At 72.6% G+C, this 56582-nt stretch carries 53 protein-coding genes and 1 riboswitch (1 of these 54 running past the window's edge); of the genes, 21 read left to right on the top strand and 32 right to left on the bottom strand.

What is annotated here, in order from left to right:
• A protein-coding gene (locus tag ACIBM5_RS43540) for a zinc-binding dehydrogenase (protein WP_396012229.1) crosses the window boundary here: on the top strand, positions 1-58 show its 3' end. Its footprint begins 1070 nt before the window's first position; the window shows 58 of its 1128 coding nt (coding positions 1071-1128); its start codon lies beyond the left edge, outside the window; the stop codon is at positions 56-58.
• 123 nt (positions 59-181) lie between these two features.
• Positions 182-1153, top strand: coding sequence for an aldo/keto reductase (locus ACIBM5_RS43535; protein WP_396012228.1), 972 nt, complete (start codon positions 182-184; stop codon positions 1151-1153).
• Between the two features lie 105 nt (positions 1154-1258).
• Here the strand turns inward: ACIBM5_RS43535 and ACIBM5_RS43530 are convergent, their stop codons facing one another.
• Positions 1259-2236: an aldo/keto reductase gene (locus tag ACIBM5_RS43530; RefSeq protein ID WP_396012227.1), complete on the bottom strand. Its 978-nt coding sequence runs from the start codon at positions 2234-2236 to the stop codon at positions 1259-1261.
• A 122-nt stretch (positions 2237-2358) separates the two neighbouring features.
• Here ACIBM5_RS43530 and ACIBM5_RS43525 point away from each other — a divergent pair, with 122 nt between their 5' ends.
• Positions 2359-3360: a methyltransferase gene (locus tag ACIBM5_RS43525; RefSeq protein ID WP_396012226.1), complete on the top strand. Its 1002-nt coding sequence runs from the start codon at positions 2359-2361 to the stop codon at positions 3358-3360.
• A complete protein-coding gene (locus ACIBM5_RS43520) occupies positions 3357-4094 on the top strand; it encodes an SDR family NAD(P)-dependent oxidoreductase (protein WP_396012225.1) in 738 nt (245 codons plus the stop codon). The genes ACIBM5_RS43525 and ACIBM5_RS43520 overlap by 4 nt, the downstream gene beginning before the upstream one ends.
• A gap of 147 nt (positions 4095-4241) precedes the next feature.
• Here ACIBM5_RS43520 and ACIBM5_RS43515 read toward each other — a convergent pair whose 3' ends face one another.
• The 6 genes from ACIBM5_RS43515 to ACIBM5_RS43490 all read right to left on the bottom strand — a co-directional run bounded on the left by ACIBM5_RS43515 (position 4242) and on the right by ACIBM5_RS43490 (position 11065).
• Complete coding sequence (locus ACIBM5_RS43515) at positions 4242-4931, bottom strand: GntR family transcriptional regulator (RefSeq protein ID WP_391583648.1); 690 nt, start codon at positions 4929-4931, stop codon at positions 4242-4244.
• A 105-nt stretch (positions 4932-5036) separates the two neighbouring features.
• Positions 5037-5780 (bottom strand): alpha/beta fold hydrolase, encoded by a 744-nt coding sequence (locus ACIBM5_RS43510; RefSeq protein WP_396012223.1) that lies wholly within the window; start codon positions 5778-5780, stop codon positions 5037-5039.
• Positions 5781-5840: 60 nt separating this feature from the next.
• On the bottom strand, positions 5841-6962 hold the full coding sequence (gene hpaD, locus ACIBM5_RS43505) for a 3,4-dihydroxyphenylacetate 2,3-dioxygenase (protein WP_396012222.1): 1122 nt from the start codon (positions 6960-6962) through the stop codon (positions 5841-5843).
• A gap of 127 nt (positions 6963-7089) precedes the next feature.
• Positions 7090-8610: a 5-carboxymethyl-2-hydroxymuconate semialdehyde dehydrogenase gene (gene hpaE, locus ACIBM5_RS43500; RefSeq protein ID WP_391583645.1), complete on the bottom strand. Its 1521-nt coding sequence runs from the start codon at positions 8608-8610 to the stop codon at positions 7090-7092.
• Positions 8607-9548: a 4-hydroxy-tetrahydrodipicolinate synthase gene (dapA, locus tag ACIBM5_RS43495; protein WP_396012221.1), complete on the bottom strand. Its 942-nt coding sequence runs from the start codon at positions 9546-9548 to the stop codon at positions 8607-8609. Before dapA ends, hpaE begins: the two co-directional genes overlap by 4 nt.
• Positions 9545-11065, bottom strand: a complete 1521-nt coding sequence (locus ACIBM5_RS43490; protein WP_396012220.1) for a fumarylacetoacetate hydrolase family protein — start codon at positions 11063-11065, stop codon at positions 9545-9547. Before ACIBM5_RS43490 ends, dapA begins: the two co-directional genes overlap by 4 nt.
• 463 nt (positions 11066-11528) lie before the next feature.
• Between ACIBM5_RS43490 and ACIBM5_RS43485 the strand changes: the two genes are divergently transcribed.
• Positions 11529-11750 carry a hypothetical protein gene (locus tag ACIBM5_RS43485; RefSeq protein WP_396012241.1) on the top strand — a complete coding sequence of 74 codons (222 nt, stop codon included), beginning with the start codon at positions 11529-11531 and terminating at the stop codon, positions 11748-11750.
• A gap of 14 nt (positions 11751-11764) precedes the next feature.
• Here ACIBM5_RS43485 and ACIBM5_RS43480 read toward each other — a convergent pair whose 3' ends face one another.
• Both ACIBM5_RS43480 and ACIBM5_RS43475 read right to left on the bottom strand, forming a co-directional pair.
• The gene (locus tag ACIBM5_RS43480; RefSeq protein ID WP_396012219.1) at positions 11765-13003 is read right to left on the bottom strand and encodes an MFS transporter; all 1239 of its coding nucleotides are present in this window, start codon (positions 13001-13003) and stop codon (positions 11765-11767) included.
• 229 nt (positions 13004-13232) lie between these two features.
• Complete coding sequence (locus ACIBM5_RS43475; RefSeq protein ID WP_396012218.1) at positions 13233-13544, bottom strand: chaplin; 312 nt, start codon at positions 13542-13544, stop codon at positions 13233-13235.
• A 189-nt stretch (positions 13545-13733) separates the two neighbouring features.
• Between ACIBM5_RS43475 and ACIBM5_RS43470 the strand changes: the two genes are divergently transcribed.
• Complete coding sequence (locus ACIBM5_RS43470) at positions 13734-14945, top strand: GNAT family N-acetyltransferase (protein WP_396012217.1); 1212 nt, start codon at positions 13734-13736, stop codon at positions 14943-14945.
• Positions 14946-15059: 114 nt separating this feature from the next.
• On the opposite strand, the gene ACIBM5_RS43465 is transcribed toward ACIBM5_RS43470, so the two are convergent.
• The 7 genes from ACIBM5_RS43465 to ACIBM5_RS43435 all read right to left on the bottom strand — a co-directional run bounded on the left by ACIBM5_RS43465 (position 15060) and on the right by ACIBM5_RS43435 (position 23083).
• Positions 15060-16298, bottom strand: coding sequence for a Gfo/Idh/MocA family protein (locus ACIBM5_RS43465; protein WP_396012216.1), 1239 nt, complete (start codon positions 16296-16298; stop codon positions 15060-15062).
• A 4-nt stretch (positions 16299-16302) separates the two neighbouring features.
• Positions 16303-17613 (bottom strand): alpha-glucosidase/alpha-galactosidase, encoded by a 1311-nt coding sequence (locus ACIBM5_RS43460; RefSeq protein WP_396012215.1) that lies wholly within the window; start codon positions 17611-17613, stop codon positions 16303-16305.
• Positions 17613-18569, bottom strand: a complete 957-nt coding sequence (locus ACIBM5_RS43455; RefSeq protein WP_396012214.1) for a carbohydrate kinase family protein — start codon at positions 18567-18569, stop codon at positions 17613-17615. The genes ACIBM5_RS43460 and ACIBM5_RS43455 overlap by 1 nt, the downstream gene beginning before the upstream one ends.
• A 151-nt stretch (positions 18570-18720) precedes the next feature.
• Complete coding sequence (locus tag ACIBM5_RS43450) at positions 18721-19617, bottom strand: carbohydrate ABC transporter permease (protein ID WP_396012213.1); 897 nt, start codon at positions 19615-19617, stop codon at positions 18721-18723.
• Complete coding sequence (locus ACIBM5_RS43445) at positions 19614-20564, bottom strand: carbohydrate ABC transporter permease (RefSeq protein WP_396012212.1); 951 nt, start codon at positions 20562-20564, stop codon at positions 19614-19616. Before ACIBM5_RS43445 ends, ACIBM5_RS43450 begins: the two co-directional genes overlap by 4 nt.
• Before the next feature lie 16 nt (positions 20565-20580).
• The gene (locus tag ACIBM5_RS43440; protein ID WP_396012211.1) at positions 20581-21897 is read right to left on the bottom strand and encodes an extracellular solute-binding protein; all 1317 of its coding nucleotides are present in this window, start codon (positions 21895-21897) and stop codon (positions 20581-20583) included.
• 301 nt (positions 21898-22198) lie between these two features.
• Complete coding sequence (locus ACIBM5_RS43435) at positions 22199-23083, bottom strand: endo alpha-1,4 polygalactosaminidase (RefSeq protein ID WP_396012210.1); 885 nt, start codon at positions 23081-23083, stop codon at positions 22199-22201.
• 300 nt (positions 23084-23383) lie between these two features.
• Between ACIBM5_RS43435 and ACIBM5_RS43430 the strand changes: the two genes are divergently transcribed.
• Positions 23384-24142 (top strand): DeoR/GlpR family DNA-binding transcription regulator, encoded by a 759-nt coding sequence (locus ACIBM5_RS43430; protein WP_396012209.1) that lies wholly within the window; start codon positions 23384-23386, stop codon positions 24140-24142.
• A gap of 36 nt (positions 24143-24178) precedes the next feature.
• Here the strand turns inward: ACIBM5_RS43430 and ACIBM5_RS43425 are convergent, their stop codons facing one another.
• Complete coding sequence (locus ACIBM5_RS43425; RefSeq protein WP_396012240.1) at positions 24179-25165, bottom strand: NAD-dependent epimerase/dehydratase family protein; 987 nt, start codon at positions 25163-25165, stop codon at positions 24179-24181.
• Between the two features lie 104 nt (positions 25166-25269).
• Entirely contained in the window at positions 25270-26220 is a 951-nt protein-coding gene (locus ACIBM5_RS43420; protein ID WP_396012208.1) for a polysaccharide deacetylase family protein, read from the bottom strand.
• Between the two features lie 272 nt (positions 26221-26492).
• On the opposite strand from ACIBM5_RS43420, the gene ACIBM5_RS43415 reads away from it, so the two are divergent.
• On the top strand, positions 26493-27944 hold the full coding sequence (locus ACIBM5_RS43415; protein WP_391583749.1) for an aminopeptidase P family protein: 1452 nt from the start codon (positions 26493-26495) through the stop codon (positions 27942-27944).
• A 177-nt stretch (positions 27945-28121) separates the two neighbouring features.
• Here ACIBM5_RS43415 and ACIBM5_RS43410 read toward each other — a convergent pair whose 3' ends face one another.
• From ACIBM5_RS43410 to ACIBM5_RS43400, 3 genes are read right to left on the bottom strand one after another with little or no spacing between them, the layout of a single operon-like run.
• Positions 28122-28559, bottom strand: a complete 438-nt coding sequence (locus ACIBM5_RS43410) for a hypothetical protein (RefSeq protein ID WP_396012207.1) — start codon at positions 28557-28559, stop codon at positions 28122-28124.
• Positions 28560-28566: 7 nt separating this feature from the next.
• On the bottom strand, positions 28567-29079 hold the full coding sequence (locus ACIBM5_RS43405; RefSeq protein ID WP_396012206.1) for a Clp protease N-terminal domain-containing protein: 513 nt from the start codon (positions 29077-29079) through the stop codon (positions 28567-28569).
• Positions 29080-29106: 27 nt separating this feature from the next.
• A complete protein-coding gene (locus ACIBM5_RS43400) occupies positions 29107-29331 on the bottom strand; it encodes a helix-turn-helix domain-containing protein (RefSeq protein ID WP_391583629.1) in 225 nt (74 codons plus the stop codon).
• Between the two features lie 98 nt (positions 29332-29429).
• Between ACIBM5_RS43400 and ACIBM5_RS43395 the strand changes: the two genes are divergently transcribed.
• Positions 29430-31427: a hypothetical protein gene (locus ACIBM5_RS43395; RefSeq protein ID WP_396012205.1), complete on the top strand. Its 1998-nt coding sequence runs from the start codon at positions 29430-29432 to the stop codon at positions 31425-31427.
• A gap of 266 nt (positions 31428-31693) precedes the next feature.
• Here ACIBM5_RS43395 and ACIBM5_RS43390 read toward each other — a convergent pair whose 3' ends face one another.
• From ACIBM5_RS43390 to ACIBM5_RS43380, 3 genes are all read right to left on the bottom strand, one after another.
• A complete protein-coding gene (locus ACIBM5_RS43390; protein WP_396012204.1) occupies positions 31694-33742 on the bottom strand; it encodes a hypothetical protein in 2049 nt (682 codons plus the stop codon).
• Positions 33743-33974: 232 nt separating this feature from the next.
• The gene (locus ACIBM5_RS43385) at positions 33975-34643 is read right to left on the bottom strand and encodes a class F sortase (protein WP_396012203.1); all 669 of its coding nucleotides are present in this window, start codon (positions 34641-34643) and stop codon (positions 33975-33977) included.
• Positions 34636-35487 (bottom strand): hypothetical protein, encoded by an 852-nt coding sequence (locus ACIBM5_RS43380; protein ID WP_396012202.1) that lies wholly within the window; start codon positions 35485-35487, stop codon positions 34636-34638. The genes ACIBM5_RS43385 and ACIBM5_RS43380 overlap by 8 nt, the downstream gene beginning before the upstream one ends.
• A gap of 454 nt (positions 35488-35941) precedes the next feature.
• On the opposite strand from ACIBM5_RS43380, the gene ACIBM5_RS43375 reads away from it, so the two are divergent.
• The 7 genes from ACIBM5_RS43375 to ACIBM5_RS43345 all read left to right on the top strand — a co-directional run bounded on the left by ACIBM5_RS43375 (position 35942) and on the right by ACIBM5_RS43345 (position 42678).
• A complete protein-coding gene (locus ACIBM5_RS43375; RefSeq protein WP_396012201.1) occupies positions 35942-36373 on the top strand; it encodes a hypothetical protein in 432 nt (143 codons plus the stop codon).
• A gap of 372 nt (positions 36374-36745) precedes the next feature.
• The gene (locus ACIBM5_RS43370; RefSeq protein WP_396012200.1) at positions 36746-38419 is read left to right on the top strand and encodes an alpha/beta hydrolase; all 1674 of its coding nucleotides are present in this window, start codon (positions 36746-36748) and stop codon (positions 38417-38419) included.
• Positions 38420-38642: 223 nt separating this feature from the next.
• Positions 38643-39155 carry a peptide-methionine (S)-S-oxide reductase MsrA gene (gene msrA, locus ACIBM5_RS43365; protein WP_396012199.1) on the top strand — a complete coding sequence of 171 codons (513 nt, stop codon included), beginning with the start codon at positions 38643-38645 and terminating at the stop codon, positions 39153-39155.
• A 247-nt stretch (positions 39156-39402) separates the two neighbouring features.
• Positions 39403-40167 (top strand): response regulator transcription factor, encoded by a 765-nt coding sequence (locus ACIBM5_RS43360; RefSeq protein WP_391583621.1) that lies wholly within the window; start codon positions 39403-39405, stop codon positions 40165-40167.
• Positions 40164-41681 (top strand): sensor histidine kinase, encoded by a 1518-nt coding sequence (locus ACIBM5_RS43355; protein WP_396012198.1) that lies wholly within the window; start codon positions 40164-40166, stop codon positions 41679-41681. The genes ACIBM5_RS43360 and ACIBM5_RS43355 overlap by 4 nt, the downstream gene beginning before the upstream one ends.
• 353 nt (positions 41682-42034) lie before the next feature.
• Positions 42035-42442, top strand: a complete 408-nt coding sequence (locus ACIBM5_RS43350; protein ID WP_396012197.1) for a hypothetical protein — start codon at positions 42035-42037, stop codon at positions 42440-42442.
• Positions 42439-42678, top strand: coding sequence for a hypothetical protein (locus tag ACIBM5_RS43345; RefSeq protein WP_396012196.1), 240 nt, complete (start codon positions 42439-42441; stop codon positions 42676-42678). The genes ACIBM5_RS43350 and ACIBM5_RS43345 overlap by 4 nt, the downstream gene beginning before the upstream one ends.
• Positions 42679-42765: 87 nt before the next feature.
• On the opposite strand, the gene ACIBM5_RS43340 is transcribed toward ACIBM5_RS43345, so the two are convergent.
• Both ACIBM5_RS43340 and ACIBM5_RS43335 read right to left on the bottom strand, forming a co-directional pair.
• Positions 42766-43482, bottom strand: coding sequence for a GNAT family N-acetyltransferase (locus ACIBM5_RS43340; RefSeq protein ID WP_396012195.1), 717 nt, complete (start codon positions 43480-43482; stop codon positions 42766-42768).
• Positions 43483-43726: 244 nt separating this feature from the next.
• Complete coding sequence (locus ACIBM5_RS43335) at positions 43727-43822, bottom strand: putative leader peptide (RefSeq protein ID WP_391583616.1); 96 nt, start codon at positions 43820-43822, stop codon at positions 43727-43729.
• A 231-nt stretch (positions 43823-44053) separates the two neighbouring features.
• Positions 44054-44164, top strand: a riboswitch (SAM riboswitch).
• Positions 44165-44201: 37 nt separating this feature from the next.
• Between ACIBM5_RS43335 and ACIBM5_RS43330 the strand changes: the two genes are divergently transcribed.
• The 3 genes from ACIBM5_RS43330 to ACIBM5_RS43320 all read left to right on the top strand — a co-directional run bounded on the left by ACIBM5_RS43330 (position 44202) and on the right by ACIBM5_RS43320 (position 47549).
• Positions 44202-44381 carry a hypothetical protein gene (locus ACIBM5_RS43330; protein WP_396012194.1) on the top strand — a complete coding sequence of 60 codons (180 nt, stop codon included), beginning with the start codon at positions 44202-44204 and terminating at the stop codon, positions 44379-44381.
• A gap of 509 nt (positions 44382-44890) precedes the next feature.
• A complete protein-coding gene (locus tag ACIBM5_RS43325; protein ID WP_396012193.1) occupies positions 44891-46117 on the top strand; it encodes an LLM class flavin-dependent oxidoreductase in 1227 nt (408 codons plus the stop codon).
• A 64-nt stretch (positions 46118-46181) separates the two neighbouring features.
• Positions 46182-47549, top strand: a complete 1368-nt coding sequence (locus ACIBM5_RS43320) for an NtaA/DmoA family FMN-dependent monooxygenase (protein ID WP_396012192.1) — start codon at positions 46182-46184, stop codon at positions 47547-47549.
• 52 nt (positions 47550-47601) lie between these two features.
• Here ACIBM5_RS43320 and glpK read toward each other — a convergent pair whose 3' ends face one another.
• The 3 genes from glpK to ACIBM5_RS43305 form a co-directional block, all read right to left on the bottom strand.
• Entirely contained in the window at positions 47602-49116 is a 1515-nt protein-coding gene (gene glpK, locus ACIBM5_RS43315; protein ID WP_391583612.1) for a glycerol kinase GlpK, read from the bottom strand.
• 65 nt (positions 49117-49181) lie between these two features.
• Positions 49182-50039, bottom strand: a complete 858-nt coding sequence (locus tag ACIBM5_RS43310; protein ID WP_396012191.1) for an MIP/aquaporin family protein — start codon at positions 50037-50039, stop codon at positions 49182-49184.
• Positions 50036-51700 (bottom strand): glycerol-3-phosphate dehydrogenase/oxidase, encoded by a 1665-nt coding sequence (locus tag ACIBM5_RS43305; RefSeq protein ID WP_396012239.1) that lies wholly within the window; start codon positions 51698-51700, stop codon positions 50036-50038. The genes ACIBM5_RS43310 and ACIBM5_RS43305 overlap by 4 nt, the downstream gene beginning before the upstream one ends.
• A 229-nt stretch (positions 51701-51929) precedes the next feature.
• Between ACIBM5_RS43305 and ACIBM5_RS43300 the strand changes: the two genes are divergently transcribed.
• Positions 51930-52406: a protein kinase gene (locus tag ACIBM5_RS43300; protein ID WP_396012190.1), complete on the top strand. Its 477-nt coding sequence runs from the start codon at positions 51930-51932 to the stop codon at positions 52404-52406.
• A gap of 613 nt (positions 52407-53019) precedes the next feature.
• Here ACIBM5_RS43300 and ACIBM5_RS43295 read toward each other — a convergent pair.
• The 3 genes from ACIBM5_RS43295 to ACIBM5_RS43285 form a co-directional block, all read right to left on the bottom strand.
• Complete coding sequence (locus ACIBM5_RS43295) at positions 53020-53646, bottom strand: hypothetical protein (protein WP_396012189.1); 627 nt, start codon at positions 53644-53646, stop codon at positions 53020-53022.
• Between the two features lie 137 nt (positions 53647-53783).
• Entirely contained in the window at positions 53784-54227 is a 444-nt protein-coding gene (locus ACIBM5_RS43290; RefSeq protein ID WP_396012188.1) for an NUDIX domain-containing protein, read from the bottom strand.
• A 13-nt stretch (positions 54228-54240) separates the two neighbouring features.
• Positions 54241-54882 carry an FMN-dependent NADH-azoreductase gene (locus ACIBM5_RS43285; RefSeq protein WP_396012187.1) on the bottom strand — a complete coding sequence of 214 codons (642 nt, stop codon included), beginning with the start codon at positions 54880-54882 and terminating at the stop codon, positions 54241-54243.
• 420 nt (positions 54883-55302) lie between these two features.
• Here ACIBM5_RS43285 and ACIBM5_RS43280 point away from each other — a divergent pair, with 420 nt between their 5' ends.
• Positions 55303-56457 (top strand): alpha/beta hydrolase, encoded by a 1155-nt coding sequence (locus ACIBM5_RS43280; protein WP_396012185.1) that lies wholly within the window; start codon positions 55303-55305, stop codon positions 56455-56457.
• Positions 56458-56582: the final 125 nt, after the last annotated feature.

Below are 56582 nucleotides of genomic sequence, written 5' to 3'. Positions count from 1 at the left end.
GGCGGCGATGGGTCGACAGGAGCAGGTCAAGGCCGTCGTACACCCGTGGCTTCCGTGAGCTCGCACATCGTTTCGCCGGCGCCGGGGTCGGGTGCGGTGGCCGATGCCCAGGTAGGCGATGTCGAGGTAAGCAACGCCGAAGTAGCCGATGCCGAAGTAGCCGATGCCGAGAGGACCTTCGATGGGTGACATCGACAGCAACGCCGTTCCGCGACGCCGGTTGGGGGTCGACGGTCCGTCCGTGTCCGCTCTCTCCCTGGGCTCGTGGCACACCTACGATCGCATGGACTTCCACGACGCGGTCGACCTGATCACGTGCGCGGTCGAGGCCGGGATCAACCTCTTCGACGTCGCGGTGTACGGGATTCCGGGACAGAAGCCGGTGTTCACCGACGTGCTGTTCTCGGCGATCGTGCGGGCGGCGGGGTTGGCGCGGGAGGAGTACCTGTTGTCGACCAAGGTGTGGCTGGAGGGCTATCCGGCACAGTCCTTGCGCGAGCAGGTGGAGCGGGCGATGTTCCGGGCCGGGACCGAGTACGCGGATCTGGCGATCCTGGGCGACATCCGGAGCGAGGATCTGGACCTGGAGCAACTCGCGGGCGACATGGCGGAGTTGGAGAAGGATGGGTTGATCGGGCACTGGGGGGTGAACAACTGGTCGGCGCAGGCGATCACCACGATTCGTGCGCATGCCTTGGTGGCGGGGTCGCCCGGACCGCAGGTCGCCCAGCTGAAGTACAGCCCGTGTCGGCGGGCGATCGCGGACGGTGCGCCGTTCGCCGAGTTGTTCTCGGCCGGGTTGTCGATGCAGGCGTCGGACGTGTTGGAGGGCGGCATCCTGGCCGGCAAGGTCGCGCCGACCCGGGAGATCGGGCGGGACCCGGGCGGGGTGCGGGAGCGCATCATCGCGTCGGCGCCCGGGCTCGCGGCGGTGGCGGCCGAACTCGACGCGAGTGCCGCGCAGGTGTGCATCGCGTTCGCGCTGTCGCATCCGGCCACCGCGAGTGTGTTGTTCGGCGCGACGCGGCGGGAGCAACTGATGGACAACATCGGCGGGTTGCGGCTGCTCGATCGGGTCGGGGCCGGCGCGTTGCGGGCGCGGTTGGTGCCGTTCTTCGCGGACGGTGGCTCGGTGGACCCTTCGGGTCCTTGAGGGGATTCGGTTTGGTGGGGGCGGGCACTCGGTCGAGTGGCCGCCCCTTCGGCATGCGACCTCCGGCCGGGGTGGGTCGGCCGCGAGCGCCGGTCGGGCCGGGTTTCAGGCTCCCGAGCCGGCCGGGTTCGCCGTGTCGTGGTCGGACCATGCGGCGGACAGGGCGGTGCGGAGGGCCGAGCCGTGCCGGGTGAGCAGGTTCAGGGCGTCGAGGTTGTCGTGCCATTGGCCGAGGCGGCTGGCACCGAAGAGGACCGTGGCGACCGTGGGGTTGGCCAGGCAGAAGGCGATGCATACCTGGGCGGGGGTGGCGTCGAACTCGGCGGCGACGCGGGCGACCAGCGGGTGGGCGGCGCGGATGCGGTCGCGGATGTTGCCGGGGTCGGCGCCGATCTTGCGTTGCGGGTGCAGGTTGCCGGCCAGGATGCCGCCCTCCAGCACGTCGGACGCCTGCATGGCCAGGCCGTCGGCGAACAGTTCGGCGAAGGGCTCGCCCTCGGGCACCGTGCGTCGGGCCGGGCTGTACTTGAGCTGGGCGAAGGTCGGTGGTGTCAGGCCCTGTTCGGCGGCGAAGCGCCGGGCCCGCCACACGTCCCCGGCGGACCAGTTGTTGACGCCCCACGCGGTGAACCGGCCGGCCGCGATCTGCTCGGCGACGTCGCCGACCACGGCCGGGACGTCCAACTCGCCGAAGTAGTCGCCGACCACGACCAGGTCGGCCCGGTCGGTGCCGATCCGGTCGAGTGAGACGGCCAGTTGCTCGGCGAAGCCCTTCTTCGGGTACTCCCACAACCACAACTTGCCGCACAGCAGGTAGTCCTCGCGGGCCACGCCCGCCTCGCGGATCGCCTGCCCGAAGATCAGGTCGGTGCGCGCGTTCTCCGCGTGCGGACCCATGTCGTAGTGCGCCACGTCGAAGAGTTCGACCCCGTGTGCGAGTGCGTCGCGGATCAGCGCGACGGCGTCCGACATGCTCATCCTGTCCCAGGTGTTCCACGAGCCGAGGCCCAGCACGGGCACCTCGGGACCGTGTGCGCCGAGTCGACGACGGGGCACGGGACTGCCGGCGGGGGAGTGCGGCACGGATCCTCCTGGGAAGCGGCGATCGACCCGAATCGGCGGATCGCCATCGATCGCCATTGTTGACGGCATCGGTAATCATATAGCATTCCAGATACCAACTTCCTGTCCCGCGAGGAGATCCGATGTCAGTTCCCTCGGACGTCCAGGCCGAGGTCGGCCCCGATTCCATCGTCGATGTCGCGATCGGATACATGGCCGCCAAGCAGCTGTTCGCGGCCAACGAGGCGGGCCTGTTCGCGGCCCTGGCCGACGGCCGCGCGCCACTGGAAGAACTCGCGACCCGCACCGGACTGCCGACCCGGACCGCGCTCATCCTGGCCGACGCGATGGTCGGCCTGGGGCTGCTGGAGCGCGACGCGGACGGCTACGCCAACTCGCCCGCCACGCTGCGCCATCTCAGCGGGTCCGGGCAGGACGTGGACCTGCGCCCGTTCCTGAGCTTCCTGGACACCGTCAGCTACCCGCACTGGCTCGGCTTCGCCGAGACCTCGCGCACCGCGCGGCCGGCCCCGCTCGACCTGGGCGGCGACCGGCTCGGCGTCTTCCTCGGCGGCGTGATGACCTACAACGCGTTGCACGCGCGGATGCTGGCACGGGCCTACGACTTCGGCGCGCACCGGCGTGTACTGGACCTGGCCGGCCTGTCCGGATCCTTCCTGGCCGAGGCGCTGCGGGCGCATCCCCGGTTGCGGGCGACCTTCGTGTCCGGCGGCGACCTGGTCGGCCACGCGGAGCAGACCCTGGCCGCGGCCGGGGTCGAGGAGCGGGTCGAGGTGGTCACCGCCGACCCGCTGACCGACGAGGTGCCCACCGGCTTCGACCTGGTGCTCCTGGAGCATGTCGTGCACCGCTTCGACGCCGAGCAGAACCGGCGGATCGTGGCGGCGGCGCGCAAGGCGGCCGAGCCCGGGGCCCGGCTGCTGCTGCTCGACTTCTTCCTGGAGCCGGACGGCGTCCCGCGGCTGATCGACACCCTGCACGCGGGGGAGTACCTGGTCATCGACGGCACCACCGTCTACCCGCGCGGCGAGGTCGAGGACTGGCTCGTCGAGGCCGGTTGGCAACCGGTGGACCTGCTCGAACTGCCGGGCAGCCCGCGGGTGATCGTGGCGGAGGCCCGATGAGCGCGGGCCGGGTCGTGGTGGTCACCGGTGGCGCGAGCGGCATCGGTGCGGCCGTCGCCCGCGCCTTCGCCGAGCACGGCGACCGGGTCGTGATCGCCGACCGGGACACCGAGGCGGCCGAGCAGGTCGCCCGCGAACTCGACGGCGTCCCGGTCGCCATGGACATCACCGACCCCGCGTCGGTGGCCTCGGCCCTGGACCGGGTCGTCGCCGAGGTCGGCCCGCTCGCGGTGCTCGTCAACAACGCCGGGCTGGTCGCCGGCGCCGGGCTGCTCGTCGAACTGCCGATCGAGGTCTTCGACACCGTGGTCGCGGTCAACCTGCGCGGCACCTTCACCGTCACGGCCGCCGCCGCCCGACGGATGATCGCCGAGGGCGCCGGCGGTGCCATCGTCAACATCAGCTCGATCGGCGCCCGCCAACCCACCGCGGGCCTGGGGCACTACGAGGCCACCAAGGCGGCGGTGGACGCGCTCACCCGCACCGGCGCGATCGAACTGGCCCCGCACCGCATCCGGGTCAACGGCGTCGCACCCGGACCGGTGCACACCCCGATGACCGCCGGCCTGATGTCCGACCCGCAGGCCCGGCAGGCCTGGGAGGCGCGCATCCCGCTCGGTCGGATCGCGGTGCCCGAGGACGTCGCGCCGCTCGCGGTGTTCCTGGCCTCGCCGGCCGCGGCGCACATCACCGGCACCATCGTGCCGGTGGACGGCGGTCAGCTGCTGGTCTGACCGGCGCCGACACAGCGGGGGTGGGCGACTCGCGGCATCGGAGTGGCCGGACGACACGAGGAAGGGCGGGCTCGACAGAGCCCGCCCTTCCTCGTGCGGCGAGTGGCCTCGTGCGGTCCCACGCGAGGCCCGGGCACCGCCGCGCCGCTACGGCGTCCCCGCCTTGGCCTGGTGCAGTGCGGCCGCGGTGGCGATCTTGTGGGCGCACGCCGCCTGTTCGATCACCCGCGGGTCGGCGCCCGCGCCGATCAGGTCGAGCAGGTTCTCGTGCTCGCGCACCGAGGTGCGGGCCCGGCCGGGCACGTAGGTGAAGGTCGACCGGCGCATGTGGTCCAGCCGCGCCCACTCCGATTCCAGCAGCGCGTTCAGGTGCTTGTCGGGGCAATGCGCGTAGAGCGAGAAATGAAACTTGCGGTTGAGCGCGGTGAACGCGGTGGGATCGAAGTCCGCCAGCGCCTCGACCATGCGGTCGTTGATCGCCCGGGCCTCGGCGATGTTCGCGGCGCTCATCAGCGGCGCCGAGATCGCGGTCGCGTAACCCTCCAGGCGGGCCAGCACGTTCAGCGAGTGCTCGACCTGCGAACGGTCGAAGACCGCCACCCGGGCGCCGACGTTGCGCACGATCTCCACCAGGCCGTCGGACTGGAGCCGGCGCACCGCCTCGCGCAGCGGGATGGTGCTGACCCCCGCCTCGCGGGCGAGCTGGTCGAACACCAGCCGGTATCCGGGCCCGTAGGTGCCGTCGAGAATGCGGCTGCGCAGCAGCTCGTAACACATCTCCGACTTGGACGCCTTGGCGGCCTTGCTCGCGGCGGTGGTTGCCTTTGCGGGACTCAACTACGGTCTCCTCAGTCTGGGCCGGACACGGTCGCGGGCCGGGACGGGGTGTCCCGGCCCGGCGGGGTCCGGCGTGGTCCGGTGGGCGTGGTGCGCCGCGGTGGGTCAGTGGTCGAGGACCCGAACGGCCAATTCGCGGAAGAACGGGTTGACCAGAACGCCGTGGTGGTCGCCGGCCATGGCGACCCGTTGGGATCCCGGGGCCAGCGGGAGCAGTTCCCCGGTGCCGTGCGTCATCGCGTCGTCGACGCCGACCACGAACCACGGCGGCGTGCCGCCCGCCCACGGCTTCGGCGCGAACGGAGTGCTGCGCAGGCCCTCGACACAGGTCACGAGACCGTCCGCGCGCGCACCCTCGGCGCGGATCATGCCCGCGATCATCCCGATGAGCGGATCGGCGGACGGGGCGGCCTCGTCGTGCACCGCCCGGCGCAGCTCCGCGACGTCCACGGCGGCGAACGGCTCGGTCGGGCTCAGCCCGCCGAGCAGCACCCGGCCGATCCGCTCCGGGGCCAGCTCGGCCAGTTCCCAGACCAGGCGGGCGCCGAGCGAGTACGCGACGACGTCGAACCGGTCCGCGTCGTACGCGTCGACCACGGCCAACAGGTCCTGTGCCGAGGCGATCGCGTCCACCTCCTCGGCGCTCGTCGGTGCGGGGCTGGCGCCGTGCCCGCGCAGGTCCGGCGCGAGTACGGTGCGGCCGGCATCGAGCAGGGCCCGGACCATGCCCGTCTCCAGCCACGCGCGGCGCGCGCTGGAGCAGAACCCGTGCACGAGCAGCACCGGAGGCTGCTCGGAGCGCTCGGCGCTCGGGTAGGTGGTGACGGCGAGGGGCTGCCGCAGGCGCATCCTACTTCTCCAGTCAGCTATTTCGGATACGATTTCAGATCGTACACCAGGGGCGAATACTCAGAGCTGCGACCCGATCCGGAATCCGTCGCCGGCCGCGTCCCGCGCGAAGGAGAATCCGTCGGCGCCGACGGTCACGTCCGCCTCGTGGTTCTCCTGCCGGGCCAGTACCGGTTGCGGGCTCCCGGCCAGGTCCAGGACCGCGGACGCCTCCGCGTACCAGGACGGCACCACCGGGTTGCCCCACCAGTCCCGCCGCTGGTTGTCCCGCACGTCCCAGGACAGCACCGGGTGGTCGGGATCGCCCGTGTAGTAGTCGGTCGTGTAGATCTCCACCCGATGCAGGTCGGGGTCGCGCACGTACACGTAGAACGCGTTGGACACCCCGTGTCGCCCCGGCCCGCGCTCGATGTGCGCGGACCGGCGGTGGGCGCCGAGCAGGTCGCACACGTGCAACACCTGGCCGCGCTCGTGCGTGCTGAACGCGATGTGGTGCAGCCTCGGTCCGTCGCCGCCGGTCAGCGCTATGTCGTGCACGGTGTCCTTGCGATGCAGCCAGGAGGCGTACAGCGTCTCGTCCTCGCCACGGATGTCCTCGGTCACCCGAAAGCCCAGCTCGCGGTAGTAGCGCTCGGCCCGGGCCACGTCCGGCACCACGATGTTGAAGTGGTCCAGCCGGGCTATCGCGCCCGCGCCGTGCAGGTCGTAGCGCTGGTGCAGCCGCGGCACGTGCTCGGCCTCGTAGAAGAACTCCAACGGGAACCCCAGCGGGTCCAGCACGCGCACGGCCGGCCCGATACCTCGGGTGGCGCCCGGCGCGCGGCGTTGCACCGGCACCCCCAGCGCCCGGTAGTAGCGCTCGGCCACGTCGACCTCCTGCGGCGCGCGCACCCGGTACGCCAGCGCGGCCAGCGCGCCGGCCGTACCCCGCCGCAACACCAGCGAATGGTGCAGGTACTCCTCGAAGGCGCGCAGATACACCGCGTCCTCGTCCTCGTGGGTGACCACCAGCCCGAGCAGGTCCACGTAGAACTCCCGGGACGCGGCCAGGTCGGTGACCACCAGCTCGGCGTACGCGGCGCGCACGATGTCCGGGCAGGGCAGCGCGCCCGGTTCGGGGGCGGGCGCCCCGGGACGGGTGGTGGGCACGGGCGGCAGGGGCGGAACGGACGAAGTCGGCATCGCACTCTCCTCCTGTTCGAGGCGCCGGATTCGGCCGGCGCGAGCGGACCCGGTCACCGGGGCCCGATCCGGAAACTAGCGCTCCGCCACGGGATCGGGCTACGGCCCGGCCGCGTCGGACGCCACGTCACGCGGCACCGAACCGGGCGGTGTGCAGCGGCGCCATGGCCACGTGCACGGCCTGCTGCGAGGTGTAGAAGTCGATCGAGCGGTAGCCGCCCTCGTGACCGAGCCCCGAGGCCTTGATCCCGCCGAACGGGGTGCGCAGATCGCGCACGTTGTGCGAGTTGATCCACACCATGCCGGACTCGACGCTCTGCGCGACCCGGTGCGCCCGGCGCAGGTCGTTGGTCCACACGTAGCCGGCCAGGCCGTAGCGGACCGCGTTGGCCAGCTCGATCGCCTCGGCCTCGTCCGCGAACGGGGTCAGCGCCACCACCGGCCCGAAGATCTCCTCCTGGAAGATCCGCGCGTCCACGGGCACGTCGCAGAAGACGGTCGGCGCCAGATAGTTCCCCACCGGCAGGTGCGCGGGCCGGGTGCCACCCGCGACCAGCCGCGCCTCGCGCCGGCCCACCTCCACATAGGCGAGCACCCGCTCGTAGTGCTCGGGATGCACCAGCGCGCCCACCTCGGTGGCCGGGTCCTGCGGCGGACCCACCACGATGCGCTCGGCCCGGGCGGCGAACCGCTCGACGAACTCGTCGTACACCGCCCGCTCCACCAGGATCCGCGAACCGGCCGTGCAGCGCTCGCCGTTGAGCGAGAACACGCCGAACAACGCGGCGTCGATCGCGTCGTCCAGGTCGGCGTCGGCGAACACGATCACCGGGGACTTGCCGCCGAGTTCCATCGACAGGCCCTTGAGGTGCCGGGCGGCGGAGCCGAAGATCGTCCGGCCGGTGGTGGTCTCGCCGGTGAACGAGATCAGTGGCACGTCCGGGTGCTCGACCAGGGCCGCGCCCGCCTGTTCGCCGAACCCGCCGACCAGGTTGAACACGCCCTGCGGCAGGCCCGCCTCGGTCAGGATGTCCGCCCACAAGGACGCGGACAGCGGGGTGAACTCGGCCGGCTTGAGCACCACCGTGCACCCGGCCGCCAGCGCCGGTGCCAGCTTCCACGACTCCAGCATGAATGGCGTGTTCCACGGCGTGATCAGGCCGGCGACGCCGATCGGCCGGCGGTTGACGTAGTTGAGCTGACGACCGGGCACCTTGTACGCCTCGTCGGTCTGACCGACGATCAGGTCCGCGAAGAAGCGGAAGTTCTCCGCGGCGCGCTGCGCCTGGCCCAGCGCCTGGGTGATCGGCAGGCCGGTGTCGAACGTCTCCAACTCGGCCAGTCGCGCGTCCCGGCGCTCGACCTCGTCGGCGATCCGGTTGAGCACCCCGGCCCGGTCCTTGGCCTGCATGTGCGGCCACGGGCCGGAGGTGAACGCGCGTCGGGCGGCGGTGACCGCGGCGTCCACGTCGGCCGCCTTGCCCGCCGCGGCGGTGGCGTAGGGCAGGTTGGACGCGGGCGCGCAGACCTCGAAGGTGGCGCCGTCCAGCGAGTCGACGTGTCGGCCGTCGATGAAGTGGCGCAGCCGGGTCGGCAGCGCGGTGGGCACCTCGGAGTGCTCGACGGGCGTCGTCGTGGTGGTGCTCATATGGCTTCTTCTCCAAGGGCGGGGTCGGTCAGCAGGTCGAGCCGGCTCTGCGCGAGGTCGGTCACGCGCGCCCGGCCGCGTTCGGACAGCGGCAGCAGCGGCGGCCGGACGAAGTCGGAGCCGATCAGGCCGCGTTGGTGCATCAGCCACTTCGCCGGTGCCGGGTTGGTCTCCACGAACAGCAGGTCCACCAGCGGCTGGACCGCGTAGTGCAGTTCGCGGGCCCGGCCCAGGTCGCCCGCCTGGTAGGCCTCGTACATCTGCGCGACCGCGCTCGGTGCGATGTTGGCGAGGGCGGAGACGAAGCCCGCTCCGCCCAGGGTGAGCACCGGCAGGCACAACAGTTCGATGCCGGACCACACCAGCAATTCCGGACCGGCGGCCTCGATCACCCGGGAGAAGTGCTCGAAATCCTTGGTGGTCTCCTTGATGCCGACGATGTTCTCGTGCGCCCGGAACAGGCGGGCCACGGTCTGCGGATCGATCTCCACGGCGGTGCGGCTCGGCACGTTGTAGATCACCACGGGCAGGTCCGGAAACTCGCGGGCGATCGTCGAGTACCAGGTGAACAGGGCCTCCTGGGTGGGCCGCGCGTAGTAGGGCGTGATGATCAGCACCGCGTCGGCGCCCGCGTCCCGGGCGATCCCGGTCAGTTCCAGGGTCTCGTCCAGCTTGGTCGACCCGGTACCCGGCAGGAACGGCACCCGGTCGTCGATCTCGGCGGCGACCACCCGGATCGACTCGGCCCGCTCGGCGAGGGTCTGCGCGGACGGCTCGCCGGTGGAGCCGCCGAGCGAGATGCCGTGCGAGCCGGCCGCGAGCTGCCAGCGGACCAGGCGGCGCAGCGCGGCGGCGTCGACCGCGCCCGCCGCGGTGAAGGGGGTGACCAGCGGCGCGATCGAGCCGCAGATCAGGGACGGGTCGGCGCGGTACTTCATCGGTGCTCCTCGCGAGTGGTGGTCGGGGCGGTGCTTGCGGCGACGGGATCGGGTGCGGTCGCGGCCCACGCGCGGTAGGCGGGCTCCCAGTCCGGGCCCAGCGGGTACAGTCCGGCCAACCCGGCGCCGGCGGCGACCTGTTCGGCGATGAACCGCTCGCGGGACTCCTGCTCCTCGGCGGCCCGGACGACCTCGGCGACCAGGCCGGGCGGGATCACCACGGCGCCGTCGTCGTCGGCGACCACGACGTCGCCGACCTGTACGGTGGCGCCGCCGCACGCGATCGTGACGTCGGTCTCCCAGGGCACGTGCCGGCGGCCGAGCACGGCGGGATGCGCGCCGGCGGCCAGCACGGGCAGGCCCAGTGCGGCCACGGCGGCGCTGTCGCGCACGGCGCCGTCGGTGATGATGCCCGCGGCGCCCAGGGTCTTGGCGCGCAGCGCGAGGATGTCGCCCAGGGTGCCGGCGACGGCCGTGCCGCGGGCCTCCATCACCAGGACCTGGCCCGGTTCGAGCGAGTCGACGGCACGTTTTTGCGCGTTGAAGCCGCCGCCGTGGGTGGCGAACAGGTCCTGGCGGAAGGGGACGAAGCGCAGCGTGCGGGCGGTACCGACCAGGCGGGTGCCCGGGGTGAGGGGGCGCACGCCGTCGATGCTGACGGTGTCGAAGCCGCGGGCGCGCAGTTGCACGCTCAGCGTGGCCACGGCGACGCCGGCGAGTCGGGTGCGCAGGTCGTCGGTGAGGCCGACGGGGGCGGCCTCGCCGGCGTCGGTTTCCTCGGGTCGGGTGCCGGTGGCGTCCGCGCGGGTGGCCGGGTCGACCCTGGGCGGGGAGCCCCAGGCGGGGAGTTCGGAGCCGGTGAGCACGTCGGTGCGCAGCCGGCCGGTGCTGTGGTGGGGGTGGTCGAGGCTGTCCACCTCGACCTCGATCCGCTGTCCGATCTCGGCCACCGAGGCGCCGGCGGGGGTGCCGGTCAGGATGACGTCGCCGACTTCGAGGGTGAGCAGCCGGGACAGGTCCGCGATCAGTTCGGCGAAGCCGAACAGAAGCGTCGCGGTGGTGTCCTCCTGGACCAACTCGCCGTCCAGCCACGTGCGTACGCGCAGCGCCTCGGGGCGCAGGTCGGCTGCGGACAGCAGGGTCGGCCCGAGCGGGGTGAAGCCGTCGCCGCCCTTGGCCCGGACGTTGGAGCCGCGGTCCGCATAGCGCAGGTCGTACAGGCCCAGGTCGTTGGCCGCGGTCACCCAGCCGACGTGCGCCCAGGCCCGGGCGGGGGACACGCGGCGGGCGGTGCGGCCGATCACGAGCGCGATCTCGCCCTCGAAGCCCAGCAGTTCGACGCCGACCGGCCGCTCGACCGGGCCGGATCCGGTGAGCGAGCTGCTCGGTTTGAGAAAATACGAGGCGTGGTCGGGGACGCGCCCGCGTTGTTGCGCGCGGGAGCGATAGTTCAGGTGCACGGCCAGCACCTTGCCGGGTCGCCGCCCCGTCGCCGCGGTCACCGCATCGTGCGTCACTCGCCACCCCTTTGCGCCTCGGATCAGCGATGCCATCTTGGAACGTATATGATTCCGGATAGAATAATAGAGGTGATCTCGGTTCCACTGTCAACCACCCGGGCGGGCACGCTCGTTCGCGGCGCGTGCGGGTGCGGCGGTGGTGGGATGTGCGAGCGAGGGCGTGCGGGTGAGGCGGGAGGGGCGCGCGGGTTCAGGCAGGTGCGGCGGCGGCGCGAAAGCGGGGACACGTGGGTGAAGGGTGCGCGGGCGGGGCAGGTGGGCGAGGTGGCGCGTGCGGGCGGAGGCACGCGGGCCCCGGTGCGGGCGGCCCGGCCCCACGGCGCCGGCGCCCGGCGCGGGTCGGTGGCGCGGTGGCCGGGTAACGATCACGCGTGACCGCACCCGCGTGCCGACGCCGGTTCGGGTGGCTGCACCGATACGGTCGTCTCGCGTCACCGCCGAGCAGAACGAGGAGATCCACGTGGCTGTCGACCCCAGCGATCCGGAAACGTTCCAGGAAGAGGACGACGACGCGACGGAGCTCGCTGCGGAAACGCCCGAAGCGGACGCCGCCGAGCAGCACATCGACGTCCGAAGGGACCGCGACACACCACTGACCCGCGTCGACCCGGACGCCGCCGACGAGGGCGACGCCGTCGAACAGACCCGGGTCGTCGAACTGGACGAGGACGACTACCGGTAGTTCCGCCCGGCGCCTCAGGGCAGATTCGCGGCCGGTTCCGCCGGCTTCGGGGGTGGTGCGTGCTCCCGGCGCGGGAGCAGCAACGGGGTGGCCAGAAGGAGCACTCCGGCGACTGCGATCGCGCTGCGGGCGCCGGTGACCGCGGCCAGCAGGCCCCAGGCCGCGGTGAGCGCCGCGATGGCGGCGCTCGCGCTGACCGACCAGGCGGTCAGGGTGCGGGCGATCCGGTCCGGGTCGGTGTGTTCGAGCCGGTGGGTGGCCAGCACCGGGTTGAACAGGCCGCAGCAGGTCACCAGGCCGAGTTGGATGGTGACGACTAGGACGATGCCGGGGACGCCGGGCCGCACGAACGCCAGTCCGAGGGGCCAGCACGCGCGCAGCGTTCCGGCGGTGCGAAGCACCCTGTGCCGCCCGAACCGCGCCACCAGCGGGGGTGCGAGGCGGGCACCGAGCAGGCCGCCGACGCAGGGGGACGCGAACACGAGACCGTACTGCCAGGGCGCGTATCCGAGATCGCGCAACAGGAACACGGCCATCAACGGTTCGGAGGCCATGATCAGGCCGTTGACCACGATCGTGTTGAGGAACAGCGGGCGCAACACCGGGTGGGCGAGGATGTGGCGCCACCCCTCGGGCAGATCGCGTGCACGCAACCGCGGTGCGGCGGTCCGCGGTTCCGACCCGCCGATGGAGCGGATGCCCAGCGCCGAGAGCAGGTAGCTGACCGCATCGGCGAGCACGGTCGTCACCGGGCCGAACAACGTGATCGCCGCCCCGCCGAGCGGTGGTCCGATCGTGATCGCGGTCCACGTCGTGGACTCGAATCGGCTGTTCGCGACGAGTAGGTCCGCCGGCGGCACGAGCGTCTTCAGATACGCACCGGCCGCCGCCTTGAAGGCGATGTCGGCCGCGGCGACGACGACGGATACGACGAGGAGTTGAGCGAAGCTCAGCAGCCCGAGCGCGAACGCGGCGGGGATGCTCAGCAACGCCGCGAACCGGATCAGGTCCATCGCCACCATGACCGGCCGTTTACGACGGAACTCCACCCACGGGCCGAGGGGTACCGCCACCAGGGCCCCCACCGCGCGCCCCGCCGCGGCCAGCACCGCCACCTGGGCCGGCCCGGAGTCCAGTACGAGCACCGCGATCAGGGGAAACGCACCGAAGCCGAGCGAGGTGCCGTACGCGCTGACGGCATACGCGGCCCACAACCGCCCGAACCGCCGCCCCAGCGCCCGCCGACCCGCCATCCCCAACGCACCCCTCGCCGAGCCCGAACCCGCTGACCACCGGCATCAAAGCGAGTGTCGGACGGCGAGAGCAAACAACCGATCGACCACGAGGACACAACCATGGGTTGTACCCCGTGCGCCCGTGGGTGTCGGCGGGGTCCGAGACAGCGATCGGGGCTCCGCGGACACACACGCGGAGCCCCGAATACCCGGTCGGGGAGGAGGGCCGAACCGGGGGCCTGGCGGATCAGCCGTGGTGGCCGCCGACCACGTCCGCGCCGTGGTGGCCGGCCTTGAGGTCGTCGTCGTCGTGGTCGCCGTCGATGTTGGCGCAGAAGTTCCCGAACGTCGGGTTGATGAAGCCGGCCACGTCGATGGTGTTGCCGCAGAAGTTGACCGGGATGTGGATCGGGACCTGGACGTTCAGGCCGGAGACCACGCCGGGGGAGCCCACCGCGGCGCCCTCGGCCTCGGCGGCGGCACTCGCGGCACCCGCGCCGGCCATGACCAGGGCGGCGGTGCCGGCGGCCATCACGGTTGCCTTCTTGAACGAGCTCACTGGGGTTCTCCGTATCGACCCTCGCGCCGCCCGGATGGGGCGCGTTCTCGCTGTGCAACGAGGCCGAACGCGCCGGGCAACCGGTCGGTGTCGACGTTCACCCGAACGCGGGGCAGGCCCGCCGCGGCGGGTCACCGGTGTCCCGAAACCCGATGGCGATGCCGACCGGGCCCGGCTAGCGTCACGACGGTGAGCCTCGACATCCGGGAGATCCCCGAAGAACACCTGGACCAGATATTGGATCTCGCCGACCTGGCCTTCCACGAGAAGGATTCGGACGAGAAACGCGAGCGCTACCGCGACGTGTTGAGCAGATGCGACCGCATCGGGGCGTACGACGACGACACCCTGGTCGGCCAGGTCGCCGCACACCGCTTCGCGCTGTCCGTGCCCGGCACCGAACTGGGCTGCGCCGGGCTGGACTTCGTGGCCGTCGCGCCCACCCACCGGCGCCGCGGGCTGCTGGCCCGGATGATGGCCGAGCAGTGGCGCCGGTGCGCCGCGGCCGGCCAGGCGCTGTCCTGTCTGTGGGCCTCCGAGAACGCGATCTACGGCCGCTTCGGCTACGCCCCCGGAACCGAGGGCTACACCGTCGAGATCGACAGCCGACGCCCGCTCGCCCTGCGCATCACCCCGGACCCGCGCCCGCTGCGGCTGATCGACGCGGCCAAGGCGCCGGCCGTGCTCGATCCCGTGTACGAGGCGGCCCGCGCGCTGCGCCCGGGCCGCTTCGCCCGGGACGAGGCGTGGTGGGCCAAGCACGTGTTGGACTCGGACGACGATGACGACGACGAGGGGCCGGCTCGGATCGTCGTGCTCGGCGAGCCCGGTGCCCCCGTGGCCGGCTACGCCGTCTACCACGTCACGGCCGGCACGCCGCGGGTGGTCGAGGTGCGCGAACTGGAGGCCGACAGCGCCCCGGTGGCCGCCGCGCTGTGGGACTACCTCGCCTCGATCGACCTGACCGGCAAGGTGGTGGCCTGGATCCGGCCGTTGGACGATCCGCTGCTGCTGTTCGCGGCCGATCGGGACCAGGTGCGGGTCACCAAGCAGTTCCCGGCGTTGTGGATCCGCCTGGTGGACGTGCCCGCCGCGCTGACCGCGCGCTCGTGGGCGGCACCCGTCGACGTGGTTCTTCAGGTCCACGACCGGGGAGTGCCGGCCAACGACGGCAGGTTCCGCCTGACCGCCGACCCCGACGGCGCGACCTGCACGCCGACCGAGGCGCCGGCCGAACTCACCCTGGACGTACGCGAACTGGCGGCCGGCTACCTCGGCGGCACCCCGGTCGCCCGCCTGGTGGCGGCCGGACTGGTCGTGGAGCACACGCCCGGCGCGGCGGCCCGCCTGGACGCGGCGCTGCGCATCGACCTGTTGCCGTTCGCCCACGAGGACTACTGAGTACCCGCCGCCGGCTCGACGCCGGTCGCGAGTGCGGGTGAGTGGTGCGCCCCGGGTCGCCCGGCCGGCCCGGAGTGGCCGGGCGGGCGACCCGGGGCCTTGGCGATCCCCTCGTCAGAGGCTCGCCGCGGGGCCCGGGGGTGGTCCGGGCGGCTCGTTCTGGTGCGCCGCGAAGTAGCGCACCAGGTCCGGGTCGAGCGGCGGGACCACGGCGCGCACGCCGCCCGCGCGCAGCGAGGTGGTGGCGGCGACTCCCGCGGCCACCGCCTCGCGGGCGGCCACCGGCGAGGTGCGGGTGGGCCCGCCGTCGACCGCGAAGCGCAGGAACTCCGCGACCAGGGTCCGGTCCGCGCCGCCGTGCAGGCCGCCGCCGGGTACCGACTCGCTGCGGTCGGCATCGGCCCGGTATCCGGAACGGCGCAGGTTCCACAGCTTGATCGAGGGGTGGTCGTCCTCCAGGCCGTCGCCGAAGTTCTCCAGCCGGCCCTCGTCCCCGATGACGGTGTAGTTGCGCCAGTAGTCCGGCGTGAAGTGGCACTGCTGGTAGCTGGCCAGGACGCCGTTGTCGAGACGGGTGAGCATCATGCTGATGTCCTCCACGTCGACGATCGGGTTGAGCCCGGTCACCGCCGTCGGCGGCCAGACCTCGGGCGCGAAGCCGTCCTGGGCCCATGCCCGCTCGTCGACCCGGCCGACGCCGGCAAGCACCGGCTCGCGCCGGGGATTGCCGCCGTAGACCGCCAGGTCGCCCATCGCGACCACGTCCCGCGAGTAGCCGCCGGCCAACCAGTGGATCACGTCCAGGTCGTGTGCGCCCTTTTGCAGCAACAGGCCGGTGGTCCGCGCGCGTTCGGCGTGCCAGTCCTTGAAGTAGAAGTCGCCGCCGTGCCCGACGAAGTGCCGGCACCACACCGATCGGACCCGGCCGATCGCGCCTTCGTCGATCAACTCGCGCATCCGCCGCAACATCGGCAGGTGCCGCAGGTTGTGCCCGACGTACAGCCGGGTCCGCGATTGTCGGGCGGTGCGCAGCAGTCGGTCGCAGTCGGACACCGTGATGGCCAGCGGTTTCTCCACGAAGACCGGCACGCCGGCGGCGAGGAAGAACACGCCGGGCTCGACGTGTCGATCGTCGGGGGTGAGCACGAAGACCGCGTCGAGCCGGTCGTCGAGCATGCGTCGATAGTCGCTGTGCACGGCGACGTCCGAGCCGAACAGGTCGACGGCGTCGGCCCGTCCGCGCGCGGCGGGGTCGGCGCAGGAGACCACCCGCGACCGACCCGGCCGATGCGCCTGCACGGCCAGGGCGGCGCGCTGCCCGACCCCGACGACGCCCACACGTAGCTCGTCCATCGGGTCAGTTCCCGAGCGTGGCCCGCAGCGCGGGCTGGAGCAGGTCGCCGTGGGCGCGGGCCATGTCGTCGCACAGGTCCCAGATGCGCTCGACCGGCAGCGCGGCGGCGGTGGCCGGGTCGGCCATCGCGGCGTGCCGGATGTGCCGCGGGTCGTCCTCCAGGGCGGCGCGCACGACCAGGTCGTTCATGCTCAGGTAGGCGCGGTTGAGCGCGGCGCACTGCGCGGGCAGCGCGCCGACCCGGGTGGGCTGTACGCCCAACGCATCCACCAGGCACGGGACTTCGACGACACCGTCGGCGGGCAGGTTGTCGATCAGCCCGTGGTTGGGCACGTTGCCGTAGACCGTGCGCGGGGTGCCGGTGACGATGCTGTGGATGATCTGCGGCGCGTACTCCATGGTGGACTCGACCGGGACCGGCTCGCCCGCGGCCAGCGCCCGACGGGTCTGCTCGTAGGCGGCCATGTTCTCGTCGACGATGCCGAGGTAGGCGCCCACCGGCAGGCGCAGCCGGGTGATCTCGCTGTCGTGGCCCAGGTACCAGGGCACGTATTCGCTGGAGTGCTCGCTGGTCTCGGTCGGGTAGTAGCCGAGCCGGCGGTACATGTCCACCCGGACCCGACGCCGCAGTTCGGCGTCCTCGGCGATCAGCGCGTCCAGTTTCGGGTACAGGTCGGCGCCGTTGTGTTCGAAGCGCAGCACCCAGGCCTGGTGGTTGACGCCGGCGGCGCGGTAGTCGACCTCCTCGTACGGGACCCCGACCAGGTCCGCGAGGCCCTGCATGGTCCAGTAGACCGAGTGGCACAGGCCCACCACGCGGGTCAGGCCGGTGGCGCGGGTGAGGTAGCCGACGTTCATCGCCATCGGGTTGGTGTAGTTCAGCAGCCAGGCGTTCGGGCAGATCTCGGCGATGTCCTCGCCGAGCGCACGCAGGACCGGGAAGGTGCGCAGGGCCCGGAAGATGCCGCCGATGCCGAGGGTGTCGCCGATGGTCTGGCGCAGGCCGTAGCGGGCGGGCACCTCGAAGTCGATGCGGGTGGCCTCGCGCATGCCGACCTGGATGATGTTGATCACGAAGTCGGCGCCGACGAGTGCCTCGCGGCGGTCGAGGTGGGTGCTGATGTGCGGGTCCGCGCCGCGTTCGGCGGCGATCAGGCGGGCCGCGCCCTGCGCGGTGGCCAGCCGCTCCGGGTCGATGTCGTGCAGTGCGATGTGCGCCTGCCGCAACTCCGGGAAGGCGAACAGGTCGGCGAGCAACCCCTGGGTGAACACGACGCTGCCGGCGCCGACGAAGACGATCTTGGTGCGGGTCATCACTGGTTCTTTCCGTTGCGGGCGAGGGCTGCGACAGCCTCGTCCCAGGTGGGTTGGGCCGGCGTGCCGCCGTGCGCCCGGGTGGACAGGGCACCGCACGCGGCGGCGAATTCGAGGGCTCGGGCGGGTGATTCGCCGCCGAGCAGGGCGGCCAGGTAACCGGCGTCGAAGCTGTCGCCGGCGCCGACCGTGTCCAGCGGCCGGGCCGGGATGCCGCGGGTGCGCAGCACCGTGCGGCCGTCGTGTGCGAACGCGCCCTCGCCGCCGTTCTTGACCACCACCGTCGGGCCGTGGGCGGCCAGTTGCGCGGCGGCGTCCTCGGGGGTGCCGGTGGTGAGCAGGGCCAGCGCCATCGCCTCCTGGGCGTTGGGCAGCAGGATGTCGACGACGGGCAGGACGGCGGCGAGCCCGGCGGGGTCCCAGCGGCCGGTCGGGTCGTCGTTGGTGTCCAGCGAGGTACCGGCGCCGTGCGCCCGGGCGATGCCCAGCAACTCGGGCAGTGCAGCGGCGAGTTCGGGCATCAGGAAGTAGGAGGCGGCGTGTACGTGTCTGCTGTGCGTGAGCAACTCCTCGGGTACGTCGTCGGGTCCGGTGGCGGCCAGGGTGCCGGCGGCGGTGAGGATCGCGCGGTCGCCGTCGCCGCGGGTGAGCACCGTGGTCAGCGGCGTCGGCAACCGCGTGTCCGTGCGCAGCGCGGCGGTGTCGACGCCCCGGGCGGTCAGCGCGGCGCGCACGAAGCGGCCTGCGTCGTCGTCGCCGACCCGGCCGGCGATGGCCACGCGCAGTCCCAGCCGGGCCGCGCCGCACGCGGTGATCGCGGCGGATCCGCCGAGGGTGAGCAGGCCGGTGGGCACGAGTCGTTCGCGTTGCCCGTAGGCCGGCGGCTCGTCGAGGGGACCGAGGACGACATCGGGATTGGCGTCGCCGATGACGAGAAGGTCGAAGGTGTGCGGCATCGGGCTTCCTGGGTGCGGGTGGTGCCGGCGAACTGCCGGGCCGGTCTGCGGCGCGGTCGAGCGCACCGATCGGTCAGCGGTGGTCGTACGGGTCGGACGGCGGCGCCGTCGGGGCGGGTGTCCCCGGGAGGGTCGAACTCCCGTGACACCGCTATCCCTTGAGCCCGCTGGAGGTGATGGACTGGATGAACGCCTTCTGCGCGCCCAGGAAGGCCAGCAGGACCGGGAGCACGGTGATCACGTTGCCCGCCATCACGGCCGACCACTGGGTGTGGTGCTGCCCCTGGAAGGTGGTCAGGCCCAGTTGCAGGGTGTACTGGGTGTCGTGGTTGATCGCGATCAGCGGCCAGGTCAGGTCGTTCCAGGTGGTCAGGAAGGTGAGTACGGCGACGGTGCTCAGTGCGGGCCGGGACAGCGGCAGCACGATCAGGAGCAGCACCCGCAGCCGGGAACAGCCGTCGATCCAGGCGGCCTCCTCCAGTTCCCGGGGCAGCGACAGGAAGAACTGCCGGAGCATGAACACCGCGAACGGCGTCACCAGGGACGGGATGATCAGCGCGCCCAGCGTGTCGATCAGCCCGAGCCGCTTCATGATCAGGAACGTCGGGATCATGGTGAGCTGGAACGGGATCGCCATCGTGGCCAGCATCGCCACCATCAGCGCCCGCGAACCCGCGAACCGCATCCTGGCGAACGCGTACCCGCCCAACGCCCCGAAGACCAGGTTGGAGGCCACCGCGACCGCCGAGACGATCAGCGAGTTCATGAACCAGCGCGGGAACATCGCGTTGCCCAGCACGTAGCGGTAGCCGCCCAGGTGGATCCCCGAGGGCCACAACGCGGGTGGGAACCGGTTGATCTCCGCGTTGGTCATCACCGAGCTGAGCGCGAGCCACACCAGCGGCAGCGCGAACAGCAGGGACAGCGGCGCGAGCAGCAGATGCCACGGGCTGAACGGGAGCAGGCGGCGCCGGCGCGAGCCCGGCGTCGGGCGCGCATCGTCGCGCGGACGGGCGACCTCCACGGGTGCGGCGGTGGTCGTGGTCATCGTGCGGCCCCCTCGACGGCGGCGGGCCTGCGACCGCGTACGAACCGCATGCCCACTCCGATCACCAACAGGGCGACGGCGAGCACGTAGGCGGCTGCCGCGCCGTAGCCGGCGGTGAAGTTCTTGAACGCCTGCTCCCAGATGAAGTAGACGATGACGGTGGTCGAACCCAACGGCCCGCCCTTGGTGGTCACATAGACCAGGTCGAAGACCTGTAGGGCGTTGATCGTCTGCCAGAGCAGCAGGAAGACGGTGACGGGTGTGAGCGTGGGCAGCACCACGTGGCGCAGCAGTTGCCATCGCCCGGCGCCGTCGAGACGGGCCGCCTCCAGCAGCGAGGGCGGCACGTCCTGGAGCGCCGCGAGGTAGATCACCACGCAGAACCCGGTTCCGCTCCACACCGAGATGGCCACCAGCACCAGCAGGGCCTGTCCGGGGTCGGTGAGAAAGCCCTGCCGGCCGATCCCCAGTGCGTGCAGGACCGAGTTGGCCGCGCCGAACTCCGGGTCCAGGATGAAGGAGAACAGCACCCCCTGGGCCGTCGCCGAGATGATGAACGGCACGAAGATCAGCGTGCGGTACACGCCCACCAGTCGGATCCGCCGGTTCAACACCAGGGCCAGGAACAGCCCGAAGGCCATGCTCAGCGGCACGTACAACACCGTGTACAGCAGCGTGTTGCGCACGGCCTGGCTGAAGTGCGGGTCCTGGGTCAGCGCGTCGTAGTTGTCCAGGCCGACCCAGCGACTGGGGGTGACCAGGTCGTCGGCCCGGAAGGAGAGCAGCAGCGACCAGACGAACGGCACCACGCTCAGACCCAGGATGACCACGACGGCCGGAAGGATGTAGGTCCACGCGGTGGCCGACTCGCGCCGGCGTCTGCGGCGCAGCGTGCGCCGTTGTCGATCCTGGTCCGAGAGCGTGAGTGGAGCGGGCAGTGACGACATGAGAGGGCTCCTCAACTCAACGCGGGATCACGAGGGCGGCCTTGGCCGCGGCGGCGCAGCGGTTCAATGCCCGGGTCGGACTGCTCTTGCCGAGCAGCACGGAGACGATGGCCTCACCGAGCGCCATCGAGATCTGCGGGTAGGCGGGATGCACGGGACGCACGCGCGCGGTCTCCAGGGCCTGGGTGAACACCTCCAGGCCGTCGGTCTGCGCGGTGTGCTCGCGCCACTCGGGCCTGGCCTCGCTGTTCCGGCTCAGCGGCAGGCTGCCGGCCTCGACGTCCCAGCCGACGTCCTGCTCGGGCTGGATCAGCCAGGACACGAAGGTGCGCGCCGCCCGTACCCGGGCGCTGCCGTTGTCGAAGACCGTCCAGGTGTCCGGCGCGCAGATGGTCATCGGCCGGCCGCTGTAGGTGGGCAGCGGTACCACGTGATAGTCGATCTCCGCCTGGGCGATGTCCGGGATCTGCCACGGGCCGGTCAGCACCATGCCCATCCGGCCCGATGCGAAGACCTGGTACATCTGTTCGCTGCCGGGCTTGGGGTCGATGTAGACGCTCTTGCTCCGGGCGAGCGCGTCCACCGTCTCCAGCGCGCGCGCCCCCACGTCCTTGAAGCCGATGTTGCGACCGTCCTCGGCGACCACGTCGCCGCCCAGGTCCCACACCATCGGCCACAGCCGCCACACCGTGTCCTCGTCGCCAACGCCCGGCCAGCCGGTGCCGAAGACGCCGCGCTGGGCGTCGGTCAGCCGTTGTGCGGTGGCCAGGAAGTCGTTCCAGGTCCAGCCCGGTTGCGGCAGCGGGATGCCTGCGTCCTGGAACAGCCGCTTGTTGCAGATCACCGCGAGCGCGTCCATCACGGCGGGTGCCGCCCGCACCCTGCCGTTGATCGTCACCGCCGCCCTGGCGGGTTCCCAGTAGTTCTCCCACGGGTTCGGGCCCGAGCGCAGGCTCTCGCCCAGGTCGACCACCTTGGGGCTGCGGGCGACGCCGGCCAGGTCGGACCCGAAGATGTAGGCGATGTCCGGGTAGGAGCCGGAGGCGAGGGCGGCGGTGATCTTCTGCAACATCGCGTCGGCCAGGACGCCGCCGCCGAGGTCGACCCGGATGCCCGACTGGGCGCGGTGGAACTTCTCCACCAGGGCCTCCAGCGCCGCGCGGCCGGTGTCCGTCTGACCGTGCCACATCTCGATCGTGACGCGCCCGTCCGTACCCACGCCGTCGTCGGTGCCGGCGCACGCGGACAGCGCCGCGGCGACCGCGGCACCGGCGCCGACGCGCAGCACGCCGCGGCGGGAGAGACCTGCGGGATGGTGCCGGCCGAGAACCACTGGACCTCCAGGAGACTTCGAAACGCGTGAGGCGGGCTCCCCGGTGCGCGCGGACGCGCACCGGGCGAGGGAAGGGGCCACTCACGCCGGGCGGATACGGGTGGAGGAGAGGCCGCGCAGGCGATCGGATCGGCGGGCGCGGGCGGGCCCGGGGACGGCGAGCGGGGCGAACGCGGGCCCGGGACGCATGCCGTCGGCATCGGTCGGGCGGGGCGCGTCCGCGGCGGGCACGCGGCGGCCGGGCCCGCGGCCCGGCGGCTGCGCACGAACGGTGCGCGCCGGGCCGCGGGTGGTGGGCGGATCAGCAGGTCTTGCGCACGTACTTGCTGTTTCCGACGGGAGTCACGTCGACGTCACGGCGTATGACGCTGAGCTTGTCGCCCCACTTGGAGCAGGCGTTGGACAGGCCCTTCGCCGTGTACTCGATCACGATCACGTTGTTGCCGAAGTACTTGGTGTAGTCGTTGCACTCGTTCCACTGGCCGCATTCCTCGGCGACGGCGAAGTCGAGCCCCAGCGCCGTGCGGTTCTCCGCCAACTCGGCCGTGTTCTTCTGCGCGATCGCCAATCCGCGTCGGTGCGCGTGGGCGGACAGCAGCGCGATGTAGTCCTGGGCGTTCGCGTCGGTGAGCAGGTCCTCGGAGCGGGTGAAGCTGTCGTAGTTGTCCGGCTCGACGGCCTGGAAGCCCTTGTTCGCGCATTCGTCGATCAGGGCGTCGACCTTGTCGGCGACGGCGGCACGCTTCTCGGGGGTGCGCAGGTCGAGCAGGGCTTCCTTCCATTTGCCGTCGTAGACGATCGAGTCGTCGGAGCGGCGCAACAACAAGTCGGCGGGCCAGTCGCCTTCCGCCTTGGGCTGGGCCTGGAAGGCGTTCACGTAACAGATGTTGTAGAGCCCGGGGGCCGGGGAGGCGCCGTGGTCGCGGGTGACCACCCCGACTCCGGTCGGCGGGGTGTAGGCGCCGCCGATCTGGTAGTCGAAGTCGGCGTGCGCCGGCGGCAGGGTGATCGCCGCGGCCTTCGCGGGGGCGGCCGCGCTCGCCGTGCTGCTCGCCTCGGCGCCCGAGTCCGCGCCGGTGTTCGCGTCGGCGGACGTCGAGAGGAACAGGGTGCCCGCGATCGCCGCGGTGGTCGCCGCGACTGCGGCGAAGCGTCGGGCCGATCTGCGCGGGAGGAAGGTGTTCATCATCGAACTCCAGATGCGGAGGATACGTCCCCGCCTCGGAGGTCCACAGACATCGCGGACATCCTGGCGACTTTGTCCGGGCTTGCGGCTTCATGCCGCCTACCGGCTGGGCGTACCTTTGACGCCGATTGCACTGCCCTCGGCGTCGCAGCAGTAAATCGAGCAACATTCGTCATGTCAAGGGATCGTCTTTGCGCAGGGCGCGCACGGCGGTTGTCGCTCGCGGCGCCGAAATATCGCGCATCGAAGCCGTTCCGGGAATCCGATGACTGCGCGAATGCGCACGGATATGCTGCGCGGATGCTGAGAACTGAGCGCCACGCGCGCATCCTCGAACACGTCTCCGCGAAGGGGAGCGTGAGCGTCGAGGAGCTGTCCGAGGTATTGGCGGTCTCGGGAGCCACGGTGCGGCGCGACCTCCAGCACCTGGACGCGATGAACCTGCTGCGCCGCACCCACGGCGGCGCGTCCGTGGGCAACATCGGCCTGGAGACGCCGATGCAGTACCGCAGCGAGCGCCGCCGACCGGAGAAGCTGGCCATTGCCCGGGCCGCCGCCGCGCTGGTGCCGGCCAAGGCCGTGGTCGGGCTGACCGGAGGATCCACCGCCACCGAGATCGCCCGCATCCTCGCCGACCGCGGACCCGTCACCATCGTCACCAACGCGGTGAACATCGCGGCCGAGATGGTCCTGCACAAGGACGTCACACTCGTCGTCATCGGCGGCACCGCGCGCAACGAAAGCTACGAGCTGGTCGGCCCGATCGCCGAGAAGACCCTCGCGGACTACTTCACCGACGTGACCTTCCTGGGCGTGGACGGCATCAGCGCCGCGCACGGCTGCACCACCCACGACCAGCTGGAGGCCGCCACCGACCGAGCCTTCACCGACCGCAGCGGTCACACCGTCGTGGTGGCGGACAACTCGAAGATCGGAAAGGTGACCCTGGCGCGGATCTGCCCGCTGAGCCGGATCGGCCACCTGGTCACCGACCGGGACGCCGCGCCGGAGGAACTGGCCGCGATCGAGGAGGCGGGCGTCGCGGTGACCGTGGTGTGAACCGGGCGCGGTGCGGGGCACCCGTTCGGCCGGCCGCTACCCCAGGGCGTCCAGCAGTTCGCGCTCCCGGGCCGGGGTGAGGCCGGTGCGGCGGGGGCGGTCCAGGCCCTGTTCGCGTTCCCAGCGCAGGGTGTCGGCGAGCAGTTCGGTACGCGGGCGGTGCCGAAGCCCCGCGGTGCGCGCGGCCGTTCCGGTGCGGGCGGACCAGCCCGCATGGTCCGCCGCGACCATCCACATCGCCAGCGAATCCGGACCCATGTACTCGGCCACGCCCTGCGCCAGCAGCCACTGTGGGTCGGCGGTGACGACCGGGCCGCGGTGTCCGCCGACGGTGCGGGACAGCGCGATCCAATCCGCGAAGGCGAGCGTGGGGCCCACCGCGTCGTAGGTGCCGACGGTGCCGGCCGCCGCTGCCTCCAGCAGCCAACCGGCGAGGTCGCGGACGTCGACGACCTGGGTCGGCGCCGCGGGCGAGTCGGGCACCAGCATCGGGCCGTGCGGATCGCGTGCGGCCCGCCCCACCCAGTAGCCGGACCGGCCGCTGTGATCGCCCGGACCGCCGATCAGGCCCGCGCGCGCGATCAGCAGTCGCCCGCCCACCGCGTCGTGCGAGGCCCGCTCGCAGGCCACCTTCGCCTCGCCGTACAGCTCGCGATCGACCTGGCCGAGCGTGGTCGCTGCCAGGAGATCGGCGGATTCGTCCGCTTCCGGCACGGCGTGCGCGGCGTAGACGTTGATCGAGGAGACGTAGCTCCAGTGCCGGACCCGATCCGCCAGCGCGTCGAGCGCGCCGCGCACGAAGTCGGGCTGCCAGGACACCTCGACGACCGCGTCCCAGTCGCGATCGAGCAGCGGCGCGTACGCCCGGGGATCGTGTCGGTCGGCGGCCACGAGCACGGCTCCCTCGGCGGGTGCGCCGCTTTCGCCGCGTGCCAGGCAGGTCACCCGGTGGCCGCGCTCGATCGCCTGTCGGGACACCTCACGACCCACCCACGCCGTACCGCCGAGTACCAGGATCTCCATCCCGCCACTCAAGCATCGTGCGTAGCGAGGGGCCAAGAGGGTTTCGCCGAGGGCGGATCCGCCCCGGGGCCGCCCCGGTCCCGGGGCGCAGCGCCACCGTGCGGCTACAGATAGTCGTCCAGGCGGGCGAGGGCGAAGCCCTGGCGGGTGACCGTGTCGACGACCCGGCGCAGCATCTGGGTCATGTCGCCCTGCCACTGCCCGGGGCCGCGGAAGTGGGTGAGGATGATGTCGCCCGGCTTGAAGACGTGGTCGTAGCGATACTCCATGCGGTCCGGGAACGCCTCCTGGTTCCAGATCGGGAACGCGACGATCCCGCAGGACTGCGCGGCGTACAGGGTGTCCTCGTTGAACTCCCCGTACGGTGGCCGGAACAGCCGGGGCGTGCTGCCGATCTCGCGGGTCAATTCGTCCTGCTGGCGGCAGATCTCCCGCTGCTGGTCCGCGTAGCCCAGCTTGCGCAGATCCGGGTGGTTCAGCGTGTGGTTGTTCACCGTCACGCCCTGCTCGTGCAGCCGGCGGAAGTAGCCGTAGTCCTCGCGCGCCAGGTAGCCGCTGACGAACGCGCTGAACGGCACCTTGAGTTCGCGGGCCATCCGGGCGAACTCCGGGTCCTTCTCCGCGCCGTCGTCGACGGTGAGGAAGACGACCCGCTCCTCGGTGGGCACCCGGTGGACCACGGCCGGCAGGTCGCCGTAGAGCTTCACCCCCGGGCCGGGCCGCAGCACCGGGCGGGTGGCCGGCGGCGCGGGGGCCGCGATCGGTACGGCCGCCAGGCCCCACTTGCGCGCGGCGGCGGTCACGGCGGCGCGTTCGCGACGCGTGGCGGCCTCGCGTTCCGCCAGGTCCGGGTGCGCGCCCCGGGCCTGCCCGCCGCCCTGCCCGGGCGGCTCGGCCGCCGCGTGCCCGGGCGCCGCCCGGTCCTGCGCCGCCACCCGCTGCGGCGCCTTGACCGGCACGGTCGCCGAGTCCGCGCACCCGGCGACGGCGAGACACAGACACAGGCCCAGCGCGACACGGCAGCGGGTGAGCACTCGCCGCGAGCGGGACGTCATCGAATCCACACAGCCCATGGCGGCGTCTGGTGCCCATTCCCACGCCGATCCGAACCAGGACATTCGTTCGATCCGCGCTCGCGGGCAGGTCGATCGGCATCCGGCGGGTGCGGGCGTGCTCCGATCGGGTCGGCGGGCATCCGGGGCCGTCCGCCCCGCCGTGCCGGTGGCCGGAGGGGGGTCGGCAAGAATGGGCGCCTACACACGATCGGGCGGGCACACGATGCCCGCCCGATCGCACCGTGACCAGGAGTCGAGCCGAGGAGGCAGGCGTGGGTGCCGAGAACGGGCAGTCCGCAGAGCAGGCGCAGCCGATCAAGCAGCGCAAGAACGGCCTGTACCGGGGCGTCTCGGAGGAACTGGCCGCGAACATGCGCGCCGGCTGGGCCGACACCGCGCGCGAGGACCTCGCGCCGATCGAACAGGCCCCGAACGCCGCCCGCCGACGGGCCGCACTGTCGGCCCGCTTCCCGGGCGAGCGCCTGGTGATTCCCGCGGGCAATCTCAAGACCCGATCCAACGACACCGAGTACCCCTTCCGGGCGGCGAGCGAGTACGCCTACCTGACCGGCGACCTGACCCAGGACGGGGTCCTCGTCCTGGAACCGGTCGCCGACGGACACGACGCGGTGCTGTACCTGCTGCCGCGCTCGAACCGGGAGAACGGCGAGTTCTGGCTGGACGGCCAGGGCGAGCTGTGGGTCGGCCGGCGGCCCGGTCTGCGCGAGGGCGAGGCGCTGTACGGGCTGCCGTGCCGCGACGTGCGCGAGGCCGCGGCCGAGGTGGTTCGGGCCGGCGCGGACGTGCGCATCGTGCGCGGGCACGACGCCGGGCTGGAGGGCGCGCTCGGCGACCGGCTGAACGCCGACCGGGACGAGGAACTGCGGGTCTTCCTGGCCGACGAGCGGCTGGTCAAGGACGAGTTCGAGATCCGCCAGCTCCAGGCGGCGGTGGACTCCACCGTGCGCGGCTTCGAGGACGTCGTGCGGGTGCTGGACCGGGCCGAGGCCACCTCCGAGCGCTACATCGAGGGCACCTTCTTCCTGCGGGCGCGGGTCGAGGGCAACGACGTCGGATACGGCTCGATCTGCGCGGCCGGCCCGCACGCGACCACGCTGCACTGGGTGCGCAACGACGGCCCGGTGCGCGCCGGCGACCTGCTGCTCCTGGACGCGGGGGTGGAGACGCACACGCTGTACACGGCGGACGTGACCCGGACGCTGCCGATCACGGGCCGCTTCACCGAGCTCCAGCGGCGGATCTACGACGCGGTGTTCGCCGCGCAGGAGGCCGGCATCGCCGCCGTGCGTCCCGGCGCCAAGTACCGCGAGTTCCACGACGAGGCGCAGCGCGTGCTCGCCGAGCACCTGGTCGCCTGGGGCATCGTCGAGGGGCCGGTGGAGCGGGTCCTGGAGCTGGGCCTGCAGCGCCGGTGGACACTGCACGGCACGGGCCACATGCTCGGGCTGGACGTGCACGACTGCGCGGTGGCGCGCACCGAGTCGTACGTGGACGGTGCGCTGGAGCCGGGCATGTGTCTGACGGTGGAGCCCGGGCTGTACTTCCAGGCCGACGACCTGACGGTGCCCGAGGAGTACCGCGGTATCGGGGTGCGGATCGAGGACGACATCCTGGTCACCGAGGACGGCAACCGGAACCTGTCGGCCGGTCTGCCGCGGGCGGCGGACGAGATCGAGTCGTGGATGGCGCGCCTGCGCGGCTGACGCGGGTGCGCACCGCAGGCCGCCTTCCCCGAGGTCCGAGGAGGGCGGCCTGCGGCGTGTGTTCCGCAACGTCGCCGGCAGTTGCGGGAGTTGCCCACCTCGGGGGCAACCGGCGGCCCCGGGGCGGGTGTCGGGCCGCGGTGGGGCCGGTCGGCGTCGGGCGCCCGCCGGTCGGGATCAGGATTCGGCCGCACCGGTGCGGGCCAGGCGTGCCTCGATCTCCTCGCGGATCGGCCGATAGAGCGCGTCGGCCGCGTGCATGCGCGCCGCGCAGTGCTCCCAGGCCCGTCGGGAGCGTTTCCCGCGGCCCGGGATCAGGTCGTAGCGGCGCAGCCGCACCTGGCGAACGTCGACCATGAGACCGGACCTGGTGCGGATTCCGTGTGCCCGGCGGACCTCGGCGTCGGCGGCCCGCAGTTCGGTCTCGAAGGTGTCGTGGGCCCACCGCCAGAGGGTCTCCTCGTCGTGGGTGGCGGGGACGACGGGGTTGCGGCCCGCGCGGTGCTCGACGACGGTGTAGAGGGTGAACTCCAGTCCGTCGGGCACGTGCACCCACGACAGGGTGTCCCACGGCCTGGGGACGGGTCGGAAGGTCGTGCGATGCACGACGGTCATCGGGTTCTCACCGGCCGGTGCGGTTCTCGTCGCGGACGCTCGCCCGGGCGGTCGCGATCAGGGTCGGGCGGTCGATCTCCAGGTTGCGCAACACGCGGGCGGCCGTGCCGTGTTCGAGTTCGGCGACGGCGATCAGGACGTGCGCGGTGCGCAGTTTCCCGGGGCGCTCGGCCTTGGCGATGGCGACGGCCCGCTGGAACACCTCGTTCGCACTGCCCGTGGCGCGGTAGGGCCCGCGCGGGGCGGGGGCGGGCGGAGCGGCGGGGAGCGCGTCGGCGTCGATGCCGACCGAACGCAGGGCCGCGGCATGGGTTTCGGCGAGGGCGCGGCGTACGTCCTCGATCCCGGCGCCGGAGCCGGCCAGGGCGGTGCGGGCGGAGTCGTCGGGCAGGGTGAGGGCGGCCAGGAGCAGGTGCTCGGGGCCGGGGGATTCCTCACCGAGGGCCCGGGCCTCCTCCTCGGCGGCGGTGAACAGGCGCTTCATGGCGCCCATGTCGTGTATTGCGCTGCGAATACCCACGGTCGTTCTCCTTGCCGGTCCGGTTGGTCACCGGTCCTCTTGCGGTGCTCGTCGGTTCGGTGACAGTCGTTTGTGGGCGGCCTGGGCACTCATGCCCAGGGCCTGGCCGATGTGGTTCCAGGTCCAGCCCTGGGCGAGTGCGTGGTCCACTGCGGATCGCTCCAGCGCGGCCGCGAGGTTGCGCAGTGCGACCACGGCCGCGAACGCGTCCTCGGGACGCTCGGGCGAGGGAACGTCTTTGGCCTCGATCACGCATCAACTTTAGTTGATGGCGGATCGGCACGTCAACAAAAGTTGATGACCCGGGTCCGGTGTCGAGGGTGTCGGGGCGGCGCGCTACGAAGGGGGGCATGACAGCGACGTTCGACAAGCTCGACGACAAGGGCGTCCCGCCCGCCCTCACCGGACTGATCGGCGGCTTCCTCTACTGGAAGCCCGGTGCGCTCGCCGGGATCGAGCGGATCGGCGGATACCTGGCCGGCACCGTCGACCTGCCCGCCGGGCGGGAGGCTCCGGAACGGGTCGGCGCCGGCGAGTGGACCGGGTTCATCGGTCGGACCGGGGCGATCGCGCTGCGCGCGGCGGCGCCGTCGACCCGGCCCGAGCGCCGGGAACGGCTGCTCGCGTTGTTGGAGATGTGGGCGGACAGCGTCTTCGTCGACCCGACGGTGCGGATGCGCCGGGGAACGGTGCGCGACCCGCAGTCGAACGCCGTGCGCGACGAGCGCGGCGCCACGATCCTGGTCTGCCACCTCCGGGACGGCATCCGGGTGCTCGAACTGCGCACCGGTGACGCCGAGCCGCCCGGCCTGGGACCGCTGGAGGAGGTCGAGGAACTGCCGCACGACGGCTGGGGCAGTGCCCGGCAGCTCCGCGACCTGGTCGCCCTGGTCCGCGAGCGGGGGCCGATGCCGTGGGACCCGGAAGCGGTGGCGCGACTGGCCGCCGACACCGGGATGTCCCGCGCGGCCGCCGCACTCGCACTCGCGGGTACGCCCGGGACGGACATGTTCCACAAGCCGTTCCTGGACGCCGACGAACGCCGTCTGCTGGACCTGAAGGCCGGCGAAGTCGAGACCGCACGCGTCGAGTCGGGACGCCTCGAGGAACAGGGGTGGCTCGACCTGCTCGCGGGCGTACTCCCGGCCGATCCCGCCGATCTGTGGGCGCCCGACGCCCCGCGGCACCTCGCCGGCCGGATCGCCGCCGCGTGGCACCTGCGCCACGGCCGGCGGGCCCCGATCCCGGAGACCTCGCGCGCGCTGATCGCCGAGCAGGAGTCGAGGCTGCCCGCGGCCGAACTGTGCGAGGCGCTGGCCCACTCCGCGGCCGACCCGCTGCTCGCCGAGGACCTCGACACGTGGCTGAACGCCCCGCACGACGGCGGCATCGGGCTGGTCGACGCCACGGGTCGGGGTACCGCGCCGCGTCGGATGGAGCACCTGATCGAGGACCTGGCCGCCCTCGTGCCGACCGTGTACGCCGAACTCCCGGCCGGCGACCCGATCCGCGAGGGCCTGCCCGCTCTGGTGCGCAACGCCCGCGCCCGCCTGGACCACCCCGGGCTGCTGCTCGCCGCCGGCTACCTCTTCGACGAGACCACGGTCGACGAACTCCGTGCGTGGTTCGGGCCGCACCCGTACCAGGGCCCGGAGCCGCTCTCCGCGCCCGCGTTCGACGACGGCCTGACGGTGGCCGCCGGAGCCGCGCCGCCGTCCTTCTACGGCCGACACCGGCACCATCCCCGCCTGTTCTTCCGACCCGCCGTGCTCGGCGACGACGCCCGCGCGCAGCGGCTCCAGGACACGCTCGGCTTCGGTGGCGAGAACGTGCTCGCGGGCGTGCGCCGACTGCGCGGCGACTACTTCACCCGGATCGTCGCCCGCGTGGAATCCGGCGCGCTGCCGGTGGGCGCGTACGAGGCGAACCCCGCCGCGAGCGTGCCGGATCTGGTCGAACGCGCCGCGAAGGCGCTCGGCCTGGCCCCGGACCCGGCCGCGCTGTACCTGCAACTGCTCGCCCTGGAGGCGCCCACCGATCGCGGCGTGCGCACCTGGAACGGCTGGACGCCGACGCGGCACCGCAAGGCCGTCGCGGCACTCGTGGAGGCGGGCCTGGCCGTCGCCGACAAGCGCTCCCGAGCCGGGCGGGGCGTCTTCCTGCCGGGTGCGTGGGCGCCGGCGGCAAAGCCGTACCGGCCGATGGAGACCTGGAAGGCGGCGTTCCTCGGTGTCGAGGTCGCCGGCTACGACGGCGGGATCCACGACGGCGTCGTCCTCGACCGCACGCTGCCCGAACTGTTCGCCGACGCCTGGGAGTCGGTCGAGCGGGGCGAGGGACCCGGATGAGGCGCGGCGCCGGAACGGACCCGCGCCGGAGAGGATGCGCGGCGCCCGGAGCGGACCTGCGCCGGAGAGGATGCGCGGCGCCGGAACGGACCCGCGCCGGAGAGGATGCGCGGCGCCCGGAGCGGACCGCACCCCGGCGACGGGTCGCCGGCACGATCTCGTTCACCTCGACGTCGGCCGGCTGTTCGATTGTCTTCGGCCGGTGGTACCACCCGCGCCCGTCGACCGCTCCCGGCCGGCCGGCGGGGGGTGCGGTGCCGGTCGGGTCAGGCGGCCACGGCCGCCGCGGTGGCGAGCAGTTCGCCGAGGGTTCCGGTGAAGTCGGAGAGCAGGTTCGACGCCACGATCCACGCGTCCACGTCCTCGCGCAGGTGCCCGCGCACCAGGTCGCCGGCGTAGTCGCGGCACACGAGCAGGGCGTGCGCCGCCGGTCGGGCTCCGGCGAGGATCTCCGCGGGGGTCAGCAGGCCGTCGCGCAGGAGGTCGCCCACCTCCCAGATGGGCACATCGCGCACGGGAGGGTCGGCGAACAGGGTGCGTGCGACCGTGGGTGATCGGATCGATCCGGAGGAGAAGAACCCCGGTTGGCGCCGGACGAGGGCGGCGATCAGGGCTTCGGGGCACTCCGGGTGATACGCCGCGACGGCGACCGCCGGATCCCGGAAGGGCGTGGGTGCGCGGTCCGGTTCCTCGGCCAGGCGCACCCACAACGCGGGCGGCACCCGGGGCGGCAGCGCGCGCAGCGGCCACGGGGTCGGCCACGTCGCCAGATCCGCGGCCGACGCGCAGCCCTCGACGCGGTATCGGATCTGTCCGCATCGCGGATCGAAGAACCAGATGCCCTCGTCCGCCGCCGAGAGGGGTCGGAGCACTTCGGGAGGGAGCCGGTCGCCCACCGTCTCCAGGGCCCGGGCCGCGTCGTAGCGTGCGCTGATCCGTCGGGCGAGCCGGGGCGGCAGTTCGCCGGGCCAACGGCGGGCGAGCGCGACCGCGACCGCCGGCGCCGGGGTGTGCCGGCCGGCGCCGAATTCCGACAGGTCGGCCGGATCCAGCGCGGACACCACTTCGGCGGCCAGGTTCGGATCGGCCCGGCTCAGCAGCAGCGACAACGGACTGGCGGCGCCGCGGAGCAGTTCGGACGCGCCGGCGGGCGCCACCATCGGGAGCGCCGGCGCTCCCGGTGCGTCGTTCGTCGGTTCCGGTCCGCCGGCCGGCCGCGCGACGTGCCGCAGCAGTTCGGGGACCGTCCCGGGATGGCCCGGTCCCCGGCGGGCCAGACGCAGCCAGCCGGGCACGTCGCCCGGCAGCAGCGGGGCCAGCGCCGTCAGCAGCGGCCCGAACGCGGCGGTCTGCGCGGAGCGCGGGGCGAACTCGTCGATGGAGCGAAGGACGTGCCACGCGGGGCGCGCCGTGTGCAGGAAACGTTCGGGGGTGAGCACATGCTCCAACAGCGCCCGTTCCAGCGGGCGGTTGTTGTGGTCGACGGTGAAGTCCAGCTCGACCACCGCCTCCGGTGGGCAGCCCTCGGTGCCGGCCAGCGCCGCGGCCACCGCGGGGGTGAACGGGGTCGCCCGATGCGCCCGCAGCAACGCGGCCCAGTCCGGCGGTGCGTCCGCGAGCGCGAGCACGTGTCGGGCCTCGCCGCGGCGCAACCCAGGGGCCCGCAGCAGTGCGATCAGTTCGTCGCCGTCCGGTGCGGCGCAGGCCCCGACCTCCAGCAGCATCAGCCCCTCGGGCGCGTCGAGCGCCGCGCGCACGAGCGGGGCGACCACCCGGGTGCGGTAGCGCCCGACGGACAGCGCGGCGGACGCCGCCTCGGGTCCCTCGGCCCGCCACAGCCCGACCAGGGCCCGGAGCCGGGCCCGTTCGACATGGGGCCGGTTCGGCAGCCGGCCCAGTACGACCAGTGCGTGCCGGAGCAGCCGGGCGTCCCGTGCATGGACGAGGGCCAACGCGTGGACGCCGGCCCGGGTGGACGACAACACCTCGTGCAGCGCGGGGGCCGGGTCGCGGCCGAGGATCCGGCGCCGGATGCGGGTGTCCGCGCGCGGATTGACGAAGACGTGCCGATCCACCTCGGGGTCGTCGAGTTCGACCAGTTGCTCCAGCACCGGGCGCCGCAGTCGATCGTGCCGGGCGAGTGCGAGGTGGTCGCTGCGTTCGCCGTGGCTCAGTGCCCACTCGGCCACTCCCGGAACATCCGACAGTTCGGCCAACCGCCGACCGCGCACACCCGGATCGCAGCGTGCCGCGAGCCGGATGATCAGGTTCGAATCGGCGTGCCGCCACAGCGTCGAGATGGCCCTGTTCGACACGGTCCTTCGCCCCTTCCGTCCGCGCCGACGGCCGACGCGCGGGCGTCGAACGGTCGCCGCCCATCGGATCAGTGTGCCGGCGAGCGGATCCGACCAACCGGGCGGCCACCCGAACTCGGCCTGCCACGGCCCTACTTGCCTCGACCGGGGGCGGCGGCGCGGAGCACGTGCATGCGTCGGCGGCACGGCCGATCGCGGCTCGGCCGCGGCAGGGCGGGCCGAGCCGCGAGGGTCAGCGGGATCCGGTCAGGTGGGCGAACAACACCGTGTTGTCCTGGTACCCGCCGTGCTCGGGGTCGTAGTCGCCGCCGCAGGTGATCAGGCGCAGTTCGGCCCGGTTCAGGTCGCCGTACACGCGCTGCGTGGGGAAGTCGGTCTTGGTGAAACGTTCGACGGCGTCGACGGTGAACACCGCCGTGCTCCGGTCGGCGCGGTGGATCTCGACGGTGCTGCCCGCGCGTACGGTGCCCACGTCGTAGAAGACGGCGGGGCCGGTCGTCGAGTCGAGGTGGCCGACCAGCACGGCTGGGCCGAGTTCGCCCGGTGTGGGCCCTTGGTCGTACCAGCCGGCCCGTCGCTCCTGGTCGGGGGGCGGTACCTGGACGGCGCCGTCGGCGTCGAGGCCGACCGCGGCGACGGGGGCGTGCAGGCCGATCTCCGCGATGTCGACCGTGGCCGGTTCGGAGCGGGCCAGGAGCGGGCCCTCGACCGCGGGCGCGGCCGGAGCGGCGGGGGAGGGGGTTGCCGTGGATACGACCTTGGGCGCGGCCGTGGCCGCGGCGGGCGGTCGCCGGTCCTGATATCCGATGACGGCGAGCACGATGCCACAGACGAGCACCGCGACGGCCGCCGCCAGGACGAGGCGACGGCCGGCGCGGCGGGTGAGGGGTGTGTCAGCCACGCAGGCTGCCCCGACGCAGCACGAATGCGCCGACACCGGCACCGGCGACGGCGAGGGCGGCGCCGAAACCGAGCAGGTTGTCGTCGATCCCGGTGGTGCCACCCGCACCGCCGGCGACGGCGCCGACCGGGACGATCCTGGTCTGGGTGGCGACGGGGGCCGTCACCGGGCGGGCCTCGTGGTGCCGGTTGGGCGTCACGTGCTTGTGCTCGTGCTTGTGGGGCGCCGGCTTCCACGCCTCGGGCTTCTTGGCGGGCCCGTGGTCGACCACGACGGTCTTGTGGTTGTTCACCACATTGGTCGTGTGGTTGTGGTTGTTGGTGATGTGGTTGTTCGTGACCACGGTGTTGGTGACGTTGCCGATGATCAGCGTCGAGTCGCCGTTCGGGCGGTGACCGGGCTTGTGCTCCGGCTTGTCGGCCGGCTTCTCGGCCGGCTTGTGCTCCGGCTTCTCCATGGGCTTGTCGGCCGGCTTGTGCTCCGGCTTGTCCACGGGCTTGTCGGCCGGCTTGTGGACGGGCTTGTCCACGGGCTTGTCGGCCGGCTTGTGGACGGGCTTGTCCACGGGCTTCTCGGCCGGCTTGTGCTCCGGCTTGTCGGCCGGCTTCTCGGCCGGCTTGTGTGCCGGCTTGGACGAGCAGTCGTGCGTCGGGCGGGGGCAGTTCGGGGCACCGCCCGACTTCTTGGCGCCCTGCTCGTCGGCGGACCCGGCGCTCGGCGCCTCGGCCTTGATGTCCTTGGTCTGCGCGCCGGGGCCCTCGGAGGCGGCAGCGGCGGTGCCTCCCATGGCTACGGCCAACAAGCCGGCGGCTACGGTGCTGCAAAAGACACGACTGGTACGCATCAGGGACGATCTCTCCTTCGCAGCCGGCGCGTGATCGGCGGTCCGATGGGGAACGCGACGGCAAAACGGAAAGTTTCCGCTTATGGTGCGAAAATCACCCTAAGTAGCTTTATGTAACACTTATGGGCGATCGTCGCCCGCTGTGCCGTGCGTGCGGACGGTGCGCGGAAGCGACGAACTCCGGCGTCGATCCGGGGAGTTGCCGGCAGCCGGCCGGCCCGGTGGTGGCTCGACCTCGATCGGCGGGGCGCACACGGGTGGACGAGGATCCGCCGGGCGACATCGGGCACGTCGCGGCGCCCGAAGGTGCGACGGCTCGACTGTGTTGATCCGGGCAACCCGGGGTGCATCGCCCGCGGTGCGGGCGGTGGGCGGCAGCAGAGGGAGAAGCCCCAGCGCCCGCAAGCGTGTTCGCGCTACATTCCAGCCGTCTCGACAACCGAGTGGGGGGACCATGACGGGTGGCGCCGGCAGGCGAAGAACGCGATCACGGGCGGCGTCCGGGATCGCGCCGATCCTGGCGGCCCTGGTGGTCGCCTCGTGCTCGATGACACCGGACATGTTCGACGGCCCGGTGCACGACGTCACGCGGGACTACCTGCGCGCCGTCGCCGGTGGTGCCTCGCCGGCACCGTTCTACGGCGATTGCGACGGCAAGCACGGCGGGAACGCCGAACGGGCGTTGGCGGGGGAGGGCGGCGGATTCACCTTCACGATGGACAGTTCCTTTCAGGAGGACGATGCGGCCACGGTGAACGTGAACATCACCGGCCAGGACCACACCGCGTCCCCGTATGCCGTCGACCTGCGGCGGGAGAACGGGAAGTGGTTCGTCTGCGGCCTGGATACGCACCATGTGCAGATCAACGCCGGCATCGTGCCTTGAGTCGACCGACGACGGGCAGCGGCGCCTGCTCGACCTCCGGCGGATCTCGGCGGTCCGCGCCGCCCGACATCCGCCCCGCCGGCTCCGCGCCGCCCGCGCCGGTCCGTACCGGAGAACGGCCGACGACAACCACCGTGCGGCTGCTTCCCCGGCCTGGCCGAGACCCGGCACCGGACCGTGCGGGCTGACGTGCCGAGATCCGCGGACGGGACCCCGGACGAAACCGACCCGATCCGGCAGAGTCCGCCGGGCAGGGCGGGCACGGGCGACGGCTGACGAACCGCGAATTTCCACCCCGCGGGAGGCGTCCGTCTGGGATATTGCGGGCGAGCGCGATCGCCCACACCCGGAACGGAAACGGAAACGGTGACCATGACTCCCGACCGCCACGCCTTCGGTGCCACGCACGACCCGACCCGCCCGTCCGTCCGCCGACACCGGCCGGTCTCCGCGAGCCGGCGGCGCCCACTGCGCCTGCGAGTCGCCGCAGTCGCCGTCGCGGGCCTGGCGATCATCGGGGCCGGCTCGGCCGACGCCTCCGCCGCCGCCTCGGACACGCCGCCGACGCCCACCCTGGCCTGGGCTCCCTGCGCGCAGGACGCGACCTTCGACTGCGCGAACGCCACGGTGCCGCTGGACTATCGCGACCCGCGCGGCCGCACGCTCACCCTGGCGGTGATCCGGCACAAGGCCACGGATCCGACCCGGCGGCTGGGCACCCTGGTCATGCAGCCGGGCGGGCCGGGCAACTCCGGTGTCGACTTCGTCCGCGGCAACCACGCCGCGCTGCCCGCCGAACTGCGCGAGCGATTCGACGTGTTCGGCTTCGACGCGCGCGGGATCGCGCGCAGCGCGCCGTACGAGTGCTGGGACGACGCCCGCTACACCCAGGAGATCGCGCGGTCGCCGGGACACCCGGGCCCCGGCGGGTACGAACGGGCGGTGGCCACCGCGCGGGACTTCGACGCCGCCTGTGCGAGCAAGGCCGGCGACGTACTGCCCTTCATGGGCACCGACTACGTCGCCCGCGACCTGGACCTGCTGCGCCGGGCGCTGGGGGAGCGCCGGCTCTCCTTCTACGGACGTTCGTTCGGCAGCTTCGTCGGCACCGTCTACGCCGACCGCTACCCGGGACGGGTCCGCGCCATGGTGCTCGACGGCGCCTACGACCCGGTGCACTACGCGAGCCGCCCCTACGAGTACGACCGGCCGCAATACCTCGCGCTCGACGGCGCGATGGGCCGCTTCCTCGACTGGTGCGGCAGCGATCCGGCCGGCTGCGGATTCGGCGGCGGCGACGCGCGCGGCGCCTTCGACCGCCTGATCGACGAACTCGACGCCCATCCGGTCGCCACCCCCTCCGGAGCCCTCGCCAACGGCTACACCCTGGCCTATCGGCTGATGTTCAACATCAACGAGGGCAAGGCGGTGTGGCCCGCGTTCGGTGCGGCACTGCGCCAGGCGGAACTGCGCGACGGGACCGCGTTCCTGCTCCGCCCGCCCTCGCCGGCGAGCTTCGACTTCCTCACCGCCAACATCGCCGTCGAGTGCGTCGACCGGGTCTACCCCCAGGACATGGCCCGGCTGGAGCGCAACGTGCGCGCCAACGTGCGCGACGCACCACTGCTCGGCCCGGCCATCGGCTTCGGGCCGCCCACCTACGACCACAACCACGCCCCGGCCTGCGTGCAGTGGACCGGCGAGCGGGTCAGCCGGCATCAGGGCTCGTACCGCGCACGTGGCTCGGCGCCCATCCTGGTCCTGGGCACCACCGGCGACCCGGACACCCCGTATCAGGACGCGGTCGCGCTGGCCGAACGGCTGGACAACGCTCGGCTGCTCACCTTCCGTGCCGAGGGACACACCGCATTCGGTCGCAGCGGGTGCGCCAAGGCGGCGGCGACGGCCTACCTGACCGACCTGAAACTGCCGCCGCGGGGCACGGTCTGCGCCGACGAGGCGGATCCGACCGGCACGCCGGCCGCGGCCCGCTCGACGCGCACGGATGCCCCCGGCGCCGACGAAGGGTTCGAACGAATCGGCTGACCGGGCCCGCCGATCGCCGCGGTGCGGGCGGTGCACACCTCGCGCGTCCGGGACCGGTGCCGGCATCGACGGGGTGCCCATCGCCGGGGTCCCCCGGTTTCGACGAAATGTTGCCTCGATAGGCTGATGGGCACGATCCCCGGCTTCGCCGGCCGACGGGAACACCCGTGCCGCGTCGCGTGTTCTTTCCTCCGCAGCAGGTCGAGGAGTCAGGAGTGGTGACATGAGTACTCAGGTGGAGAAGGCGGTTCTGGCCGGCGGATGCTTCTGGGGGATGCAGGACCTCGTCCGCAAACAACCGGGCGTGACGGCCACCAGGGTCGGCTACTCCGGCGGTGACGTGCCGAACGCGACCTACCGCAACCACGGCGACCATGCCGAGGCGATCGAGATCCTCTTCGATCCGTCGGTGACGTCCTACCGCGACATCCTGGAGTTCTTCTTCCAGATCCACGACCCGACCACCCGGGACCGCCAGGGCAACGACATCGGCCGGAGCTATCGCTCGGCGATCTACTACGCCGACGAGCAGCAGCGCGCGACGGCCGTCGAGACCATCGCGGACGTGCAGGCCAGCGGCCTGTGGCCGGGCGATGTGGTGACCGAACTGGAGCCGCTGGGCGACTTCTGGCAGGCCGAGCCCGAGCACCAGGACTACCTGGAGCGCTACCCGAACGGCTACACCTGCCACTTCCCGCGCCCCGGCTGGAAGCTGCCGCGGCGCGCCGGCGCCTGAGTGCAGCCCGCCGCGCCCCGCACCGGACCCCGGTCCCGGTGCGGGGCGCCGCCGCGTCCGGACCAGCCGCGTGGAACCGGGCACCGACCGGGCGCGTGGAACTGCGGACCGGCCGACCGGGCGGGTGGAACCGGGCACCGACCGGCCGTGTGGAACTGCGGACCGACCGGCCGCGTCCCCCACCGCGGATCGACGTAGAGTCTCCCTCCCCACCTCCGGGGGGCCGGCGAACGCGGGACGGCACACCATGACCACGACTCCAGGAATCGACGACGAGGGCCGGGGCCGGGACGCGGGCGAGCCGGCGCGCATCCTCGTCGTCGACGACGACCCCGCCATCCGCCGCGCCCTCGAACGCGGCCTGCGCCTGGCGGGCTACCGGGTGCTGCTCGCCTCCGACGGCGCCGCCGCCCTCGCGGTCACCGGCACCGCCGAGCACCCGACACCCCGCGCGCCGCACGTGATCGTCCTGGACGTGGCCATGCCCGGCTGCTCCGGCATCGAGGTCTGCGCCACGCTGCGCTCCCGGGGCATCGAGACCCCGGTTTTGATGTTGTCCGCCCGGGACGAGACGGCCGACCGGATCACCGGCCTGGAATCGGGCGCGGACGACTACCTGGTCAAACCGTTCGACCTGCGCGAACTCGAACTCCGCCTGCGGGCGCTGCTGCGCCGCCGGCCCCCGACCGCCCCGGGCGATGCGGTGCTCCGGGCCGGCCCGCTCGTGCTGGACGCCGCCGCTCACCTGGCCACCCACGAGGGCGAGCCGGTGAACCTGACCAGGCGCGAGTTCGCCCTGTTGGACGTGTTCGTACGCAACGCCGGCCAGGTGCTGACCCGTGATCAACTGCTGGCCCGGGTCTGGGGATACGACTTCGAGGTCCGCACCGACGTGGTCGACACCTTCGTCAGCTACCTGCGCCGCAAGCTGGAGGCCGGCGGCCGGCCACGCCTGCTGCACACCGTGCGCGGAGTCGGCTTCGTGCTGCGCGTGCCGGGCGGCCGGGGATGACCCTTCCCGACAAGCGCGCGGCCGGAGTCCGCCGCCGGCCGACCATGCGGCTGTCCACCCGGATCGCGCTGGCCGTGGGCGTGCTCGTCCCGCTCCTGGTGATCGCCGCGGGAACCCTGGTCGTGCGCTGGGCCACCGCCGACGTGACCCACCGTCAGGACGCGGCCCTGCGGCAACGCGCCGACCACCTCGCACCCGACGCGCGAGCACTGCTGCGCGCCGTGGAGAACGATCGGGAGAACGCGGTCCGGGCCCGGGAGAACAAACTGCTCGACGGTGCGCTCGACCTGGGCGTGCGGATCGAACTGCCCGGCGGACCGGTGTCCGCGGGACCGCAACCGCCGCCGGACGTGCCGCTGCCGGACGCGCGGCGCCGCGGCCCGGTCACGGTCCGCGCCGACGGCAAGGCCTGGCGCATGGTCACCCGTCCGCTCGGCGCGGGCCGCGGGGGCGGGAGCACCCTGCGGGTGTTCCAGCCGACCTCCGAGACGGACGCGCGGACGGCACTGCTGCGTCGGCGGGTACTCGTCGTGGCCGCGTTCGCCGTACCGATCTCCGCGCTGGCCGGCCTCGCCGTCGGCGCCGGCGCGACCCGCTCGCTGCGCGCCCTGCGCCGGCGTGCGGCCGCGATCGAGCCGGACGACGACGCGCGCCCGGATGTACACCTGCCGTCCGGCGTGGCCGAGGTGGACGACCTGGGCCGCACGCTTGCGGCGGTGCTCGGTCGCTACGACGCGCAGACCGCCCGCACCCGCGAAGCACTGGAGACGGCGCGCGCGTTCGCCGCGACGGTGGACCACGAACTGCGCGGGCCGCTCACCGGCATCCGGACCGACCTGGACGTGCTTGCCGCCTATCCCGATCTGACGTCGGCCGAACGCGCCGAGATCCTCGGCGACGTCACGGCCGGGCAGGAGCGCATCCTGTCCCTGCTGGCGTCGCTGCGTGCGCTCGCCCAGGGGGATCTGGCCGACGGGCAGTCCTTCGAGCGGGTCGACCTGGGGGAACTGGCGCACGAGGCGGCCCGCGACGCGCGCATGCGGCATCCGGACGCGGACGTGGCGGTGTCCGCCCCGCAGGAGATCCGGGTGGACGGCCTGCGGCCGGGGCTGCGGCTGCTCCTGGACAACCTGATCGGCAACGCGCTCGTTCACGGACGCGGACCGGACGGCGCGGCCTCGATCCGCATCGGCGTCGACGTCGACCCGGACGGCGCCCGGATCCGGGTGGACGACGACGGGCCGGGAATACCGGTCGAGCGGCGCGACGAGGTGTTCGAGCGATTCCGTCGCGGCCCGGACAGCCCGGGGGCCGGCCTGGGCCTGACCCTGGTCGCCCAGCAGGTGGCGCTGCACCGGGGGCACGTTGCCGTGGGCACCGCGCCGCCCGGCCCGGGCACCCGCATCGAGGTGCGGCTGCCGCTGCGGCGCCCCGACGAACCGGCCGGCGGGACCGGGGGGATCCGGCACGACTGGCTGATCCGCGAGCCGGCGGAAACCACGCAGCGGAGGTGACCGGCCCGGGCGGGCGCCCAGGTGTATCGACCACGAGCGTTGTTGACAGGGTCGGGTCTTGATCACGGCGAAGACCTCCGGACAGTCCCGGTCGGGTCGGGCTCCGGGTCGCCGTCCCGCAGGCGCGAGTTGGCGCGGGTCACTGGAACGGGTGTCGGTTCGGCCCCGATTCGCCCGGTTCGGCTTCGACTCGACCACCGGATCGGGCCCCGGCCGGGCTCCCCGACGGGCAGTGTGTCGGGCCCACAAGAACCCCACAGACAGCCCACAGGAAGCCCACAGAACGGGGTCATACCGTCTCGGCACGCCACTCCGCAGCGGGGTGGTGAACCGTGAAACTCGGGAGAACCACCATGTCTCGCCGTAGCACGACCGCACCCAAACGATTCGCGACGCTCGGCGCCCTCGCGGCCCTGACGACGATCGCTGCCCTGGCCGCGGCACCCGCCGCGCAGGCCGGCGCCATGCCCGGTGCCGACAAGCACAAGCCGGGCATCTGCAAGCGCGTCCCCGCCATCGACACCCGACTGGGCAAGGCGATCGATCGGCTGAACGGCGCCGCCGCCGTGAAGGGGTCCATCGCCCACCTCCAGGAGCGGATCGCCACCGCGGACAAGCTGAACCGCCCGGCGGTCAAGACCTACCTGAACGACAAGTTGGCCACCCGGCAGCGCCTGCTGCCGGAACTCCAGAAGCGCCGGACCGACCTGGCGAGCGTGAAGACCTGGTGCGACGCCCAGCAGCCCGCCGCAGGCAAGTGACCGGCCCACGTCGCCGTCGGGCGGTCGCCGTCCTGATCACGGTCCTCGCGCTCGGTCCGGCGCTGAACGCATGCGGCGGATCGCACGACGACAACGGCGGCGGCCGGGCTCCGGCCGGCACTCGGGCCACTCCCACCGACCTGCCGTCGGAACTGGCGTCGATCGTGGGCGAGGCGGAGCAGGCGGCCGACCGAGCGGACCAGGACGCCGAAGCGCCGGAGACCCCGCCGGGCTGACCCGGACCGGCGAGCCGCTCCGTACTGGGCGGCTCGCCGGCACGGCGGCGACCGACGACGCAGTCGACCCCGGAGCGACCGCGTCGCCTACCCCGCGACCACCGGTTCGGCCGGCTCCCCGGCCGGGACCCGCACCGCGACGAAGGACGGCGTACGCCGCAGCCGGAAACCCAACGACTCGTACAGCCGGATCGCGGTCACGTTCTCGGCCGCCGCGTGCAGGAACGGCGTCTCGCCGCGTGCGGTGATGCCGGCCACCAAGGCCAGGACCAGGCGGCCCGCCAGGCCCTGCCCGCGCCACGCCGGATCCGTGCACACCGCGCTTATCTCGGTCCAGCCCGGCGGATGCAGCCGCTCCCCGGCCATCGCGATCAGCGCGCCGTCGCGGCGCACCCCCAGATAGGTGCCCAACTCGATGGTCCGGGGCAGGAACGGGCCCGGTCGGGTGCGTGCGACCAGGTCGAGCATCTCGGGCACGTCGTCGGCGGCGAGCCGCACGAGCGAGTCGTCCGGCCGCCCGGCGACGGCGTCGCCCAGCATCTGCACCCCGCCGATCCGCATCACCACCTCCCACGGCGCCGGCGGGCGCAAGGCATCACCGTCGGCCAGCGGCAGGACGGCACCCGGAGCCGCCAGTGCGGCCAGATCCGCCCAGTCCGCCGGGCCCGGATCATCCGGCAGGGCCGCGAACGGCGCCACATCGGCGAGATAGCGCACGACCCGACCTCTGCGTTCGGCGAGCCCGGCGTGCGGGCCGGTCAGGGACGAGTAGGCCACGTTGTCCAACACGCGCACGTCGTTCATGCCGTGCCGACCGTCACTCGGGATGGGGACATCGTCGATCCACTCCGCTCTCGCGTCGTCTGGGGGAGGGCGGCCGGGCGAGTGCCCACGCGCCGAACTCGGCGACGTCACACCGCACATCCGTGGCCCTGCGGGAAAAGGTCGTGCCGGATGCGGCCGGCGGCGCACCGGTCGGCCGGTCTGTTCGACCGGCTCCGATACGGCGCAAGCGCACGGCGCGGTCGGGTGGCACCGATCGTACGGCTCAGAAGGAGCCGGGCAGCGCGGATCGACACGCGGCACTGCTCACCCGCAGCAGGTCGATGTGCCTGCGGGTCGCCAACCGGATCCGAGCCTGCATGATCGGCAGGTTACGAGCTTGATCGCGCCCCGTCAAAGGGTGTCCACGACTCGACGCATCCACGCCGCTCGGCCGCCGGCCCGCCGGATCCGCCCCTTCGGGGCGCCCCTCGCGGCAGCGGTAAGACGCCTGCCTCGCCCGGTTGTTGCCGCCGTCCGGGTCGATGGACAAGACCCCGAGGGCTGCGTTAGCGTCGCGATGTCGGCCGGGATCGGTCGTCGCCGCAGTACGTGTCACGAGTGCCAACGTTCAGCCCCGGCTTGTTGGTCGGCAACCCTCCTCCGCGACGGGGTGCCCCGGGTGAGGACACGGCCGCGCGTCTTTCGCGTGGCAACGCGGGGCCCGCCTCGAACGGGCCCAGGGGCAAGGGGACGATGTGATGGACAGGTGGGTGAACGCGCCGCCGCGCCGCGCCGCCGCATCCGTCGTGGCCGACGTGCCGACCCCGGCCGCCCACCGGACGAACTCCCGTGACCGACAGGCGAATTCACCCCGGGCCCGACTGACCCGGCGGCTGTTCATCGACCTGCGCCGCTCCGCCGGCTCCCTGTGTCACTGACCCGCTAGGGGCTTCTTCGATCCCCGCGCTCGACGGGAGATCGCACGGCGCTCCCGCGGTCGCGTCGGCATGCCGCTTTACCGGCGAGCCGCACCCGGCCCGCGCTCCCGCGCCGATTCCGCCGCGCCGGGTGAACCCACCGCGCACCACCACGGGTTCGCCGCCGCAGGGGCGTTCGGGCATCGGCATCCGTGCGCCCGGCAAGCGGAATCCGTGCGCCCGGTCACCGCGATACACGCCCGCCCGACCTCGGAGTGACCGGCGCAGTCCCGCATTCGCCGACGGACCACCGTCCGCCGGCCCTGCCGTGACGCCCGCTCGCCCGCGGTCCGCCCCGTTCCTCCGTCCGTGACGCAACCTGCCCCATCCGGCGACACCCACCGACCTTGCGCGACGTACCGGCCCTGCGCCACGCAGGGACCCCACCACCCACCGACCCCCAACCAGCCAGAAACCCCCCACCACCCACGAACCCGCGTCAGTCACTCACCGGAAAGCGAGATCCACCCATGACGACCACCCCGAACACCCCCGGCCCGCTGCACCTGGCCGTCGCGCTGGACGGCGCCGGCTGGCATCCGGCCGCCTGGCGCGAACCCGACGCCCGTCCGGCCGAGTTGTTCACCGCCCGCTACTGGACCGACCTGGTCGCCGAGGCGGAAGCGGGTCTGCTCGACTTCGTCACCATCGAGGACGCGCTCTCGCTGCAATCCACCCGCTTCGACGGCCCCGACACCCGCACCGACCAGGTCCGGGGCCGACTCGACGCGGTGCTGATCGCCGCGCGCGTCGCGCCCACGACCGAACACATCGGACTGGTTCCGACCGCCACTGTCACGCATACCGAGCCGTTTCACGTCTCCAAGGCGATCGCCACCCTCGACTTCGTCAGCCTCGGCCGCGCCGGGTGGCGCGCCCAGGTGTCCCGACCGGCCGAGAACGCGCACTTCGGCCGCCGCGAGCACAGGCCGTTCACCGTCGAAGACCTCGATCGGCCCGACGTGGCGGCCACGGTCGCGGAGAACTTCGCCGAGGCACAGGACTTCGTCGAGGTGGTGCGCCGACTGTGGGACAGCTGGGAGGACGGCGCGGAGATCCGCGACGCGGCCACCGGCCGGTTCATCGACCGCGGCAAGCTGCACTACATCGACTTCGTCGGGCCCCGGTTCCGGGTCCGCGGCCCCTCGATCGTGCCGCGCCCGCCGCAGGGGCAGCCGCTGGTCACCGTACTGGCCCACGCCACGGTGCCGTACCGGCTCGGCGCCCGCTCCGCCGACGTGGTGTACGTGACGCCGCGCGACCACGACGACGCCCGCGCCATCGTCACCGAGATCCGCGCCGAACAACGGGCCGCGCAACGGGAGTCGGAGACCGTACACGTCTTCGGCGACCTGGTCGTGCTCCTCGACGAGAGCACCGCCGCGGCCCGCGACCGCAAGGCGCGGCTGGACGAGCTCGACGGCGCCGAATACGACAGTGACGCACTCGTGTTCACCGGCACCGCCGCCGACCTCGCCGACCTCCTCCAGGACTGGCAAGACGCCGGCCTGACCGGATTCCGGCTGCGCCCGGCCGCGTTGCCACACGACCTGCACGCCATCACCCGCGACCTGGTGCCCGAACTGCAACGCCGCGGCGCCTTCCGCACCGCCTACGAGGCCGGTTCGCTGCGCGCCCGACTCGGCCTGCCGCGCCCGGACAGCCGCTATGCCACGCCCACGGCGGCGGCCTCGTGACCCGCACCGCCACCACCATCCGCCGCAGCGCCGTCCCGGCCATCGTCCGAAGGGACCCATCCCGATGAGCACCTCGCGCAAGCAGATCATCCTCGGCGCCTACGTGGGAGGCGTGAACCACCACACCGTGTGGTCCGATCCCGAAGCCGGCAGCCAGATCGACTTCTCCACCTTCACGCACGTCGCCCGGACCGCCGAACGCGGCCGATTCGACTTCTTCTTCCTTGCCGAGGGCCTGGCCCTGCGCGAACGCCTGGGCCTGATCTTCGACCAGGACGTGGTCGGGCGCCCCGACACACTGCCCGTGCTCGGCGCGCTGGCCGCCGTCACCGAACACCTGGGCCTGATCGGCACGATCAACGCCACCTTCAACGAACCCTACGAACTGGCCCGCCAGTTGAGCAGCCTCGACCACCTGTCCGGCGGTCGGGCGGGCTGGAACGTGGTCACCTCCTTCGATGCGTTCACCGGCGCGAACTTCCGCCGCGGCGGTTTCCTGGACCGCAAGGACCGCTACACCCGGGCGGGCGAGTTCCTGGCCGCCGCCCGTGAACTGTGGGACTCCTGGGCGGCGGACGCGGTGGCCGCCGACCGGGACACGGGCGTCTTCCTGCGCGATGCCAAGGCCGGCGAATTCGCTTTCTCCGGAGAGCAGTTCGACATCTCGGGGCGGTTCGGTACGCCGCGCAGCCCGCAGGGCCGGCCGGTGATCCTCCAGGCCGGCGTCTCGCCGCAGGGCCGCGACTTCGCCGCCGGTGGAGCCGACGCGATCTTCTCGCCCTACCACCGCCTCGACGAGGCGCAGGCGTTCTACCGCGACATCCAGGCCCGGGCCGGCCGCCTGGGCAGGCCCGCCGGCTCGGTCAAGCTGCTGCCGCACGCATCCTTCGTACTCGGCGAGAGCGAAGCCGACGCCGTCGAGCGACACCGCGACATCACCCGGCGCCAGATCGGCGGACGCACCGCACAGATCCTGCTGGAGACGGTCTGGAACCGCGACCTGTCCGGCTACGACCCGGACGGCCCGCTGCCCGACGTGGACCCCGACCCCGACGGCCCGCCCCTGGTGCAGGGCCGGGCGCGGATCGCCGAGGACGCGCATCGCCGGGTCGCGGAGTGGCGCGCGCTGGCCGAGGCGAACAAGTACTCGCTGCGCGACCTGGCCATCCACGTGTTCGGCCGCACCGAGTTCGTCGGCACGCCCGAGCAAGTGGCCGAGCGGATCGACACGTTCGTCCAGCAGGACGGCTCGGACGGCTTCATCCTCGGCTCCCACCTGACCCCCACCGGCCTGGACGAGTTCGTCGACAGGGTCGTTCCGCTGCTCCAGGAACGCGGCTCGCTGCGTGCCGACTACACCGGCGGCACACTCCGCGAGAACCTGGGCATCCCGTCGGTCGAGCAGGCGGGTGCCATCGCGCGCGTGGCGTGATGCGCCCGGGCCGGGGACGGGAGCGGCCCGTTCCGTCCCCGGCCCGGCCGGCTCACCCGTTCGGCACCCAGTCCAACGTGCGCTCCACCGCCCGCTTCCAGTCGGCGTACCCGCTCTCGCGGCGCTCGCCATCCCATTCCGGTTCCCAGCGGGCGTCCTGATTCCAGTTGGCCCGCAACTCGTCCGTGTCCCGCCAGAAACCGACCGCGAGACCGGCGGCGTACGCCGCGCCCAGCGCGGTGGTCTCGGGGACCGTCGGCCGGATCACCGGCACACCCAGCACGTCGGCCTGGATCTGCATGCACAGGCTGTTGTCGGTGACCCCGCCGTCCACCTTCAACACGCTCAGCGCCACCCCGGAATCCTTGGCCATCGCATCCACCACGTCCCGGCTCTGGTAGCAGATCGCCTCCAGCGTGGCCCGGGCGATGTGGCCCACGTCGTGGTAGCGGGCCAGGCCGACGATCGCGCCGCGTGCGTCGCTGCGCCAGTACGGCGCGAACAGGCCGGAGAAGGCCGGCACGAAGTACACCCCGGCGGTGTCCTCGACCTGCCGGGCCAGGGTCTCGCTGTCCTCGGCCTTCTTGATGATGTGCAACTGGTCGCGCAGCCACTGCACCGCCGACCCGGTCACCGCGATCGACCCCTCCAGCGCGTACACCGGGTCCTGACCCGCGAAGTGGTAGGCGACCGTGGTGAGCAGGCCGTGCTCGGAGCGCACGATGCGGTTGCCCGTGTTGAGGAGCATGAAGTTGCCGGTGCCGTAGGTGTTCTTCGCCTCGCCCTCGGCGAAGCACACCTGGCCCACCGTGGCCGCGTGCTGGTCGCCCAAGGTGCCGGTCAGCGGAATCCCCACCAGCGGGCTCGCGTCGGGTGACCTGCCGTAGCCGTCCGGGTAGCTCGACGGGCGGATCGTGGGCAACATGCCGCGCGGGATGTCGAAGAACGACAACAACTCGTCGTCCCAGTCCAGCGTGCGCAGGTCCATCAACATCGTGCGCGAGGCGTTGGTGACGTCGGTGACGTGCACCCCGCCGCGGGCCCCGCCGGTCAGGTTCCACAACAACCACGTGTCGATGGTGCCGAAGATCGCGTCGCCGCGCTCGGCGTCCCGGCGCACCCCGTCGACGTTCTCCAGGATCCACTGCACCTTGCCCGCCGCGAAGTACGTCGACGGCGGCAGACCGGCCTTGGCCCGGATCACCTCGCCGCGACCGTCCTCGTCCAACGCGCGGGCGATCCGGTCGGTGCGGGTGTCCTGCCAGACGATCGCGTTGTAGTACGGCCTGCCGGTGTGCCGATTCCACACCACCGTGGTCTCGCGCTGATTGGTGATGCCCAGTGCGGCGAAGTCGGCGGGCGTGAGGTTGTGGTGGTTGAGCCCACTGGCGATCACCGAACGGGTGCGCTCCCAGATCTCCACCGGGCTGTGCTCCACCCACCCCGCCCGCGGCATGATCTGCCGATGCTCCAACTGCTCGCGCCCGACCACGGTGCCGCCGTGATCGAAGACCATGAACCGGGTACTGCTGGTGCCCTGGTCGATTGCCGCGACGAAATCCGCCATCTCGAATCCTCCACTGTGGCGACGCCCGGACCTGTCCGCGCGGCGTCGGATGTGCCGTACGGCCGTCAGTCGGCTTCGACCACTCTGCCCGCCGGTTGCTCCGATGTGGGCAGGAACGGCGCGATCAACCAGCGGTAGAGCCCCGCGCCGACCAGACCGCCGATCAACGGCCCGACGATCGGTACCCAGAAGTACAGGTTGCCGTACTGATCGCGCCACGCACCGCCGTATCCGGTCAGGAAACTGGCCAGCCGCGGGCCGAAGTCGCGGGCCGGGTTGATCGCGTAGCCGGCGTCGGTACCGAACGCCATCCCGATCGCGACCACCAACAGGCCCGTGAGCAGCGCGCCGAGATTGGCCTTGGGCGCGGTGTTGAGCACGTCCGTCAACGCCATGATCACCAGCAGCAGGATCGCGGTGCCGATGATCTGGTCGCGCAGCGCACCCCACTCGCTGACCGGGAACGTGCCGTTGCCCGGCAGCGTGGAGAAGACCGTCTGGGTCTTGATCGTGTGCCCGGGATCGGCCTGGGCCAGCACCTCGGTGTAGTTCCAGCGCACCAGCAGGGCCGCGACGAACGCCCCCGCGGTCTGGGCGAGCGCGTACGGCGCCACCTTGTGCCACGGGAAGCCGCGGAAGGCCGCGAGCGCCACCGTCACCGCCGGGTTCAGGTGCGCGCCCGAGGTGCGCGCGGCGATGTACACCCCGAACGTCACCCCCAGGCCCCAGGCCCACGCGATGCTGTCGTGATTGCCCAGGTCTGCCGCGACGACCTGGGCCACCACGCCGGCGCCGAACAGGATGAGCACCATCGTGCCGACGAACTCGGCGACCAACTCGCCGCCGAGCTCCCACCGCTCGCTCGGCGGCCCGGCCGGGGCCGCCCGCCGGGCCCCGGTGTCCGGAGCCGCGCCCGCGCTCACGGCGCCGGGACGATGTCGGGGGCGCCCAGCCGCGCCGCATCGGCGGTGAGGTCGTCCGGTTGTCGCTGCGCGTCGCGTTCGGCCTCGACCCGTTTCCCGTAGTGCGTGATCTCGTCGCGGATCTGCTGCTCGTCCCAACCCAGCGGCCCGGCCATCAGCCGCGCCGCGATCTCGGCGGCCTCCACGCCGCGATCCCACGACTCGATCGAGGCCCGAGTGCGCCGGGTCAACACGTCGTCCAGGTGGTGTGCGCCCTCGTGGGTGACCGCGTACACCACCTCGGCCCGCAGATAGTCGTCCGCACCGGGCAACGGCGTGGCCAACTCCGGGTCCTTTTCGATGAGTTCGAGCACCTCGCCGATCATCGAGCCGTACCGGGCGAGCAGGTGCTCGATCCGCACCACGTGCAGCCCGGACGCCCGGGCCAGGCTGTGTCGGCGGTTGCGCAGCGCCTGGTATCCGTCGGCGCCCAGCAGCGGCACGTCGTGGGTCACCGACGGGCCCGGGTGCGCGCCGTCCAGCGTGCGCACCGCCTCGTCCACGGCGTCCTTGGCCATCACGCGATACGTGGTGTACTTGCCGCCGGCGATCACCACCAGGCCCGGGACGGGATGGCCGACCAGGTGCTCCCGGGACAGCTTGCTGGTTTCGGCCGCGTCGCCCGCCAGCAGCGGTCGCAGCCCCGCGTACACGCCCTCCACGTCGTCCCGGGACAGCGGCGTGGCCAGCACCCGGTTGACGTGCTCCAGCAGGTAGTCGATGTCGCGCGAACTCGCCGCGGGGTGCTGCTTGTCGAGGTCCCAGGGGGTGTCGGTGGTCCCGATCAGCCAGTGCCGGCCCCACGGGATCACGAACAGCACGCTGGCCTCGGTGCGCAGGATCAACCCGGACCGCGAGTTCACCCGATCCCGGGGCACGAGCACGTGCACGCCCTTGGACGCGCGTACGTGGAACTGGCCCCGGGTGTCGGCCATCGCCTGGGTGTCGTCGGTCCACACGCCCGTCGCGTTGATCACCTGCTTGGCGTGTACCTCGAACACCCGGCCCGACTCGACGTCGACGACCGTCGCGCCGGTGACCCGCTCGCCCTGCCGGAGGAAGCCGGTGACCCGGGTCCGGTTGGCCACGTGCGCGCCGTACGCGGCGGCCGTGCGGGTGATGGTCATGGTGTGCCGGGCGTCGTCCACCTGCGCGTCCCAGTACTGCACCGCGCCGATCAACGCGTCCGACTTGAGCGCGGGCACCTCGCGCAGCGCGCTGCGCCGGGTCAGGTGCCGGTGATGCGGCAGGCCCCGTGAGTTGCCGGAGGTCACACCCATCGTGTCGTAGAGCAACACACCGGCGCCGACGTACAGCCGCTCCCATCCGCGATGGGTCAGCGGATACAGGAACTTCACCGGGCGCACCAAGTGCGGGGCCAGCCGTTGCACCAGCAGGCCGCGTTCGCGCAGCGCCTCCTGGACCAGCCGGAAGTCCAGCATCTCCAGGTAGCGCAGCCCGCCGTGGATGAGCTTGCTGGAGCGACTGGAGGTGCCGCTGGCCCAGTCCCGGCCCTCGACCAGGCCCACGCTCAGGCCCCTGGTGACGGCGTCGAGTGCGCACCCGGCGCCGACGACACCCCCGCCGATGACCAGGATGTCCAGCTCACGGCCGGATCCCATGGCGGTCAGGGCATCTTCGCGGGCCTTCGGCGACAGGGCGACGGGCTTCACGTCGGACTCCTCGGCAGGGAAACGCTGGCCCCTACATTCGATGGCCTGCGGCCGTCGCCCGCACGTCGAGCGGCGGCCGACTGTGGGCCGGGCGGAGTAACGCGGGAAGTCGTGGGTTCGCCCGATCGGGGTGATCGAGCGGCCGATCGTCGATCCCGTACGGTGATGCCCGCGACGGATGGACGGGCGGGAGTCGGGGCGGTGGTGGACGCGGTCGGGGCGGAGGATCCGCAGCGGATCGGTTCGTTCGCGGTGCTGGGCCGGCTGGGGCGGGCAGGTGTTCCTCACCCGATCGCCCGGCGGGTGGTTGGTGGCGGTCAAGACGGTGCATGCGGAGTCGGCCGCGGATCCGCGCTTCCGGCGCCGGTTCGCAGCCGAGATTTCGGCCATGCGGCGGATCGGCGGCTTCCGGACGGCCGCGTTCGTCGACGCGGATGCCGAGGCCGAGACGGCGTGGCCGGCCACCGCGTACATCCGCGGCCCCTCGCTGACCCGAGCCGTGACCGAGCACGGGCCGCTGCCCGAGTCGAGCGCGCGGCTGCCGGCCGCCGGGCCGGCCGAGTCGCTGGTCGCGATCCACGCGGTCGGCCTGGTGCATCGCGACCTGAAGCCAGCCAACGTGCTGCTGACCGCCGACGGCCTGCGGAGCCGATGAGCGAGCCGGCGACGGTGACGGAGGCGGTGGGCGTGCCGCCGACGTACCCGAGGCAGCCTTCGGAGGCGGCCACCGCGACGGTGCCGCCGGCCGAGGCCGGGCAACCACCGTCTCGGCCCGCGCAACCGCCGGCCCCGGCGTGGTCGCCGGCTTCCGCGCAGGCACCGGGTTCCGCGCAGGCTTCGACTCCCGCGCAGGCTCCGGCTTCCGCGCGGGCTCCCGAGTGGGCACCGGTTCCGGTGCCGCCGCGGCCGGAGTTCGCGCCGCCCGGGAAGGGTTCCGGCATGGCGCGCCGTCGGTTGTTGATCGGCGGCTCGGTGGTGGCCGCGGCGCTCGCGGGCGGAACCACGTTCCTGCTCACCCGGGACGACGGCGGGAACCCCGGCCCGGCGGCGAACAAGTCCTCGCCGAGCGCGAGTTCGTCCGGGAACGTGCCGGGCGAAAGGCACGCCGGGCGCGAACGGCGCGCAGCCACCGGTGGGTTCGTGCCCCGGTGTCGGACTGCTTCGGCCGAGCCGTCGCGGTCGTCGAGCCGCCGGGTACCGGCGGTGGCGCGCCGCGTGGTGGGGATCTGCCGTTTCCTCGCCGCCCGGACTGAGCCCGGCGCCGCGGGTCAGCCGCGCCCGACCGCCGACCCGCTGCGTGGGACGGTGGCCTGCGTGATGCGTGTGGTGAGGGTGTGCCAGGGGCGGCAGGCGACCACGGGCAGTCCGTGCTGCTCGGCCTGCTCGGCGAGCCACCGGGAGTAGCGCACACCGACCTCGGCGCGCTGCGTCTGGCTGCCGTGTTCCGGCTCGCGGTCGGCGTAGTTGGCGACAACCCGGGCGACATCGTCCTCGTGCAGGAACGCCGCCCGTACGCTGCGCCCGGCGGCGGCACCCGCGCGGATCGCCCGGGCGGCGGCGGCCGGGGTGATGTAGTCGCCCTCCACGACGGCCGGCACGGGGACGGTCAGCCGATTGTCGACCACGCCGACGACCGCGGGCTCCAGCGCGATGGCGGTGGCGATCTGGAGTTGCAACTCCCGGTCGGGGCTCGGCCGCGCGGAGTCGGGAAGCCGATCGAAATGGTGGAGGCCGGGGTGGGTCCCCGCGTCGGTGATGGCCTGGACCGCGCTTACCACGTCGTCGAACTCCACCACGAACGCCCCCGACTCCCGGGCCAGTTCGGCCGCCGCCCGACTCTTGCCCAGGCCCGAGGCGCCACCGAGGAGCAGGATGTCCCACTGGGTGTCGATCATCGATCGACGGTATCGCAGCCCCTCGGATCGATGCCGCACCCACCCACCGCGACCGAGGCGCCGGTGCGTCGCGGGCGGGTGCGCGCCGTCGTGACACCCGTCGACGCGCCGCGATGGTCGCGCGGCCAGCGGACCGGTCAGGCCGCGAGCGCGCCGGTGCGGCGCAGCAGGGGCAGGACGTGATCGGTGACCGCCGGAGCGAGCCGCAGGTCGTCGTCCCGGCCGGACGTCCAGCGCAGTTCGGCCAGTTCGGCCGCCGGGACCGGCTCGCGGTCCAGGCGCGTCGTGAAGACGGTCAGCCGCATCGGCAGACCCTCCAGGACGGCGACGGAGTCGACGGCGGCCAGGAATCGGGGTTCCACGAGCCGCGCACCCAGTTCCTCGTCGAGTTCGCGGCGCAGCGTCTCCAGCGGGCTCTCGCCCGGGTCGGGTTTGCCGCCGGGCAGGTAGAACAGGTCCGGTGCCGCCTTCTTGCTCACCACCATGAGGCGCCGCGCGTGCACGATTGCCGCCGCGACCACGACCACCGGACCGTTCGCCTCGACATTCGGTATGGAATCCGTCGGATTCTGCTGCGTCATGTATCGAATTCTGTCATCGGGTGCGGGTGGCCAGTGCTTCGAGTGTCTCGTATGCCTGATTCAGCGACTTCTCGGCCAGCGGCTTGAGGGCGGACATCGCCGGGACGATCGCGGCCAGAGTCAGTTCGGCGTGGACGAACTCCAGGTCGTCCGCGAGGCCGATCGAGCTCAGCACGGCACGCAGGTAAGGCTCCTGGTGATCCCAGTCCGCACGCGGCGTGCCGGGAGCGTAGGACCCGCCCCTGCTGGTGATCACCACGACGGACGTGCCCGCCAGCGGACCGGGGCCGCCGTCCGGCGTGACCATGGTGGCCGGGGTCACGACGCGGTCCAGCCAGGCCTTGACCGTCGACGGGATGGAGTAGTTGTACATCGGCACGCCCAGCACGACGGTGTCCGCCGCGCGCAGTTCGGCGTTCAGGGCCTCGGTCAGGGCTCGTTCCCGCGGCGGCTCGCCGTGCCCGCGGCCGGGGTCGAGCAGCGCTTCGCGAACCTCGTGGGTGATGTGCGGGACGGGTTCGGCGGCCAGGTCGCGGTGGGTGTAGCCACCGTCGGGGTGGGTCTCGCGCCAGCGCGTGGCGAAGTGGGCGGACAGTTCGCGGGACACCGAGCCGCTGTGGCGGATGCTGGCGTCCAGGTGCAGCAGGGAAGGCATGCACGACCTCGAATCGTTCGGGCGGCGGGAGGGTGCCGGGAGAGGGACAGTCGGGTCGATGGGGCCGAGGCGGCGACGGACGGGCTCGGTCTCGGCACCGCGTGTCCACGACCGTAGACATTGACGCGGGCGTGAGGGCAACGCCGTGCTCGGGCGCGGGGCAGAGGGTTCGCCGCCCGCGGCGCGTCGCGGTACCGCGGTCGGCGGAGATCGGGTCGGGTGCTACCGCGCAGGTTTCCCCGCGATGTCCACCGCGTGCGGGACGACAGTCCGCGCCGGCTCGGCCAGGGTTGCGCCAGGTCGGGCCCGCGTGCGGGCACATCGATACGGCGAAAAGCGTCGGGGGTATCCGTGGATGGCACAGGCAGAACGAACGGAACACACGCACCGGGACGAAGCCGCCGAGGCGCACACCGCGTCGTGACCGTGTTCGCGGTCGCGGCGGCGCTGATGGTGGCCGTGCTGGGCCTGCCGACCCGGGCCCAGGCCTTCCCACCGCCGCCGGCACCGCCGTTGCCCGCGGCGAATTCGCACGGCATCACGCTCACCCAGTGGACGAACTCGAACCTGCTCAGCGACCGCAGGATGTTCGACGCCACGATGACCACCTCGGCGATCATGCAGCCGCGCGGCGGCACGCCCTCGATCGACCCGGTCACCGTGCCGGTCAAGGTGCGGATCTGGCTGCCCGACGACTACGTGACCGACCCGGCCAGGGCGTATCCGGTGCTCTACCTGCTGCACGGCGGATTCGGGGACTTCGAGCAGTGGTCCAAGTCCGACGCGGGCGACATCCTGAACACGATCGACCGCCGCACGTTCAAGGGCATCGTGGTCATGCCCGAGGGCGGCAAGGCCGGTTGGTACACGGACTGGGCGGGACACACCCAGGGCAACTTCGCGCCGCTGTGGGAGACCTTCCACATGCGGCAGTTGGTGCCCTGGATCGACGCGAACTTCAACACCGTCGACAACCGCTCGGGACGCGCGATCGCGGGTGTGTCGATGGGCGGACTGGGCGCGCTGCGCTACGCCGCCGACCTGCGGGACCGGTTCTCGGCCGTCGGGGCGTTCTCGGGCGGCACCACGCTGGCCGACGACCGCGCCTTGAACCGGGTGGCCGACTCGATGCTCGGCTACGGGGCGGCGACCTCCTGGAACGGTCTCGCCGATCCGAACTACCGGGTGTTCGGCAGTCCGTTGGAGCGCACCGAAGCGGTTTACGGGCCGCAGGCGAACTGGGCGGCGATCACCCCGGTGGGCATGGCCGCGGCGGGCAAGTACGCGGGCTACGCGGGCAAGTTCGCGATGTACTCCGGCGGCGCCAACGGCCAGGGCGTGCCCAGCGGCCAGGGCGAGTCCGACATCAAGACGTGGAACGACCAATTGCGCACGGTCATCGGCACCTCGTTCACGCCCCGCTATTGCACGGGCCCCGGCGAACACGGCTGGGACTACTGGCGCAACGACCTGCGCGACTTCGTCCAGTACGTGTACGGCAGCACGCCGCCCGCCCACTGCACCGAGAACGGCCGCACGGGCAACACGGGCAACGTCCCGTGGGTCGCCCGGTAGGCGAGCCGGCCCGGCCCGGGCCCGACCGACGCGTTCACCCGCGGCGGTCGGGCCCGCCCTGCGTGTGGGCAAGTCCGCCCCACGGCCAAGGAGTTGGGCGAAACCCGGATGTTCCCCATCGGCAG

The organism is Embleya sp. NPDC050493, assembly GCF_044458105.1.
Classification (GTDB): Bacteria; Actinomycetota; Actinomycetes; order Streptomycetales; family Streptomycetaceae; genus Embleya.
This window is presented reverse-complemented; position numbering and strand designations above follow the sequence as displayed.

Bases quoted from the DNA above. Each gene is read 5' to 3' on its own strand.
- ACIBM5_RS43535 (WP_396012228.1), top strand. From the start codon at position 182: ATGGGTGACATCGACAGCAACGCCGTTCCGCGACGCCGGTTGGGGGTC.
- ACIBM5_RS43525 (WP_396012226.1), top strand. From the start codon at position 2,359: ATGTCAGTTCCCTCGGACGTCCAGGCCGAGGTCGGCCCCGATTCCATC.
- ACIBM5_RS43520 (WP_396012225.1), top strand. From the start codon at position 3,357: ATGAGCGCGGGCCGGGTCGTGGTGGTCACCGGTGGCGCGAGCGGCATC.
- ACIBM5_RS43510 (WP_396012223.1), bottom strand. From the start codon at position 5,780: ATGCGCCTGCGGCAGCCCCTCGCCGTCACCACCTACCCGAGCGCCGAG.
- hpaD (WP_396012222.1), bottom strand. From the start codon at position 6,962: ATGCCGACTTCGTCCGTTCCGCCCCTGCCGCCCGTGCCCACCACCCGT.
- hpaE (WP_391583645.1), bottom strand. From the start codon at position 8,610: ATGAGCACCACCACGACGACGCCCGTCGAGCACTCCGAGGTGCCCACC.
- dapA (WP_396012221.1), bottom strand. From the start codon at position 9,548: ATGAAGTACCGCGCCGACCCGTCCCTGATCTGCGGCTCGATCGCGCCG.
- ACIBM5_RS43480 (WP_396012219.1), bottom strand. From the start codon at position 13,003: ATGGCGGGTCGGCGGGCGCTGGGGCGGCGGTTCGGGCGGTTGTGGGCC.
- ACIBM5_RS43465 (WP_396012216.1), bottom strand. From the start codon at position 16,298: ATGGACGAGCTACGTGTGGGCGTCGTCGGGGTCGGGCAGCGCGCCGCC.
- ACIBM5_RS43460 (WP_396012215.1), bottom strand. From the start codon at position 17,613: ATGACCCGCACCAAGATCGTCTTCGTCGGCGCCGGCAGCGTCGTGTTC.
- ACIBM5_RS43455 (WP_396012214.1), bottom strand. From the start codon at position 18,569: ATGCCGCACACCTTCGACCTTCTCGTCATCGGCGACGCCAATCCCGAT.
- ACIBM5_RS43450 (WP_396012213.1), bottom strand. From the start codon at position 19,617: ATGACCACGACCACCGCCGCACCCGTGGAGGTCGCCCGTCCGCGCGAC.
- ACIBM5_RS43445 (WP_396012212.1), bottom strand. From the start codon at position 20,564: ATGTCGTCACTGCCCGCTCCACTCACGCTCTCGGACCAGGATCGACAA.
- ACIBM5_RS43435 (WP_396012210.1), bottom strand. From the start codon at position 23,083: ATGAACACCTTCCTCCCGCGCAGATCGGCCCGACGCTTCGCCGCAGTC.
- ACIBM5_RS43430 (WP_396012209.1), top strand. From the start codon at position 23,384: ATGCTGAGAACTGAGCGCCACGCGCGCATCCTCGAACACGTCTCCGCG.
- ACIBM5_RS43425 (WP_396012240.1), bottom strand. From the start codon at position 25,165: ATGGAGATCCTGGTACTCGGCGGTACGGCGTGGGTGGGTCGTGAGGTG.
- ACIBM5_RS43420 (WP_396012208.1), bottom strand. From the start codon at position 26,220: ATGACGTCCCGCTCGCGGCGAGTGCTCACCCGCTGCCGTGTCGCGCTG.
- ACIBM5_RS43410 (WP_396012207.1), bottom strand. From the start codon at position 28,559: ATGACCGTCGTGCATCGCACGACCTTCCGACCCGTCCCCAGGCCGTGG.
- ACIBM5_RS43395 (WP_396012205.1), top strand. From the start codon at position 29,430: ATGACAGCGACGTTCGACAAGCTCGACGACAAGGGCGTCCCGCCCGCC.
- ACIBM5_RS43380 (WP_396012202.1), bottom strand. From the start codon at position 35,487: ATGCGTACCAGTCGTGTCTTTTGCAGCACCGTAGCCGCCGGCTTGTTG.
- ACIBM5_RS43375 (WP_396012201.1), top strand. From the start codon at position 35,942: ATGACGGGTGGCGCCGGCAGGCGAAGAACGCGATCACGGGCGGCGTCC.
- ACIBM5_RS43370 (WP_396012200.1), top strand. From the start codon at position 36,746: ATGACTCCCGACCGCCACGCCTTCGGTGCCACGCACGACCCGACCCGC.
- msrA (WP_396012199.1), top strand. From the start codon at position 38,643: ATGAGTACTCAGGTGGAGAAGGCGGTTCTGGCCGGCGGATGCTTCTGG.
- ACIBM5_RS43360 (WP_391583621.1), top strand. From the start codon at position 39,403: ATGACCACGACTCCAGGAATCGACGACGAGGGCCGGGGCCGGGACGCG.
- ACIBM5_RS43355 (WP_396012198.1), top strand. From the start codon at position 40,164: ATGACCCTTCCCGACAAGCGCGCGGCCGGAGTCCGCCGCCGGCCGACC.
- ACIBM5_RS43350 (WP_396012197.1), top strand. From the start codon at position 42,035: ATGTCTCGCCGTAGCACGACCGCACCCAAACGATTCGCGACGCTCGGC.
- ACIBM5_RS43340 (WP_396012195.1), bottom strand. From the start codon at position 43,482: ATGAACGACGTGCGCGTGTTGGACAACGTGGCCTACTCGTCCCTGACC.
- ACIBM5_RS43335 (WP_391583616.1), bottom strand. From the start codon at position 43,822: ATGCAGGCTCGGATCCGGTTGGCGACCCGCAGGCACATCGACCTGCTG.
- ACIBM5_RS43330 (WP_396012194.1), top strand. From the start codon at position 44,202: ATGGACAGGTGGGTGAACGCGCCGCCGCGCCGCGCCGCCGCATCCGTC.
- ACIBM5_RS43325 (WP_396012193.1), top strand. From the start codon at position 44,891: ATGACGACCACCCCGAACACCCCCGGCCCGCTGCACCTGGCCGTCGCG.
- ACIBM5_RS43320 (WP_396012192.1), top strand. From the start codon at position 46,182: ATGAGCACCTCGCGCAAGCAGATCATCCTCGGCGCCTACGTGGGAGGC.
- glpK (WP_391583612.1), bottom strand. From the start codon at position 49,116: ATGGCGGATTTCGTCGCGGCAATCGACCAGGGCACCAGCAGTACCCGG.
- ACIBM5_RS43305 (WP_396012239.1), bottom strand. From the start codon at position 51,700: ATGGGATCCGGCCGTGAGCTGGACATCCTGGTCATCGGCGGGGGTGTC.
- ACIBM5_RS43300 (WP_396012190.1), top strand. From the start codon at position 51,930: ATGGACGGGCGGGAGTCGGGGCGGTGGTGGACGCGGTCGGGGCGGAGG.
- ACIBM5_RS43295 (WP_396012189.1), bottom strand. From the start codon at position 53,646: ATGATCGACACCCAGTGGGACATCCTGCTCCTCGGTGGCGCCTCGGGC.
- ACIBM5_RS43290 (WP_396012188.1), bottom strand. From the start codon at position 54,227: ATGACGCAGCAGAATCCGACGGATTCCATACCGAATGTCGAGGCGAAC.
- ACIBM5_RS43285 (WP_396012187.1), bottom strand. From the start codon at position 54,882: ATGCCTTCCCTGCTGCACCTGGACGCCAGCATCCGCCACAGCGGCTCG.